The sequence below is a fragment of the Gordonia sp. (in: high G+C Gram-positive bacteria) genome (genome assembly GCF_049647785.1).
GTDB lineage: Bacteria > Actinomycetota > Actinomycetes > Mycobacteriales > Mycobacteriaceae > Gordonia.
This window is the reverse complement of record NZ_JBARYI010000075.1, coordinates 1-42,722: the sequence shown is the minus strand read 5'-3', so window position 1 is coordinate 42,722 and position 42,722 is coordinate 1. Positions and strand designations below refer to the sequence as shown.

The following is a 42,722-nucleotide window of genomic DNA, read 5'->3' as shown; positions in this document are numbered from 1 at the left end:
ATGTCAGACGTAGTGCGGGAATCGACGCATCATGCGAGAACGGTGGGGCGAGCTAGCGGGACCGCAAGAACTGCAAGACTTCCGGGGTCACCGGGTCGACGATGTCGTCGAACTCGTCGTGTTTGCTGACCCACCGCGCCACCAGCGGGCACACAGGTACCACTCGCTGGCCAGCCGTGCGGGTGTCCGCCAGCGCCTGGCTCACCAGGATTGAACTGAGTCCGCGCCCCGAGAAGCGCTCGTCAAGTTCGGTATGCGGAAAGATCCGTTGCGGACCTTTGTCGACAAACTCGGTGAAGCCCGCGAGCTCCCCGTTCACGAGAATGTCGTACCGACCCTGCTCGTCATTACGCACAACCTCGGTGCGTTCTGTTGCTTCCGTGGATGCTGAATCAGTCATTGGTTGAGGGCCTCTTTCGTGGCTTAAGTCGGGTATTTGGCAGCGGCGGCGCGGGAATCCACTCGTCCGATTCCCAGCCTCCAACAACTCCGAAACGCTCGGACCGCATTTGCCATTCCTCTCGGAAGCGGACTATCTCGTCATGGTCGCGGCCGATGAAATTCCACCACATGACGATGTCTTCTTCGAACGGTTCACCGCCGAGCAGAATCACTCGCGCAAGCGCTCCGGTCGGATTGACCAACTCCAACTTTGACGCCCCCGGGCCGACGTAGCCGAGCGAACTACGTTGGAGTTCAACGCCGTTCACCGAAAGTGCTGGAGTATCGAGCAAAGCCCCATGCTCGAAACTCGGGTCGACGTCGAGCACGACGCGAGCATTCGGCTCAATTAGAACTTCGGCGCCGAGCAGCGGCGTCGCCGTGACGATGTCAGCGGCAGATCCGGCGAGTTCACCGACAAACACTTTGATCAAGCCGGTTGCCTGACCTGACGGGTCGGTCAATTTGACGGCCTCTGGTACATAATGCTGAAAGCCGTTGTCGCCGTGCCGAGCGTGGTCGGGCAAAGCTAGCCACAACTGCACGCCGTGTAGAACATCGGCCTGCGGGGTCGATACTTCCGAATGGCTAATGCCAGCCCCCGCCGACATCAAGTTCATTTCACCCGGCAGCACCATCTCGTGTACGCCGCCACTGTCGATATGTTCAATTTCGCCTTCGAAGAGCCAACTAACCGTGGCGAGACCGGTGTGCGGATGCGGAAGCACCCGCATACCCCCGGACTCGGCGACGGGTTCTGGCCCGTAGTGATCGGCAAAGCACCAGGCTCCGATCATTGAACGATTTCGTGTTGGCAGGGTGCGTCGCACCATCATCGCGCGAAGACCACCGAGTGGCACCTCCCGCGACTCGATCACCTCCACTCCCGAAGTCGGTTCACCTACGCACGCCACTTCGACGGGTGTGGCTTCCATATTGCTCATCGAACTATCCCTCCAACCGAAATCTCAGCGCTGCGATCAAGTCGTCGAGCGCTGTCTCGATCCCTTCGACCCGCTGTGCGGTATCAAGGGCCTGTAGAACACTTTGCCGATCCGCTGGCCCCAACGGCAGGTCCGACGCGGCTCGATAAGAATCAGCTACCGGATCGCCGTCGCCGTAGGCCACTGGCATTCCCAACTGGGACGCAATCCACCGCAACTGCGGATCCTGTCGGCCGCCCTGCCCGCACAGCAGTTGTAGTTGGGCGCGTTTGGCGAGCAGTTCCGCCCAGTCCACGTCGGGCACCGGTTCGTCCGGAAAGTCGACCACTTGAGCGCGCGGGTACGGATCGTCCGGGAGCCAGTCGTCGACCCGGATTCGGGAGACCCCGTGGCAGGTCAGCGAGAACCGCCCAGGCCCCAATTGGGCGATGCGATCGACCTGAGCGACGGTCCCGACCATGGCCCGATCGTCCCCACCACCAACTTCAGATCCGCGTTCGATCAGCACCACACCGAACTGACCGCCATTTGCATCGACAGCGGAAATCATTGCCGCATAACGGGGTTCAAAAATCTTCAGGGGTAGTTCCTCCCCGGGCAACAGCACGCTGCCCAGCGGAAACATCGGCATCTCCCTCATACGAGCACCCTACCCGCGGCCCCTTTCACACACCCTGCTTCAAAGGTCACCGCAGTAAGCTGGTTCGACGACCGCTAGTCGGCGTCGCTCACCATCCAGCGAATGCCGAACTTGTCGACCAACATGCCAAAACGGTGGCCCCACGGCGCTTTCACAAACGGAACTTCGACGGTGCCGCCGACCGACAGGCCATCCCACCACTGCTGGTTCACATCAGCATCGGCATTGCTGATCGAGATTGCGATCTGGCGGGATACCGATTCGGCGGTGTCCTCCGGTGAATCCGCCGCCATCAGCACCATGTTGTCGGAGGTCGTCAAAGTGGCGTGCATTACGCGGTCAGCCGATTCCGGTGGCGTCCCCGGAACATCAGCGTAGGTACGCATTTCAATGTCTCCGCCAAAGATGTCTCGGTAGAACTCAAGGGCCGGGCGAGCCGTATTGCTGAGCATGAGGTACGGGTTCAATTGCGCTGACATTACTGACCTTTCGTCGATGGCTGGGCCTACAGATGGCCGTTCCTATCCGCGGTACCGTCACCACGGTACGACGGTGATGCTCGCGGCGCGGTAGATCTACTGTTCGATTAATAGCGTGGCGGTGCCAAGTCCCGGCTCGCGCACCGTACACACCTTGGTTCCGGGCTTTCGTCCCGTCCGCACGTCGCTGACCGCGAGTCCGGCCGCCACCAGACGTTGCTGTTCCGCCTCGATATCATCGCTCCGCCACGCCAACCCCATGACGCCGATGCCGTCGGAGGGCTCGGTCGTTCCCGCGACCACTTCGATAACCGCCGATCTGGTTCGGAAAAACAACTGCGCAACGCCCTTCCCCAAATCCTTCACGAGCCGCAAATTGATCCCCAACCGCCCGCCGAAAAGCGCTATCGCCGAATCCGCGTTGCCGACAGTCAAAACGATGTGATCGATCATCCGCGTACCGACCGCGACCCCGGCCAGTTCGGCGATCCGCAGCGGCGGGACGTCAACGAGAGTGCCATTGGCGCCAAGCGTCATGCCCCGCTTTTGCAGAAGGGTTTGACTCGCCGCAAGGTCCGCGACACCAAGGTCGATCGTCAGCGGCGCGGCGGCGTCGAGCAGACTGATCGACCCATTCGTGGCCAACCAGTGCTGACCTGCTGCCTGCCCCAGGAGAAGGTCGTACATTGTGGCGGCCTCGGTGCGGTCTGCGACCGGCAAGCTGATGTGAAGGTCGGAGATGGAGAGCGGATCGTGAATCTGAGTCACATTCGTGGTCACAGCACCATCGTGGCACAAGTGTTACCGACGGGTAAGAAGTCGCGGTAGCATCGCGGCTGTGACTCAGGAATCCGCACAGACCGCAGCCCCCGAATATCGCACGCGCGTCTACAAGGCATTTGAAGTGACCGTCGCCGACTATGTCGCCGAGGTGACGCTGATTGGCCCCAGCAAGGGAAATGCTCAGGGCCCCGATTTTTGGAGCGAAGCAGCACCGCTGTTTAACGGCCTGGACTCCGATCCCGAAGTCCGTGCCGTGGTGCTCACCGGTTCCGGAAAAAACTTCACGTTTGGCCTAGACCTCCCCGCCATGATGGGCGACTTCGCGAAGGTCTTGGCACCGGATGCCAAGGCTGGAGCTCGTACGGAGTTCCACAACATGATCAAGCACATGCAGGCTGGTATCAACGCGGTCGCCGACTGCCGCAAGCCGGTCATCGCGGCGATTGCTGGCTGGTGCATTGGCGGCGGCGTCGACTTGATCTCGGCCGCAGACATTCGCGTGGCCAGCGCCGATGCGAAGTTCAGCGTCCGCGAAGTGAAGGTCGCGATCGTCGCCGACATGGGTTCTCTTGCCCGGCTGCCGCTGATCATCGGCGACGGTCACACCCGTGATCTGGCCTTGACGGGCAAGGACATCGACGCCCGTCGCGCCGAGAAGATTGGCCTGGTCAACGACGTGTACGAGGACAAGGATGCGACGGTGGCCGCTGCCAGGGAGATTGCCGCAGAGATCGCAGGCAACGCCCCCCTCGTGGTGCAGGGGGTAATGGACGTGCTCGATCACAGTCGCAGCGCCCGCGTCGATGACAGCCTGCGCTACGTCGCCGCCTGGAACGCTGCCTTCCTGCCCAGCAACGACCTCACCGAGGCCGTCACCGCTGTCTTCGAGAAGCGCGACCCCAACTTCAAGGGCGAGTAGCCCGCTCCGCTCCTGCTGTTCCCGCATGATGCGTTGATTCCCGCACTACGTCTGACGTAGTGCGGGAATCAACGCATCATGCGAGAACGGAGCGCGGCGAGAACGGAGCAAGCGGCGCGGGGGCTAGGCCGCGGGAACGGGGGCCAAGCGGAACAGCGGAATCACTCGGTCGGTGCGCTCCTCATACATCGTGAAGTTGGGCCACACACTCAGCAACTGATCCCACGCCCGGGAGCGGTCGGTACCGTCGAGCTCCGTGGCCACCATCCGCGAGGTGACGCCATGGTAGGAGACGTCGAACGAGTCCACCGCGCGGATGTTAAATACCCACGCCGGGGTTTTGGGCCCCCCAAAAAATGATCCAGCGACCAACCAGCCGTCACCGTCCGGCGCAGTCAGCATCGTCGTCGAATGCAACACCCCGCTCTTGCGGCCCGGCACCGTGATCGTGATGCCAGGAAGCCCGGCAATCCGCAACAGGTCGACGTTCTTGTTCGACAGTCGCTGCACCACGTTGTCGACCTTCACGATCCACGGCAAGTACTTCGGTAGCCAAGTCAGCGACCCGATCAAGATCGCCAATTTAGTGATGATGCCGTGGAGATACCGAATGGGTGCCTGGTCTGTCAGCTTCTGCGCCATCCGCGTCAGCCGAGGCTCTGGGTGAGAGTTTCCGCGAGCAGCTTGGCCACCTCAGCGGGGTCTTCGAGGTCGCCGCCCTCAGCAAGGACGGCCGCCGCGTAGACGAGTTTGGCCGTCGACTCCAGGTCCGTGTGGTCGTCGGCGGTGCCAAACTTTCCGGCCAGCGCCGAAACCAACGCGTTGTCCGGGTTCAGTTCCAGGATTCGCTTCGATCGGGGCACCTCTTGGCCCGATGCCCGATATAGCTTCTCAAGTTGCGGAGTCATCGAGAAGTCATCACCGACCAGGCACGCTGCCGACTCGGTGAGACGATTCGTCAACCGAACCTCGGTCACTTCGTCGGTGAGGGTCTCGCCCATCCACGACAGCAGCGGCGCGAACTCTTCCTCGCGCTTGGACTTTGTTTCGTCGTCGGCCTCGTCGTCGGCACCGTCGAGGTCGACGACCCCCTTGGCGACCGACACAAACTTTTTGCCGTCGAAGTCCGGAATGGCCGACACCCACACTTCATCGACCGGGTCCGACAACAGCAGCACTTCAATACCCTTGGCGCGGAACGCTTCCAGGTGCGGCGATCGCTCAATCTGGGTGCGGGATTCGCCCGTCATGTAGTAAATGACGTCCTGCTCGGGCTTCATGCGGGTCACGTAGTCGGCCAAGCGAGTCGGCTCGGTCTCATTCTGGGTGGAGGCGAACACCGACGCCTTAAGGATGGCCTGCGCGTTGTCCTGATCGTTGATCAAGCCTTCCTTGAAGACGCGCCCGAAGTTGGCCCAGAAGGTCTGGTAGTCCTCGGGACGCTGCGCCTGGATCTCCTGCACGGCCGCGATGACCTTCTTGACGAGGCGACGGCGGATCGCCCGGATCTGCCGGTCCTGCTGCAGGATCTCGCGTGACACATTCAGCGACAGGTCTGCTGCGTCGACGACACCTTGCACAAACCTCAGGTAGACGGGCATCAGTTCGGCGGCGTCGTCCATGATGAACACGCGCTTAACGTAAAGGTGAATGCCCGTCGACTGCTCGGGCATAAACAGGTCGAACGGTGCTTGCGTCGGGATAAACAACAGTGCCTGGTATTCGAAGGTGCCTTCGGCGTGCACCGAAATCGTCTCGAGTGGTTCATCCCAGGCGTGCGAAACGTGGCGATAGAACTCGGCGTACTCCTCCTTCGAGACCTCGCTCGGGTTCTTCGCCCACAATGCCTTCTGCGAGTTAAGGGTTTCGTCGACCTCTTCGACGGTCGGTTCAGCGTCGCCTTCGCCAGGAACTTGCTTGGTCACCTGCATGCGGATCGGCCACGAAATAAAGTCCGAGTACTTCTTCACGAGGCCGCGCAGCACCATCTGGTTCGCATAGTCGTGAACGGCATTCTCTTCGTCCACCGGCTTCAGGTGCAAAGTGATCGACGTGCCTTGCGGCGCGTCAGCAACCTCGTCGAGGGTGTAGGTTCCGTCGCCGGTCGACTCCCAGCGTGTACCGACAGTTTCGCCCGCCTTGCGGGTGAGAAGCTCAACGCGATCGGCAACCATGAACACCGAGTAGAAACCGATACCGAACTGGCCGATCAGGTCGCTGGCGTCGGCGGCGTCGTTTTCGGCCAGCTTGCGCCGCAGTTCATCCGTACCCGACTTGGCGACGGTGCCGATCAGATCGATCACTTCGTCGCGAGTCATGCCGATTCCGTTGTCGGCGACTGTCAGCGTGCGCGCTTCACTATCGGGCGTGAGGCGAATGTGCAGGTCAGAGATATCGGCGTCGAGGTCTTTGTTCCGGAGGCCTTCCAGTCGCAGCTTGTCGACGGCGTCCGAAGAGTTCGAGATCAACTCGCGCAGGAAACTGTCCTTGTTCGAGTAGATCGAATGAACCATCAGGTCCAAAAGCTGACGTGCCTGGGCCTGAAACTCATACACCTGCGATGCCACAGAGAGACTCCTTGTCAAGAAACTGAATTCGCGCGGCTGAGTTTACCGTGAGCGCGGCGCGTAGGGTGAGGCTGTGTCAGGCATCGCTCGTGCACTATTTGTCCACGCCCACCCCGACGACGAATCGTTGTGGACCGGCGGCACCATTGCACGCCATGCTCGCCAAGGTGGTCACGTGTCGCTGGTGACGTGCACCTGGGTTCGCGGCACCGTGCGGCACAGTGAACTGTGCGATGCCGGGCGCGAATTAGGGCTCGCATCAGATCCCATCATGCTGGGCTACGCCGACAGTTTTGTTCCCGAGTCGGCACCGGGTGCGACGGCGTTCATTCTCGCGCCTTTCGACGAGCAGGTTGCCGCGCTGGTCGCTCACATTCGGGATCTCAAGCCCGACATCGTCGTCACCTACGACGCCTACGGGATGTACGGACACCCCGACCATATTCACGCTAACCGGCTGGCGTGCGCCGCAGCCGACGCGGCCTCTATTGCCCCCTACCACCCCAATCTGGGTGCGCCGTGGCAGGTCAAGTCGATGTATTTCATCACCATCCCCGAGTCGACGGTCGAAGCCTTGGCGCCGCACATGGAGTACGACACCCATCTGCCGGTTCGGGGCACTCCCGCCGACCGCATTGATGTGACGGTCGACGTGTCCGACTGCGTCGGCTGCAAAATTCGGGCAATCAGGTGTCACCAGACTGAACTGGAGCGAAGCCAGACGATGAAAGAATTCGCTGCGCTACCTTCGCCCGAGCAGCGACTCTTCCTGGGTTCCGAGGCGTACATGCGGCGAGATTTGGTGCCGGGCGGCGCCGACCTCGTCTAACGTCGCCCCTTTTCTGTCACATCGGCCCACCGGCCGCCGCCGGTCCCGTCACCGATCGTGTCGTTTGGTGACGGAAAGTCCGAATTGTGACAGAAAAGGGAAGTTAGTCGGGGAGGTATTCGGTAAGAGCGGCGCGGAGGCCGGAAGCGCGTGCGACGCGGCGTTGCACTGCGGCGCGCAAAGCTTCCGGAGTGCCGATGATGTTGACCTCGTTTTCGGCGCGGGTAATCGCGGTGTAAAGCAGTTCCCGCGTGAGAAGCTCTGCGTCCGGCGGCGGCAACACCACGGTCACGGTGCCAAACTGGCTGCCTTGACTGCGGTGAATTGTCATGGCGTACACCGGGACTGCCGCCGCCAACTGGCTGGGATGCAAGGTCTTAATGTCGTCGCCTCGCTCAAAGACGGCCGCCATGCCGCCGTCTTCGGTGGTGATGACAACGCCGGAGTCACCGTTGTAGACATCCTGGGTGCGGTCGTTTGCCGTCACCAACAGCGGCTCACCCGGATACCAACCACCGGCAGCCGCACCCGTGGTCGCTGCGCCCAGGTCGTCGCTGATCCATCCGATGACCTTCCGTGACCAGCCTGCGACACCGTAGGGACCGTCGCGATGTGCGCACAGCACGCGATGCCCGCGGAGCGCCTGCACTGCCGCCTTCGCATCTCCGGCCTCGGCACCGAGGCGCAGCGCACGCGCCCAGTCGACGGCATCGGCCCGAACCGCTTCGGCATCTTCTGGATCGATGAGCCGCACCGGATGGTCGGTCTTCGCACCGCGACCAACGAGTTCGAGCACGCGGTCGGCGTTGCCAGAATTGACCGCCTCGGCGATCTCGCCAATCCGGTCGCCGTAGCGGTGCCCGCGACGCAGCGTGATCACACCGCGGGCCAGCGCAGCCCGTTCTGCCTCATCAAAATCAGCCGACTCTAACGCTGCAGCCTGAACAAACGTCTCCGGCAGAGCACTGTGTTCACGCTCGGCCTGATCGCGGTCGACCAAGTCCGCAAGCACTGCGCCAGCCTCGACCGAAACCAATTGGTGCGGATCCCCCACCAGGATCAGTCGCGTATCGCTGCGCAGTGACTCCAGCAGCCGGCACATCATGGTGACGGGCAGCATCGAGGTCTCATCAACAACCACCACATCGAACGGCAACCTATTGCCGCTCCCCCGAACAAACGTCCCGTCTGGGCGTGAGCCCAACAGACGGTGAACGGTCACGGCCGACGGATCGGTCCGCAGAGATTGGTTGCTACGCCGATATTCACCGATCGACGTCTGCAGCTGCGCCGCCGCGCGCCCGGTGGGGGCACACAGGCCGATCCGTAAATCTCCGTCGAACAGCGATTCCATGACGGCCAGGATTCTTGCGACGGTGTACGTCTTACCCGTCCCCGGGCCACCCGCGAGGACTGTGGTCCACGACGTCGCCGCCACCGCAGCTGCCGCGCGCTGACGGTCGTAGCCGGCGGGATCGGTGGCACCGAATGCCGCGTCGAGTGCAGCTGTCAGTGTCGCGGCATCGGCGTTGGGACGCGACGTTGCGCGTTCGTCGAGGATCCGCCGAATGCTCTGCTCTTGCCGAAAGTACTTGCGCAAGTACAGGAGTGGTCCGTCGTCGGAGTACGCCAGAGCCAATGGCCGGAGCGGACCCGACGGGCACCCGGTCACCAAGTGCGACGCGCGCAGGTCGTTGACGACGGCTTCCGGAGTTGGCCACGGGAGCGGTGCGGCACCTTCGGCGTCGGCACCCGGCGACGGCAACTCGGCGAGGCTGCCGAGTTCCACGCAGGTCGAACCGCTGCGAACTGCTCGGACAGCCAGCGCCGCCGCGAGCAAGACATTCTCGCTCACGGGCGCGCCCGAGAGTTCAGCGATCCGCCGCGCCACGTGTACGTCAGCGGAGTTGAGGATGCCCGCATCGTTGAAAGGAGTCAGCAGGTCGGAGCCGAGGGCCACCTGCTGTGAGTGCGCCCGTGAAGACGAACTTCTGCCGCTAGCGGATTTGGCGACAGTCACTTTGCGCTCCCCTCGTCGCACCCGGCCAAGAGATCCGACATGGCTGTAACCAGGGAAGCCGGGAGGTTCCATTGGAAAACCCCGCAACCGTCGGGGGTCTTTGGCCCAGCCATACCGCGAACGAAGTGGTACTGCACCGGCCCAAGATGCACGGCCGGCTCATAATCGGCCACCCGCCATCGCAGATACCGGTGCAGCGCAACGGAATACAGCAGTGCCTGGAGCGGATAGTGCGCGGCCATCATTTCCGCAGCCATCGCTTCGGTGTTGAAATCGGTGACGGCGAGTTCGCCCGGTCGGAGCCGGTTGGTCTTGTAGTCGACCACCATGAAACGGCCCTGCGGCGTGCGCAGCACCGAGTCAATGCTGCCGGTGAGGAAGCCGCTGAATCGGTCCGACGACACTGTCCGGACCTGATCCGCGTAGGTCGCAAGGGGATCACCCGGCAGCAGATGCCGGGCCAGCAGGTCCCCGACAGCAGCCAGCCCAAATCCACCTGAGGCCGCCGATAGTGGCAGTTCAAAATCCATTTCCGCGAGACGATTGCCGGGCTTCACACTCCACAGATCCCAGGCTGGACCGTCCATCCCGTTCAGCGGTGTCGTCAACACTCCAATCAGGGCGCGCGCCAGCACATCGACGTCGATGTCGACACCGCGCGCGATGGCCCCCTGGCGGCACATCTGGTGAACGTGCGCTTCCAGATCGGTCGATGACGTGTCGACGTGCTCCAGCACCTCGTGCACCAGGGTGCCAAATCCGGCACCGAACGGCAGGCCATTCATCGGCGACGGCATGCCAGCAATTTCCGTGGGCGACGCCGTCTCCACGCCGGGGCCCGCTGCTCCGATGTCGTCGGGTTCGTCGGGTCGTAGAACGTCTTCCGGTTCGCTGCCTGAGAGCACCATCGACGGCGGTGTCGGCGCCTGCGCATGCATCGCTGCATGCGCGTCGGCGACGATTGCCGAATACGACGTGCGACGCCAATGCTGATCGATACGCCGAGAGAAGATCGCGACGTCCAACTCCGGTGCGGCGTCCGGCAGCGACGACGGCAGCCATTCGCAGCGCGCTTCGCGACCCGCAGGTTCAACGACAATCGACTCGCCATAGGTAGCCAAGTCGCGGAGCACCGCTACCGAATCGTGGTCAGACTCAGGGATCGGCACCGTCTCAGGAATCGGCGTGACGACTCCCGCGCGGGCACTGATTCGACGATCGGCGGCAGTGAACAGGAGGCGATGCAGAGCCCCGCGCGCAGTCGTCGTACTCGGGGCCCACCACAGAACCACCTGACTGCGGGCCCGAGTCGCCGCCACATATAGCAGTCGGAGGTCTTCGCCCGCACTTTCGGCGCGTGCTTGCCGGTCGCGGCGCGCATAGCCGCGGGCTTTCTTGCCACCGACATCGAGGAAGCGCTGATCGCCATCGTGGAACAGGAACGTCGCCGGGTTGGGGTGGCTCACGCCGTCCCAACCGAACGGCACGTACACGATGGGGAACTCGAGTCCTTTTGACGCATGGACGGTCATGATCTGCACCGCTTCGGTGTCCCGATCCAAACGTCGGGTGGCGTCGCGTTGCTGCCCCCACGAGGCACCGTCGTCGATCTGGTTGCCGAGCCAATCCACCAGCGACGCCAAGCCTGCCGCATTCTCAGCGGTGTGCCGGTTGCACAGTTCGGATAGCTGCAGGATGTCCGTCAGCAGTCGTTCACCGTCCGCCATCTCGAGAAGCCTTGCTGCCGTGGAGAACTCGGAAAAAAGGCGAGCTGACATTGCGGCAAACCCGCCGTCGTCGAAGACTCGTCCGAGTTCGGCGAACTGCCCGGCGAGAGTGCCGACGCCCGTCTCGCCCTGATGTTCCAACGTTTGTGCCGACAGTCCAACGATCGGGGTCAGCGCGGCGAGACGCACGCGCGGCTGACGCGACGGGCTTTCGATTGCCGTCAGCACATACCACCAGAATCGTGCGGCGGGCGTGGCGAAGATCGATGTTCCGGATGTCACGACCGAGGCGACTCCGCGGTCTGCCAGCGCCCGTTGGAGTGGTGCAATAGTCCGGTTGGCGCGCAGCAGAACCGCAATATCACCGGGTTTTACAGGTCTGGTTTCGCCGTCGTCGAGGGTGACTGTGGTGCTGGCGAGGACTCCCGCGATGTCGTTGGCGACATCCTCGGTCACGAAGTCGCGTACTTGGCGCACCAGTGGGGTCGTACCGTCCTGCGTCTTCTGGCTGAAGTCGCGTTTCGTGAAGGCGCGAATGCGGACTGCCGGCGCACCACGCAGTCGCGAACCGGGCCGGTTGGCGGTGACCGGGCGGTACGCGATCTGCGGATTGCCCAGGGTCGCGGCGTCGAACAGCACGCCGACACCGTCGACGACCGCTTGGTCCGAGCGCCAGTTCACGGTGAGACGACGCTGCTCCCCCGCTGTCTGAACCGCGTTGAGATAGCTCAGGACCTCCGCGCCGCGAAAGGCGTAGATCGATTGTTTGGGGTCGCCTACCAACACCAGAGGTAAGTGGCCATCAAAACACCGACGAACGATCGCCCACTGCTGGGGGTCGGTGTCTTGAAACTCATCGATGAGGACCACGTCGTACTGCAGCCGGATCCGGCGGCAGGCCTCGTCGCCGATGAGGTCGTCGGTTACGATCTCGTACAGCGATTGCTGCAGGTCATCGTAGGTGCGGACGCGTGCGAGCCGCTTCCGCAATGCGGTGTGTTTGCGGGCTTGCTCCGCGATCCACACGCGAACGTCGGAATCGTCGCTGCGTTCGTCATCGCGTACGGGTGCCAGGAGGGCAGCCGGGTCGCGGACCGCCTTGATCGCGATTTCCTCAGCATCGGCGAAGTCGGGCGCCGAATCGGGATCGCCAGCGAACCGCGCCAGGTACGCATCACGGGCGAGCTCGGCAACCATCTCGTCGACATTTTCTAGGATTGGAAACTGCTGCTGGCGTCCCCCGAGGAAGCCCAGCGCGGCGAGCATTCGATTACAGAAAGTGTGTGTCGTCGCCATGGTTGCCGCGTCGAAATCGGAGAGGGCATCGGCGAGTCTGTCACGGCGAACTTGTACCTCCGCGTCATCAACTTCAGCGAGAAACGCCACCAATGTGTCCGACGACTGCCGAGCACTCACCGGATCGGCGAGATCCGCAACGCATTGGGTGAGGCGCGAGTGGGTTCGGTCGCGAAGTTCGGCCGACGCGGCGTTGGAGAATGTCGCCATCAGCAGGTTTGAGATGGGCACGCCCTCGGCTAGGTAGCGCACAGCCAGCGCGACCATCGCATAGGTTTTGCCGGTGCCCGCACTCGCCTCCAGCACCAGGGTGTCCTGAGGCAGCGGTGCGGTCAGGTCGAAGGCGGCAGCATGATCGGTGCCGGTGGCGGTCATCGATCCTCCTCGTGCGAGCGCAGCGGTCCGAACAGGATGGTGGCGAGCCTCACGTACATGTTCGTCGTCTCGTCGCCGGGCAGCGTGTCCGCTACTTCCGCCAACTGGGTGAGGTTCGGGACGGCGTTAATGAGCACGTCAAAGCCCACGTCCGCGTCCGGGTCGCCGTGAAACACCAGTCCCGCATACCGGTTGGCGTCCGAATACGACTTGTCGTAGGTAAACCGGGCACGCCGCAAGGCTTTGAAGTCCGAATCGGTCCGCAGAAATTCCGAGGCAGCGGCTTCCGCGGCGTCAAGAGTGAGGCCGATCGGTGCCGAAAGCCCTACGTCGCGAATCGTGACGAGCGCGGTCAGGATGTCGGCGGCATTGTCTGGCGCTCGCAGGCGGCTCACTTTGGCCGACGGGTAGCGGCCCGATGCGCTACCGATGATGATCGCCTCGGACGCCGGGTTGTCCGAGCCCGCCGCCATGGCCAGGAGTCGAATCCACGCCGCCAGTCGATGCTTTGGCGCCAATCGTGAATAGCTGACCGGAACCAGTCGCCGGGAAAACACATCCCCTACCGTGCCGTACAGTCTGCGGCCCTCGGGAAGTCGAACACGGACGTCGATGGCATCGGCCGAATCGCTGCGGTATCCCTCCGCTGCGGTCGCCACGGCACGGGCCTTGTCGCGTATCGGGGCAAACTCGCGTGCGCCAAAGGCAAACGGCGGCAGGGTGCCTCGACGAAGCTCGGCACCCTGCGCGGCAGTTCCATCCGCGCCGTTGAGGAGGGCAGTCAGATAACGATTGCCAACGCCCCATTTCTCCAGTCCGTCGAGACTGACCGCCAGTTCATCACTGTGCGCATCTGCGGCGTCGGGCAGCCCGACGCCGAGTCGCTGGCGTGCGTAGCCCTCCACGGGTGCGGCGAAGAACGAGATCAAGTCGTCCAGATCGACGTCTCCGGTGACGTCGACGCGAGAGAGTTTCTCATCGGCGATGACCGGCGGTGGCCGCCCCCGATCCCCGGATCGGGTCAGCACGCTCAACGAGCGCGCGGCGGGAAGAAGGTCGCGGTCGAAGCTGAACGGTACAGATCCCGGTACGGCGCTGTCGTCGTGGGCGAAGTTCTGTTCGTCGAAGGCATGCAAGCTGTGTCGGTGCAGCACTGGGACCGGTTGCCCCGGCGCGATTCCCAGGGTGTTGCGAACTGCATCGAGGAGTTCGGAGACCACCACTGCTGGCGGCGTCTGGGCCCCGGTCAACGGGTTGGCACCCGAGTAGAACACCAACAGATTCTCGGTGGCGGCACCAATGGCATCAAGGAAGGTCTGACGATCTTCGTCGCGCACGTTGCGCTCCCCAACCATCGGCGCCACCTGCAGAATGTCATCGCCGTCGATTGCAGACGAGCGGGGGAATGCCCCGCTGTCCATCCCGAGGACAACGATCACCCGATGCGGTACCGAACGCATTGGCACCATTGAGCAGACGGTGAGTTCGCCGGTGCAAAAGTTTGATCTCGTGGGTCGTGCCTGAACCAGCTGCGACATCAGGTCCCGAAGGTCGCCAAGCTCCAACTCGGACGGTTCCGCGCCCTCGGGAACGGTGAGTGTTTCGGTGACCATGCCGACCGCCTGTGCCCGCTGCCACTCGGTGTCCGAGGTGGTGTCGGTGAGAAGGTCGACGATTTCCAGGAGCAGGGATGACCACTCGGGTGCACTGTGCCGTTGCGAGACCCGCTGAAGGAGGGACGCTGTCCGCTGAGCAAATTCCGCGAATCGACCTGCGAGGTCGGTGTCGGTGGAGTCGATTCCCGATAGTGGCAATGCTGTTGCAAGCCATTCATTCTCGGCCTCTTCCGCGACCACCCCGAGCAGAATTCGGTCGAGACCGCTCTGGACGGTGCCCTGGGGGAATCCCCCGAGCCCGAACCGTGTGCGTCCAGCATCGTCGATGCCCCACCGAATACCCGAACGCTGCACCCACCCGGTTATCGCGTCGATGTCCTCGACGGAGAAATTGAAACGGTGCCGGACCGGTTCGGCACTGACAAGGTCCAGCAGGTCCCCCGCCCGCACGCGACCTGCCGCCAGGTCCAGAATTCGGGCGACGACATCGAGGACAGCGTTCTGGGAACGGAGTCCTCGGTCAGCGAGCCGCACTCGAAGCGAAAAGGCGGGATGGTCGCGACCGAGGCCCGACTGCCCGAAGACACCGCCGATGAGCGGTGCAAAGGTCTCCACATCCGGGCACATGATGAGGACATCACGTGGTTCCAGGGTGGGGTCGGCGTTGAACAGATGCAGGAGTCGATCGCGGAGCACTTCCACCTGACGACCCGCGCCGTGACATGCATGCACTTCGACGCTGCCGTCGGAACCACTGAGTTCCGTCAATGCCACGGCCGGCCCGGGATCGTCCCGACGGATGCCGTCCTGGAGCGCAGTCAAGACGGTGGCGGCCTCGGCCGGTCCAGTCTGGAGGTGCCGACTGCGATCGGCACCGGCCAAATGCGTTGGGAGGAGGACTTCCTGGAGTTCTTGCACGTCGCGGGACAGGCTCGCCAGTAACGGGTGAGATAGCCGCGGAGCCAGACGTTGCGTGCGCCGCCGGATTGGCGTGGCGGGCGCACTGCTCGCTACCTGGTTCCACAGGGCGGGCGATGGGTGCGGCAAGTACAGCGACACTTCTCGCTGGTTGGCAAGCGCATGCAGAACCGTCAACAGGGTCTGCGGGATGCGGGTGGGGCCAAAAAGAGCGAACCGGGACGGCAAGTCGACGGCGCTGGCATTGTCGCGGAGCCGCTCGGTGACAGCCGGAAGATCCTCGGCAAGGTGTGGATGCCCCACTTCCTCACGGACGAGGCGCCACAACCACGGCTGCCAAGCGAGGTGCTCAGCCAATTCACCGCCGGCACCGTCGGTATCAAGGCCGCGCGACCATTCGGCGATCATTGTCGGACGTTGCCAGCCGTACGAACTGAAGAGGCCGGCGATCGTGGATGCCGTCGAGAGCCGACGCCCACCGCCAACGCTGTCACGCTGCAGATGCATGGCCAGGACAGCGAGCGCAGGGTCGTCGATATTGGCGTCGAGGACACGCAAAACTGGCCACCGAAGCTGGTCGGAGAACCAGCTCTCCGCGGCATCTGGGTCAGTAGTGATCCCAGCGAGCACTTGTCGGAGTAGCACCTGTGGCGAGTCGAAGGAGATATTGGCGGCGATTCCGTCATCCGCTGTGGCACCGGTCCCGATCCGCAGCGCTAACTGCTGTCGGAGCCATCGTTCCACTCCCCGTTCAGGTACGGCGACAATCTCCGTCTGCATGGGGTCGGCCAGCGGCATCCGAAGTGACTCCGCGAGCGCGTCGACCAAGGCACCCGACTGTTCGGCACGGTTAACGATGAGCATCGTGGCGTCCCCCTCGATCCAGGTTTCTACTCGTGCGTGCCGATCATCGACGTCGCCGGAACTCCACTTCCGGTCCCATTTGGTTTTCCAGGTAGCGACGTGCGGCCTCCGCGATAACTACGGGTTGTCCGGTGGCGGGATCGACCACGGCGCAGGTGGTTTCAGCGAGTGCGCACGTTTCGCCTTCGGCAGACTTGATGCGGTAGCCAAAATCGAACGACTTGGTTCCCATTCTCGATACCCAGATTTCTACGAGCGCGGAATCAGGGCTGTACAGCAATGGCGTAACGAACTCGATCTCTTGCCGAGCAATGAGCATCGAGAACTCGCGATCGGCAGCGGTGAACCAATCGCGCATGGCGCGCACGCGGGCTTCTTCAACAATGCGTGCGTAATGCACATTGTTGATGTGGTTAAGGGGATCCATGTCGCCCCAGCGCAATTGGATCTCGACCACATACGGTGTTTCGGACATGGCTGCACCATATCGCCCGGGTCTGACATTCCCGATCGCCGGGACCCACACACCGCCGTTCACCAGTTCACCCCAAGCTCCGCCCGTCGCCTCGCCGAAGCTGAGCAAGTCCTGGCAGATTGTCAGCGGTCGCCGATACACTCGCCGAGTGGACATCGGCACCAGACGACTTCGGCTTCGACCGGTAGCTGTTGACGATGCCAATTTGCTTCAACGGCTCGATTCCGACCGCGAAGTAATGCGGTTTGTGAGCGGCGGTGAGCCCACGCCCCAGTCAACGATCGTCGACTGGGTGATTCCCCGCTCGCAGGCACAATTCCGCGACCACGACACCGGCCTTTGGGTCGCGTTCGACCGTCGCTCCGATCAGTTTGCCGGCTGGGTGTGGCTTCGACTCCCCCGGCATTCGGCACTGATCGAACTCGAACTCAGCTACCGTCTGCAACGCTCGTCATGGCACCGCGGACTGGCTACCGAGGCGGCTTCGGCCCTCATGGCCTTCGCGTTCACCGCCACCGACACCGAACGCATCTTTGCGAGCACCCACCCCGACAACATCCGCTCGCAGCGGGTGATGCAGAAGCTAGGCATGCGACTGGCTACCGAGCATCTCCGGCGCGAACAATTCGACGACGGCTTCACCGGTAGCGAGGTGGAATACGAGGTCTTGCGCGCCAATTGGCGCCGCAATCGAGGCCCATCGCATGCACTCCCTCAGGAAGCGGGCCGAAAGCACCCGCCGCCGGGACGGCATCGACTGCAACCCGGCACCGCCGGGATGACCGCGTAACGCTGGCGTACTACCGTTGGCACAGAAGTTCCCATTGCAGCATTTTCGACACCGAACCAACCCACGAGGCTTTTGCCACATGAACGAGCACCCAGGAGCGCATCCATGACCAGCAGCTTGCGGCGTCGCCGCCAGGTAGTGATCATCGGCTCGGGTTTCGGCGGACTTTTTGCGGCGCAGCGTCTCAAGAAGGCCGACGTTGACATCACGCTGATCGCAAAGACCACCCATCACCTGTTTCAACCGATGCTCTACCAAGTGGCCACCGGGATCGTTGCCGAGGGTGAAATCGCTCCGGCCACGCGCGTAATTTTGCGAAAGCAGAAGAACGCTCGCGTTCTCCTCGGTGAGGTATTCGACATCGATGTGAAGACCCAGACGGTTCGCTCCCAGTTGCTCGAGCGCGTCACCGAAACGTACTACGACGACCTCATCGTGGCCGCCGGTGCCGACCAGTCGTACTTCGGCAACGACCGCTTCGCCGAGTACGCGCCCGGAATGAAGACCATCGACCATGCCCTCGAGTTGCGCGGCCGCATCATCGGCGCGTTTGAACAGGCCGAACTATCGAACGATCCGGCCGAGCAGCGCAAATTGCTGACTTTCGTCGTCATCGGCGCAGGTCCGACCGGCGTGGAGTTGGCTGGCCAAATCGCCGAGATGAGCGCCAAGACGTTGGAAGGATCCTTCCGGAACATTGATCCCGCCGACGCCAATGTCATCTTGCTCGACGCCGCGTCGGCCGTGTTGGGACCGTTCGGTCCCAAATTGGGCCAGAAGGCCAAACAGCGCCTCGAAGGCATGGGGATCGACGTTCAGCTTGGCGCGATGGTCACCGACCTCGATTACGATAGCCTCACGGTCAAGGACAAAGACGGCAGCACGCGTCGGATCTTGAGCCAATGCAAGGTGTGGTCGGCTGGCGTGCAGGCATCCTCGCTTAGCAAGGTCCTCAACGATCAGACCGGAGTGGAACTCGACCGGGCGGGTCGCGTCAAGGTGGGCCCCGATCTGGCGATTCCCGGCTACCCGAATATCTTCGTTGTCGGCGACATGATGGCCGTCGAGAATGTGCCTGGCGTGGCACAGGGCGCAATCCAAGGTGGCAGGTACGCAGCCGACGCGATCCTCGCCGAGATTCGTAAGGGCCAGACACCCGAGCAACGCAAGCCGTTCAGCTACTTCGATAAGGGTTCGATGGCGACGGTGTCCCGGTTCAGCGCCGTCATGCAGGTGCCGATTCCCGGTACCAAACGGAAGTTCGAGACCGAAGGGTACATCGCGTGGCTCGGCTGGCTCGCCCTGCACCTGGTGTACATGGTGGGCTTCCGCAATCGCCTCAACACCTTCATCAACTGGTTCTTTGCGTTCTCCTCGCGCGGCCGCACCCAACTCGCGGTGACCGAGCAGCAGGTCTATGCGCGGTCCGCCCTGACAGAGTTGTCGTATGTGGACCGCCTGCGCCTGGCGGATGCGGCGCGAGCGGAAGCTGCCGCCGCACAGGCTCAGGCTAAAGAGGCCGCGGATACCCAGCACGCCGCGGCCAAGGCAGCAAAGGCCACAACCACCGATGAGATCGTCATCGACGAAGCTCTGGTGGAAGAAAAGGTCCTGAAAGAGTCGACGGACTAGCCTTCGGCGCACATCAGCCGGAATGACTGCGGTCCCCGATAGCGAAAGCTGTCGGGGACCGCAGTCATTCGAACAGGACCGTCGGAGACGGACTACTCGGCTGGCAGTGTCGGCATCGGAATGTTCTGCAGGCGCACTCGCGATTGCGCGACGAGCTTGCCATCATCACCGGTGATGTCGATCTGCCACAGCTGCTGGCGGCGCCCTCGATGGATTGGCGTCGTCGACACCGACAGTGTTCCGCTGGTCGCCGACCGCAGGAAATCGGTGGAGTTGTTGGCACCGACCGCAGTGCCGCCGATACCGGTTTCTTGCAACCAGCAGAAGCCGCTAATGCTGGCGGCGCTTTCGGCGAGCGCGCAGTAAACACCGCCGTGCGTCAATCCGAACGGCTGTAGGTGATTCTCGGTGATCTCCATGGTCCCCCGGATTCCATCGCCGTCGGCGTGGCTCACGGTAAACCCCAGAAATTTGTCGAAGCCTCGAGCCTGAGTGACGTCAATTGCGTGATCTGCGTTTTCCATACCGTGCACATTGCCACTTCCGGACCGCACCGCGTGTGCCGGGGCGCGGTGGGAAGGGCCAGGGAACGTCGGCGGCCCCCGCGGTCAGTTGCTGAACGCGGGGGCCGTCGTCGCGGACCGGGGGTCTCTGCAGCCCTCAGGACACTCACGCGATCCTTGATAATTACCGTAGGCTACCCTTAGTTCCACTGTCAACAGTGTGGCCCTTTCCAAAGATCCCGTCCGGTCCGGATGTGACCTGGACAACCATTCCGCGAATCGGGAACTACGGAGCGTCGTAGGACGTTGGACCCATAGACAGCCGAACATTCAGCAAAGACCGCAAGAGGCCGAGGATTCACACCCCTCCACTGGCATAAATCGGCTATTACCGGGAAGCGACGTAGAATGAAGAAGATGAATGGATTGGGCGATCTCGAACGTGCCGTGATGGACACGTTGTGGGCTTCGGCGACACCGCAGACGGTGCGCCAGGTTCACGCTGAACTCGCTGCCAATCGCACGCTTGCCTACACCACCGTCATGACCGTACTGCAGCGTCTCACCAAGAAGGGCCTGGTCACCCAGATCCGCGACGATCGCGCACACCAGTACAAGGCAACCTCCCCTCGAGAGGATCTGGTCGCCAACCTCATGGTCGAAGCGCTCACCAGCACCGATGCTCCGGGCTCACGCCATGCAGCACTCGTCTCATTCGTTGGACGAGTCGGCGCAGATGAGGCCACGGCACTCCGCGAAGCCCTAGATGAACTCGAGGCCGGGCGCACCAGCCACCGCTAACCGCAGCGAGAAATCCCGATCCCGCATAAAATACCGACGACCGCTTAATACCGACTCTGACTAGCTGAGGAAGGCCGATGACCGCACTGCTGTTCGGCATCCTCACCATCGCTTTGGTCGGCCCGATTCCGGCGGCACTTTCTCGCGCCACATGGCCACTGCACGCTCCACGCGCGGCAATGACGCTCTGGCAATCTATCGCTCTGGCCGCCGTCCTCTCGGCTTTCAGTACCGGGCTCGCGATCGCAGCCAACTTGCTGGCACCCGGAGCCGACGGAACGCCCACCAGCAACCCGTTCGCCGAAATTGAGCGCTTGGGCATCGTCATGTGGACGGTCTATGTGACCGTCTTTATCCTCACCCTCGTTGTCGGTGCCCGCCTGATGTACACCGTCGTTCGTGTCGGCATCCGCACCCGCGCCCGTCGCAACGCGCACCGCGCGCTCATCGACCTTGTCGACAACGTGGGGCGCAGTCGCGAGAACGGCCGCGACATCCGCATTCTCGACGTCCCCGCACCGCTCGCCTACTGCCTGCCCGGGCTTCGCCGTCGGGTTGTTCTCAGTGAAGGCATTCTGGGCCGGCTCGACGATGCCGAGCTTGCCGCCGTTATTGCCCATGAGCGCGCCCACCTGCGTGCCCGCCACGACCTGGTTCTGGAAGCCTTCATCGCCGCCCACGAAGCCTTCCCCCGATTTGTCCGATCGAAATCGGCGCTCGGTGCGGTGGAGTTGCTTGCTGAGGCCCTCGCCGACGATCAGGCTGCCCGCGCCACCACTCCCACAACCGTCGGGCGCGCCCTCGTTGCGTGCGTTGATGCGGTCGCGCCAAGTGGTGCCATGGCGGTCGGCGGACCGACCACGGTAATCCGCATTCGCCGCCTCGGCTACGTGAAGCCGGGCTTTCATCTCTCCGCGACGGCCTACTTGCTGGCAGCTGCGATTCTCGTGATTCCGACGCTCGCCGTCGCGATCCCGTGGCTCACCGAATTGAGTCGGTTGATCGCCCATTCCTGACGTGCACGAGTCCGCTGCGAAAGGCTATTGACATGCGATTCCTCGAAGGCCACTCGCCGCACCACGATCTCACCTACGACGATGTATTCGTTGTGCCCAACCGTTCGGCGGTCGCGTCGCGCTTTGACGTCGACATGTCTACGAACGACGGCTCCGGCACCACAATCCCATTGGTCGTCGCCAACATGACGGCAATTGCTGGAAAGCGGATGGCAGAGACAGTGGCCCGACGAGGTGGCCTCGTGGTGCTCCCCCAAGACGTACCGATCGACGCCGCGGCCAGCACCATCGCCTACGTAAAATCGCGGAGCCTAGTGGCCGAAACACCGGTAGTCCTGACGGCTTCGGATCTCATGGCACATGCTCAGGCACTAATCCCGAAACGCTCCCACGGTGTAGCTGTCGTCGTGGACGACCATCGCGTCCCGATCGGCTTGGTGCCGCGCGCACTACCCGGCCACGACATCGACCTGTTCACCGATCTTGGGTCGAATGCACTGCCGATCCCAGTAACGCTGCCTGCCGACACTGATCCACGCCAGGTCTTCGATGTGCTCGTCGAAGCGAATGCGGACCTGGCGGTGCTGACCGACGACGAAGGCGCACTGGTTGGTGTCCTCACCCGCCTGGGGGCATTGCGAGCTGGCATCTATCAGCCCAACGTCGATGCCGCTGGCCGATTGCGAATCGCATCGGCGGTCGGCATCAATGGCGACGTCGTCGGTAAAGCTCGGGCACTCGTCGACGCCGGTGCCGATCTCCTTGTCGTCGATACCGCACATGGCCACCAAGAGAAGATGTTGACGGCGCTGTCGGCGATCGCGAAAGCCGACCTCGGGGTTCCGCTCGCAGCGGGGAACGTCGTATCCGCACGCGGTGCGCTTGACTTAATCGACGCGGGCGCTTCGATCATCAAGGTTGGCGTCGGACCCGGTGCCATGTGCACCACCCGCATGATGACTGGCGTCGGCCGACCGCAGTTTTCCGCGGTCGCCGAATGTGCGACCGCCGCACGTGAACACGGCGCCGCGGTATGGGCCGACGGCGGCATCCGTCATCCGCGAGATGTCGCACTTGCCATCGCTGCGGGGGCCTCGAATGCGATGGTCGGATCGTGGTTCGCGGGGACCTACGAATCTCCCGGCGACCTGCATAGCGACGCTACCGGCGAATACAAAGTCAGCTTCGGAATGGCCTCCAAACGGGCTGTCGCCGCGCGGTCAGCGGGCGACGCCGCCTACGACCTCGCCCGCAAGTCACTCTTCGAGGAGGGCATCTCCTCCTCGCGTATCCGCATCGATCCCGACCGACCCGGAGTTGAAGATTTGATTGACCACATATGTTCGGGTGTCCGAAGCACCGCCACCTACGTGGGAGCTACCACGCTGCAGCAGCTTCATGACCACGTGGTTTTGGGCGTACAGTCGGCCGCTGGATTCGCCGAAGGCCGCCCGCTCCCGGGCGGATGGTGATCGACCCTCGTGGAAATCCTCATCATTGTTCTGAGTCTGGCCGGTTTCATCGCCCTGACGTTGGGCACCGCACTGTTCGTCGCGGGCGAGTTTTCGCTGACCGCGCTTGAACGATCAACGATCGCGGCCGACGTCGCGAGCCGTAATGATCGGCGTGCACACGCCGTCGATCGCGCGCACCGTTCGCTGTCGTTCCAACTTTCGGGCGCGCAACTCGGTATCACGATCACCACTCTGGTCACCGGTTATATCGCCGAACCGGTACTGGCGAAACTCTTCGACCCGATGTTGAGCGCGATGCGGGTTCCCGAGAGCGCTATCTCCGGCGTCTCGCTGGCATTGGCACTAATCATCGCGACGTCGCTGTCGATGGTGCTCGGCGAGTTGATCCCGAAGAATCTCGCCATCGCGAAGCCCCTGGCGGTGGCGCGTGCCACCGCGTCGCCCATGTCGATGTTTTCGGCATTCTTTAGGATCGCCATCAACGGTCTCAACAATTCGGCGAATGCGCTGGTCCGACGTCTCGGCATCGAGCCGACCGAAGAGTTGGGCTCAGCCCGCTCGGCCGCGGAACTTGCTGCGCTGGTTCACAATTCGGCACTGCGCGGGGCACTCGACCCCGACACCGCCATGCTGATCGACCGTTCGCTACGGTTTGGCGACCTCTCAGCCGAAGACTTGATGACACCGCGCGTTCGCATCGAATCGCTCGAGCCTAACGACTCGGTCCGCGACCTCATCTCGGCAGCATCGCGCACGGGGCACTCTCGATTCCTCATCGCTGAGGCTGGCGATCTCGACAACCTGGTGGGCGTCGTGCACATCAAGCAGGCATTTACGCTCCCCCCACAAAGCCTGGCGACCACATCGCTGCGTTCGCTCGCCCGCCCGGTGACCCGAGTTCCGGACAGTTTGGACGGGGACTCACTCATGGATCGCATTTCTTCCAGCGGTTTGGAAGTGTGCGTGGTGATCGACGAATACGGCGGTACTGCGGGACTGGTGACCTCAGAGGATCTCGTCGAAGAGATTCTTGGCGATGTGACCGACGAACACGACGTCGAAGAATCCGACGTAACGCCCGTCGGCAACGGCTACCGGTGTTCCGGGCTCTTGCGACTGGACGAAGTCAAGACCGCGATCGGCTATCGCGCACCCGAGGGTTCGTACGAAACTCTTGGCGGCCTCATCATGTTCCAACTCGGCCGGATTCCGCGAACCGGCGACATCGTGGACCTTCCCCAGCACGAAACGGCAGGCAGTTTGATGCACGACGACCCTGAACCGCAGTGGCGGGCCACCGTCGTCCAGATGGATCAGCGGCGCGTCGACAAAGTGTGGATGACCATTATCAACGGCACGCAGTCGGCGGTACCACCAGAGACAAACCAGAGCGGAGACCGACGTGGGTGATATCTGGGGCATCATGCTGGCCGTGGTGCTGTTGGCCGCCAATGCATTTTTTGTGGCGGCCGAGTTCTCGCTGATCGCGGCTCGACGCGACCGCCTGGTCGCGCTCGAAGAAGGCGGCAAGAAACGCGCCCGAACCGTGATCTCGGCGTCCGAGCATTTATCGCTGATGCTGGCTGGTTCTCAGCTGGGCATCACTATCTGTTCAATCCTGCTGGGACGTGTCGCAGAACCGGCGATCGCGCACCTCATCAGCAGCCCGCTGGAATGGATGAATGTCCCGGAAGGACTCCTTCATCCGATTGCCTTCGCGATCGGCCTCGCGATCGTCGTGATACTCCACATCCTGCTCGGCGAAATGGTTCCGAAGAACATCGCCCTGGCCGGTCCGGAAAAGGTTGCGATGCTGTTGGTGCCGACGCACCTGTGGTTCATGCGGTTAGTACGTCCGCTGATCGGGTTCTATAACTGGACCGCCAACCTGGCCTTACGGTTGGCTGGCGTGCAGCCCAAGGATGAGTTGGCTACCACCGTCAACGAAACCGAACTCGCGTCGATGATTGGTGAGTCGCGTGAACTCGGTCTGCTCGACGCCGAAGAGCATGAACGACTGACACGCGCGTTGACGACCGTCGAACGAACAGCGTCAGAAGTCATGATTCCGTTGACGGCCGTCCGGAGCGTGAACGTCCAACTCGATGCCGCAACGGGTGGTTTGGGTCCGAGCCTCGGGTCGGTTGAAAGCGCCGTCCGCGAAACGGGCTTTTCCCGATTCCCCGTGCTGGGCCTTGATGGCTCCTTCATCGGCTACCTCCACATCAAGGATGTCCTCGACGACATCCTCGATGAGACGGTGGGCCCCGACTCGTTGATCGGCGTCGACCAGATTCGACCGCTACCCAAGATTCGTTCGACGATGCCGCTGAACGAAGCGACGGTGATCTTGCGGCGCGCCAGTGCTCACTTGGGTGCCGTGGTTGACGAAGGCGGCACGATAACCGGAGTCCTCGCCCTGGCAGATCTCGCCGAATCGTTTATCGGCGATCTCCGGGATTCCACCCACCGGGTGTAACGGCTAGCAAAGTCACGGGACCTGACGATGCTCGTCACATACCGCAGAGTCCCGGAGATACTGGCCAGTAACCCCTTGTACCATGGATAATTGTTGGGCGGGCTGTCGCCGGAGCTAGTCGGCACACAGTCAACGTTCCAAAAAATTGGGGTCCCCGGACCTCGCATATGGAGTTTCGAGTAGTTAAGTACTCGCTAAGGAAAGGTTGCCATGACCGATCGCGTCACCGTCAACGGACTGCAGGTTGCCACAGTCCTGTACGACTTCGTCAACAATGAGGCCCTCCCCGGTACGGGAGTAGACCCCGAGAAGTTTTGGGCGGGCGCAGCGGCCGTAATCAACGACCTCGCTCCCCGAAACCGCGAACTGCTCGATGTTCGCGAAGAACTCCAGACCAAGATCGACGCCTGGCACCGCGACCACAAGGACTTCGACTTCGCCGAGTACAAGGCCTTTCTCCAGGAAATCGGCTACCTGGTGCCGGTGCCCGATGATTTCCAGATCACGACGGCCAACGTCGACGAAGAGATCACCAACGTTCCCGGCCCGCAGCTTGTGGTGCCAATCCTCAACGCCCGCTTCGCATTGAATGCCTCCAATGCGCGCTGGGGTTCGCTGTACGACGCGCTGTACGGCACCGATGCCATTCCAGAGACCGGCGGTGCGGAAAAGGGCAGTTCGTACAACAAGGTTCGCGGCGACAAGGTCATCGCCTTCGCCAAGGCCTTTCTCGACAAGGCGGTGCCGCTGGAGCAGTGCAGCCATGCCGACGTCACCTCCTACACGGTCGTTGACGGCGACGTTGTTGCCGCCTTCGGCGACGGTCAGACCACCACGTTCGCTGACCCGACCGCCTTTGCCGGCTACACCGGTGAGCCGTCGGCACCCACCGGCATCCTGCTCCGTCACCACGGACTGCACCTGGAAATCCAGATCGACGCTAACTCCCCCATCGGTGCCACCGACGCTGCTGGCGTCAAGGACGTCGCCGTTGAGTCGGCCGTCACCACGATCATGGACTTCGAGGATTCCGTTGCCGCGGTCGACGCTGATGACAAGGTGCTCGGCTACCACAACTGGCTGGGGCTCAATAAGGGCGATCTCGCCGAAGAGGTTAGCAAGGGCGGAAAGTCCTTCACTCGCACCCTGAACCCCAACCGGGTCTACACCAGCCCGGATGGCACCGGCGAGGTGGAACTGCACGGCCGAAGCCTGCTGTTCGTCCGCAACGTCGGCCACCTGATGACCAACCCGGCCATCCTCGACGCCAACGGCAACGAGGTCCCCGAAGGCATTCTCGACGCCCTCGTAACCTCGGCGATCGGCATCCACGGCATGAGCGCCGACGGCCTGCAGAATTCACGGACCGGATCGATTTACATCGTGAAGCCCAAGATGCACGGTCCCGACGAGGTCGCTTTCACCAGTGAACTGTTCGGCCGCGTCGAAGAGGTTCTCGGTCTGCCCGCGAACACCATCAAGGTCGGCATCATGGACGAGGAGCGCCGCACTTCGGTGAACCTTGCCGCCGCTATCAAGGCAGCGGCCGAGCGAGTCGTGTTCATCAACACCGGCTTCCTGGACCGCACCGGAGACGAAATCCACACTTCCATGGAGGCGGGACCCTTCGTTCGCAAGGCCGAGATCAAGGGCCAAACCTGGTTCAACGCGTACGAGGATTCGAACGTCGACACCGGGTTGCACGCTGGCCTCCAGCACAAGGCGCAAATCGGTAAGGGCATGTGGGCCATGCCCGATCTGATGGCCGACATGCTTGAACAGAAAATTGGTCATCCGAAGGCCGGCGCCAACACCGCCTGGGTGCCGTCACCGACCGCAGCCACCCTGCACGCCCTGCACTACCACGAGGTCGACGTCTTCGAGCGTCAGAACGACATCGCCAAGCGAGACCCGGCGAACGTCGACGACATCCTCACCATCCCGCTCTCGGCGAACCCGAACTGGACCGAGGAAGAAAAGCGCGAGGAACTGGACAACAACTGCCAGTCGATCCTCGGCTACGTGGTGCGCTGGATCGATCACGGTGTCGGATGCTCCAAGGTCCCCGACATCCACGACGTCGCGCTGATGGAAGACCGCGCCACGCTGCGCATCTCCAGCCAGTTGCTCGCCAACTGGATTCGCCACGGCATCGTCACTGAGGCCGATGTTGTCGCTGCGCTGGAGCGCATGGCTCCGGTCGTCGACCGCCAGAACGCCGACGATCCGCTGTACCGTCCGATGGCACCGAACTTCGACGGCAACATCGCTTTCCAGGCTGCCAAGGACCTAGTTTTGCAGGGAGCAACGCAGCCTAGCGGGTACACCGAACCGCTGCTGCACGCGGCGCGTCGCGAGTTCAAGGCTGCCAACGCCTAAAAAGCGGTAACGCCTGATATACACGAGTAGGTGTACTGCACTCGAGCCCGGGCCGAAACTCGGTCCGGGCTCGAGTGCACCTGCCGGGCATGACACGAATCGCCGGAGGAGGACGATCAGTGGCAAACCAAAATCGGGGTCGGCACAACGCGGGGGATCGACGTCGGCAACTTGTTAGCCGTCCGCTCGTCGGGACGTTGCTGGCCATCATTCTGATCGCAGGTGCGGTCACATCGTGGTCCCTGCTCGGCGACCGAATCGACAATGAGCAACCCGTCGCCGCTGGCAGTTGCCTCGAGGGAGCCGCAACCGTTTCGGTCGTCGCAGATCCCGCGTTGGCACCTGGACTCCAAGAGATCGCGAAGAGTTTCAACGCGACCAAACCGGTGGTGCGCGACCACTGCATCACGATCGATGTTCGACCGGCCGATGCCCGTGCCACCTTGGAAGGACTGACGGCCAAAACGTGGGATGCCAATGCCTTCGGCGCCTTCCCCGCAGCCTGGGTACCCGAGTCAGCCATCTGGTCGTCCGCCTTGCAAACAACCAATGCTGGTTTGCTGCAAGGCAATCCGGAGTCGCTGGTGTCGTCGCCGGTGCGCCTGGCAATGGAACCGGAGATCGCTAAAGCGATTGACGGCAACCTCGCGTGGTCGGACTTACCCGCACAGACCCGTGCCAATTCACTAGCTGATTTCGGGAAGCGGTCGTGGGGATCGTTGCGGATCGCGATGCCCAATGGGCCGCAATCTGACGCCACCGCACTCGCTGGACAGGCCATCGCCGCAGCCACCACTGGCGCTACCGAGGCACTGACCCCGCAGCAAGCAACGTCGCCCGAGGTCGTCAATGCGCTCAATCAGATGATGTCGGCCCCGCCGAGCGTCGGCGACGGGTCAATCGACGCTGCGGTGAAATCTATCGCCAAAACGACCGATCCGTCCGATACGCCGGTACGCGCAGTCCCGGTTACCGAACAACATCTCTACGTGATCACTAAGGACGATCAAGCCGCAAAGGTCGCCGTCGTCGCACCCAAGGGGCAGACGCCGGTCGCCGACTACCCGTTCATCAAGTTGGCCAGCGAATTGATTCCGGCCCACGCTAGTGACGCCGTGGCCGAGTTCTTCACCTACGCCCGCAAGCCGATGCAGATGGAAACTCTCACGAAGCTCGGTTTCCGTGGCCCCGGCCCGCTCCCCGCGCCTACGGCAACGGTAGCGTTCGACGCCGTCACCGATCCGATGCCGCAACCCGCACCCGAGGCGGCCATTTCGGTAAACAAGATCGTCTACCCGGCAGCGACGCTCTAGCAGCGGATCCGATCTTCCCTCAGCCGCCGCACTGTCATCTGCGGTTACTATTTTCGGTTCCAGAACTGGTGGGTAAGTCCGGTCCCGGTGGTGATCGATTCGATATCGAAGGATTTCTGCAAGTCTGCGGACCCGTCCCAGATCGAGACCCCGGTCCCCAGGACCGTGGGGACGAAGATCAGGTGCATGAAGTCAACGAGGCCAGCGTGGAGGAAGTCGCGGACTGACGAGGGACCTCCGCCGAGGCGAATATCGCCGTCACCAGCGAGATCCCGTGTGAACGCGAGCGCCTGTTCCGGGGTGCCGTCGAAGAAGTGGAAGACCGTTCCGTTGTCGAACTCGATGGGGTCCCGCGGATAGTGCGTCAATACCACCACCGGGGTCCCGAACGGTGGCGCGTCACCCCACCATCCTCGCCAGTCGTCCTCACTCCGCCATGGACCGGTCTGTGGACCGAACTTCTTACGGCCCATGATTTCCGCGCCAATTCCCTGACTCCACCCGCTGATGATGAGGCGATCGGCCGTGATGGGGTCGTCGATGTGGTGCACGCCATCGATTACTCGTCCATCGAAATAGGCGAACAGGCTCCGGGCGTCCCCCATGGGTTTGTCGAAGGTGACGAAGTCGCCAGCACTGAATCCGTCGAGCGAGATGTGCAGATTGTGCACCCGGACTTTTGACATTGCAGCCTCCGATCGGATTCGGTGATCCTAACCCCGTATGCGGCCTACCGCCAGACTCAATGAGACCCGATTTCTCACCGTTTTCGCGCTCCGCGCTTCTCCCTTTTCCGTCACGAACCAACCAGACCGTCACCAATCGAGGTGATCGGTGACGGTCTGGTCGACGTACGACCGTCGCGTCGTGACAGAAAAGGGACGGTCGACGGGCGTTACTCGGCGAAAGCCGAGATCGGCGGGCAACTGCAAGCGAGGTTGCGGTCGCCGAAGGCGCCGTCGATGCGGCGGACCGACGGCCACACCTTCGGACGGGCACCCGACGAAGGCAGTCCGTTCGGGTAGACGGCGACGAGTCGGTCGTAGCCGTGGTTCCATTCCCCTACCAGCGATTCAGCGGTGTGCGGGGCACCCGCGAGGGGGTTGTCGTCGACGGTCCAGGTGCCATCGGCAACATTGTCAATTTCCCCGCGGATTGCGATCATCGCGTCGATGAACGCGTCGATCTCGGCGAGGTTCTCACTTTCGGTTGGCTCCACCATCAAGGTGCCAGCCACCGGGAAGCTCATCGTCGGTGCGTGGAAACCGTAGTCTGCCAAACGCTTTGCGACGTCGTCGACCGAGACGCCGGTGTCCTTCGTCAGCTCACGCAGGTCGAGGATGCACTCGTGAGCGACCCAGCCGCCCTCGCCCGTGTACAGCACCGGGTAGTAGTCCTGTAGGCGACGAGCGATGTAGTTGGCGGAGGCGATCGCCGTAAGCGTCGCCGAGCGCAAACCTTCCGCCCCCATCATCGCGATGTAGGCGTACGTGATGGGCAGGATCGACGCCGAGCCATAGGGCGCCGCCGAGATCGTGATCCCCGTCTGCGGCAGCTCAGTGGCCAGCGGGTTGCTCGGCAGGAAGGGAGCGAGGTGCTCGCGAACGGCGACCGGTCCGACGCCGGGGCCGCCACCGCCGTGCGGGATGCAGAAGGTCTTGTGCAGGTTCAGGTGCGAGACGTCGCCACCGAATTGGCCGGGGCGAGCCAGACCGACGAGCGCATTCAGGTTGGCGCCGTCGACGTACACCTGACCGCCAGCCGCGTGGACCGCGTCGCAGATGTCGGTGACCTCGTGCTCGAAAACCCCGTGAGTTGAGGGGTAAGTAATCATGATGCCTGCCAACTCATCGCGATGCTTCTCGATCTTGGCTCGCAGATCGTCGATGTCGACGTCACCGGTGTCACGGCTGGCAACAACCACAACGCGCATCCCGGCCATCACGGCGGAGGCCGCATTGGTGCCGTGGGCACTGGACGGAATCAGGCACACGTCGCGAGCGTCATCGCCGCGTGAGAGGTGATATTGCCGGATCGCGAGAAGCCCCGCGTACTCACCCTGTGAGCCGGCGTTCGGCTGCAGGCTGACCCGGTCGTAGCCGGTGACCGCGACGAGCCAGTCTTCCAACTGGCTAATCAGTTCGCGGATGCCTTCGCTGTCACTGAGCGGGGCAAACGGGTGCAAGCCCCCAATCTCAGGCCACGTGACCGGCTCCATCTCGGTCGTGGCATTGAGCTTCATGGTGCAGGAGCCCAGCGGGATCATGCTGCGATCGAGCGCAATGTCCTTGTCCGACAGCATCCGCAGGTAGCGGAGCATCGCGGTCTCGGTCCGGTGGAGGTGGAACGCCGGATGCGTCAGGTACTCGCTGGTGCGGTTGGCGATCGAGGTACTAAACGCAGCGGGCTTGGCATCAGCTGCACCAAAGGCGTCGAGAACATTCGCAATGTCGGCCGCGGTGGTGGTCTCGTCGCAGGCAACGCCGACGCGGTCAGCGTCGATCAGCCGCAAGTTGATGTTGTGACGCGATTTCGCGGCCTCAACGATCTGGGCGGCCTTGCCGTCAACTCGAACGGTCAGGGTGTCGAAGAACGCCGCGTGCTCGACGGTAATGCCTGCGCCCGTCAACTGATCGGCGAGGGCCACCGCGTGGTCGTGAACGCGCTGCGCGATGGCCCGGAGTCCGGCAGGACCGTGGTACGAGGCGTACATGGCGGCCATGATCGCCAGCAGAACCTGGGCGGTGCAGATATTGCTCGTCGCCTTCTCACGACGGATGTGCTGCTCTCGCGTTTGCAGGGCGAGCCGGTAGGCAACGTTGTTGTCGGCATCCTTCGAGACACCAACGAGCCGGCCGGGCAGCTGGCGGGTACGAGCGGCAGGAACCGCAAGGTAGCCCGCGTGCGGTCCACCGAAGCCCATTGGCACACCGAAGCGCTGCGTGGTGCCAAAGCAGGCGTCGGCACCCTGGTCGCCGGGAGGCGTGATCAGGGTGGCGGCCAGCAGGTCGACGCCAGCGGCAACGAGCGCACCGCGTTCGTGTGCGGCCTCGATGATCGGAGCTAGGTCCCGGATGCGGCCTGACGCACCGGGCGTCTGGACGATCACTCCGAAGAACTCGCCCTCCGGAAGACCTGCGTTGTCGGCATCGGAATCCAAGTCGGCTTCGACGACCTCGATGCCAAGCGGAAGGGCGCGCGTGTCGATCACGGCGCGGGTCTGCGGGAACAGGTCAGCGTCGACCACAATCCTGTTCGACTTCGACTTGCCCGCGCGACGCAGCAGCGTCATCGCTTCAGCTGCGGCGGTGCCTTCATCGAGCATTGACGCGTTCGCGATCTCCATGCCCGTCAGGTCCGACACCATGGTCTGAAAGTTGATGAGGGCTTCGAGGCGACCCTGGCTGATTTCCGGCTGGTACGGCGTGTACGCGGTGTACCAGGCGGGGTTCTCAAGAACGTTGCGCTTGATGACACCGGGGGTGTGCGTGTCGTAGTAGCCGAGGCCGATCATCGAGCGGGCAACTACGTTGCGGCTGGCCAAGGCACGCATCGCGGCAGTGGCCTGTGATTCCGTCAGCGGGGCAGGTAGCGCGTCCAGCCCGGTGGCGATGCCGTTCGCGTCGACGCCGTCGGCGATGACGGCCGGAACGACCTGCGTCGCGAGTTCGTCGAGCGACGCTACGCCGAGGACATCAAGGATGGTGGCGAGTTCGCCGCTATCGGGGCCGAGGTGGCGGCTGGAGAACTCAGAACCGTGGTTCGACAAGAGGGCACCTTGCTCGTGTGGGTCCGGCACACACCGGACAGGCGCGCACAGGATCGGGCCCTCTCCCTCTGTCATGCTGCTTTCCGGCAGCGCCTGAGAGATTCGGCTGCGGGTCACCGCAGCCTTTCACCGTGGGCGGGTGGGAGCGTGCTCCAACCACTTTCCAGAGGCGCCGTCAGCAACCACGGTCCGGGTGCCTGAGAGTTTGACGGAGAGGTGTTGCTCCTTCGGCGGTCGTCCGGCTTCCCGGACAACGCTCTCCCGCAGCGTTGCGGCGCCCGATCAGGATACCAAGGAATCCCGGCAAATCCGCAGCCCACGACCGCAGACCTGGTCACAGCCGAACATTCGTTCGTTTGCAGTCTGGTCGACGCCCATGATCAGTCCATAACATCGAAAGATGCCTTCCGGAACAATCCCGCCACCTGAACCGCCGGTTCGCCCGCCAGGCCCGCCGCAAGCGCCGATTCGTCCTCCCATCCAACCACCGATCGCACCGTCGCGCCCGCCGCAGGCGAATCCACCGCTCGCCTACAGCCAGCCCGCGCATCGACCTCTCGCCTACAGCCAGCCTGCGGTTTCCTGGCAGCACGGGCAGGCTCACCCGGTTCCGACACAGATGCCTGCTGTCGGCCCGGTGTTTGCCCCGTCGTTCGAGCTAACGAATACCGCTGAACAAGCGGCGCTAGTTCGCCCGTGGCAGGTGACCTTCTACGGATGGGTGGTGATCATCGGATCGGTCCTGTGCCTTTTGGTCCTGCTTCCACTGATGTTCACCAACGACGCCACCTTGATCCAATGGTGGACCGCCCTCGACAGTCAGCCCGACATCACCGTCGAGGGCCTCAAGACCGTGCGGATTATCGTCATCGTCGCCGACATCTTCACGGCTGTCATCGTCGCCATCAATCTGCCAGCCGGAATCGCGCTACTTCGCGGTTCGCGCGGCGCCTACACGTACTTTCTGACGATGCTTTGGCTGAACATCATCGGCATGATCCTGCTCGTGATGTTCTTCGTGATCGCCATATTAGGAGCCGGCTTCATCGCCACGAACGGATAATTGATGGACATCGGAATTCTCGTCGCATTTCTCCTGATAATGGCCATCCCACTCGTGCCGTTCATCTTTTACTGCTATCTCCTGATGAACCGCCGGACCAGGAACTACTTCAGTCGGCAGAGCGTGGAGATCAGACGACAGGCGCGCATGCGTACGCGATGACTCGGCGTAGGCAACCGACTCCCGTAGTCCCTATCCGGTCTTGCGGCTGCGGTTCTTTCGGCGCGCTGCGAGTTCGTCTTCGGGCGAGATTTCGCTGGTGCCGCCGTCGGCGCGTTCGCCTGGGAAGTCGGCGATGGTGCCGGTGAGCTCGCGCATGGCACCGGAAACTGCGATGCCAAAGACTCCCTGCCCACCCTGCAGGAGGTCAACGACCTCTTCAGCGGAGGTGCATTCATAAACGGTGGTGCCGTCGGAGAACAACGTGATGCGAGCGAGGTCTTCGACGCCGCGCTTACGGAGGTGATCGACTGCCACCCGGATGTTCTGCAAGGAGATACCGGTGTCGAGGAGTCGCTTCACGATCTTCAGAACGAGGACGTCCTTGAAGGAGTAGAGGCGCTGACTACCCGATCCTTGCGCCCCCCGGATGGACGGCACAACGAGCGAAGTACGGGCCCAGTAGTCGAGTTGGCGGTAAGTGATTCCGGCGATCTGGCATGCGGTAGGAACCCGGTAACCGACGAGATCGTCGGGCACGGTGTCGTTCGGGAAAATGCCAGGGGCAATCTCGTCCAGGCCACCTTGAACGGGCATGGCAGGCGTCGATGCCGCGCTGTCGGTCGACGTTGCACTTTCGGTCGACATAGCGTCGCCCGTCGTGCCGTCGCCGGTCTGCGAATCTGACGGAAAATCGCCCACGGTAGCTCCCTTACACAAGACTCGGGCCGGTGGATCCCAATGCAAGGGTACTCCGGACCACTGACTAAGTGTTGCCCTCGCTGGATGCGCTGGCTGTCGAGATCAAAAGTATGGACTTCCGCGGCCTCAATCAACGCGACTCGCGGTAAACCTCAACCTAAAGTTCAGGTTTAGATAAATGGTGACTTGGCAGAGACATTCTTGTGACCGAACGCCCCGGCGCGTCGCCTCACCATTCGCCAAAATTTAGGCTTCGGGCCCCAGAAAATCTTCCGGCGACACCTGATCCAGAAACTCCCGGAAAGCCTCGACTTCGTCGTCACCGACTACTTCTTCATCCGCGTTCGAGGCCTGCTCCTCGGGCATCAACATCCCGGCATCGTCGAGCACATCGTCGGCAGCAACAATCTGCGCGTCGGCACGCATCGCAATCGCAATCGCATCTGATGGTCGTGCTTCGACCACCACGTCGCCATCGAAAACGAGCTCAGCGTAGAAAGTGCCCTCCTGCATGTCCACGATTCGCACCATTTCCAGCGTGCGCCCAAAGGCCTCGCACAGATTGACCACCAAATCGTGGGTCAATGGCCGCGGTGGCTCAACGCCGCGCTGCTGAAGTGCAATCGACGCAGCTTCGCTCTGGCCGATCCAAATCGGCAAATAGCGGGCACCGTCAACCTCACGAAGCAGAAGCACCGGCTGATTCTGAGGGGGCTCAACCCGAATGCCTACAACACGCATCTCACCCATGATTTCCCCTCCTCGAAAGTCTCTAGAAATACAGGTTACGCTGCAAATACGGTCGGCGCTGCCGACCGGAGGACGCCTCAGTCAAGGGCGCTGCGAACGGCGGCCTTGACCAACTGCGTATGCAGCGTCACCGATAGCGCAGCCATCTCGCGGACCAATTCCTCCGCGCGATCACGCGCACCGGTCCCCCGACCCTTGGCGATAGGTCCGGCAATCTGTGCAACCAAGCCCGCCTCGCGGTCGGCACTAATTTTGAACGCACGCAGATGCCGCGATTCCAAGCCGAAGTTGGCGAGTGCGGCGGCCGCCTCAACCAGTCGGACGGCATCTTCGTCGAAGAAGCCGCCAGGCCCGGCCGTCAGCAATCCGTTGCGGACCAACTCAGAAATAAAAGCCGAGTCAACCTCGGTGCGCTCCATCAGAGTCTCCCGATCAACTCGTCCCCCGCGGGAACTGAAGTCGGTGGCCGGTGCCACCGCACTGCGCGCAGACGACAACAGACGAGGACCGGAGCCGCCGCTGGCGGACTCCGCATCCATTTCGTCAAGCTGTTCGCGAATCACCTTCAACGGCAAATACCGATCCCGCTGAGCCGTCAGCACGAAACGCAGACGCTTACAGTCGGCATCACTGAACCGGCGATACCCCGAAGGAGCTCGATCCGGAGTAACCAATCCTTCAGTTTCGAGGAATCGGATCTTCGAAATCGTGACATCCGGGAACTCATCTCGGAGGATGCCCAGGACTGCACCGATCGACATTGTGCGGTCGCTGGCACCGCTCTCGCGCGCAGCAGACGACGTCACGACAGCGCGGCACCAGCTTCTCCGGCGCGCGGGCCGGACAGGAAGACCAACCGGAACTTACCGATCTGGACCTCATCACCGCTGGTGAGGGTGGCCGTATCAACCGGTTCGCGGTTGACGTACGTACCGTTCAGGCTGCCGACATCGACCACCTGGAAATCGTCGCCATTGCGACGGAACTCGGCGTGGCGCCGACTCACCGTCACGTCATCGAGAAAAATGTCGCTATCGGGATGGCGTCCCGCCGACGTTGTCGGCTGGTCGAGCAGGAAGCGCGACCCGGCGTTGGGTCCCCGCTTCACCACCAACAGAGCCGTGCCCGGCGACAGTCGCTCGACACCGGTATCGGCCGGCTCGTTCGACGTCGCTGGGGCGTCTACTTCCTTGATGAAGTCCTCGCGGAAGACCGAAGTCGTCTCCACGGGCGCCTCAAAGCCGTTGTCGTTACCGCTCACCACATCTCCTTCATCGTCAACGCACCCCGCCGTGACTTGCTGACTCCACAGTCCCCGGGTTGGGTCCTATACGAGTCGTTCGAGGTACCTGCACAAACCCCAATTGTCCGGTGTTGCCACACAATTGACGTTCATTCGCTGTTTCAACACACACACTCGACCCACCTCGCCATTGAAGTGAGCGAATGCCGGGCAGGAACCTTCTAAGTGAACCTACCGCCTTTGTCCAAACGCCGCCCGAAGTCGTTTAGAATTCCTCGCCTACCGGCGGGGATCCTCAGCCCTTCGAGAGCGTTTGTCGTACTTGACCAATCATATCGCCGAAGCGCGCACGCCGACTTCGGGTCAGCCCGACTGATACCGGGCTCTCAGGATTCCGCTCAGGAACCGATGGCTGCCTTGTAGCCGTCGGCATCAAGCATTGCACCGAGGATCGCGTCCAGATCCGCATCGTCGGCCACGGTGATCTCCACCAGCCAACCATCCGAATACGGACCCGAGTTCACCAACTCCGGAGTACCTTCGAGCGCGTCGTTGACCGCGGCAACGGTGCCATCCAGCGGTCCAAAGATGTCCGAAACGCTCTTGGTGGACTCCACCTCGGCAAAGGACTCTCCGTTCTCAACATCAGATCCGACGTCAGGAAGCTGAACAAACACCACGTCCCCGAGCGCGTCCTGGGCGAAATCGGTGATACCCACCCGGACGGTCTTGTCGCCGACCTTGCTAATCCACTCGTGCTCGGCGGTGTAGCGGAGCTCTTCGGGGATTTTGGTGTCGCTCACGATTCGTCCTTTCACGACGACTGTCGAAGACTTCGATGTTTTCCTCACTTGCTGCGCCGTTGCGGCAAGCGAGTTGTGCGTCAATGACTTTAACGTGCGGGGCCAACAGAACCCGCATCAACCCGGGTCGGGCCGCAATGCGTAATCAGGCTGTGACCGAGGCCCGCGGCACCTTGCGGACCACCTGGATCGTCTGAACCCAGTACAGGACCAGCGTCCACAGATAGAGACCGACACCCCACAGCAGGAAGGCCCAGCCGAACGGAAACGCGATGGTCCCAATGACCCCGTCAATTTGGCCGGCAAGCAGCCAGGGGAACGAGCTCATCAGGGCAAACGTGGCTGCCTTGCCGATGTACAGCGTGGGCAACGCGGTGATCCCCCGCGACTTCAAGAACGGCACCGTCGCAAAGAGCAGCACATCGCGCGCAATGATCAGCCCGATCAGCCACCACGGGACAAACTCCCGAATGCCAAAACAGATTGGGATGATGATCACGTACAGGCGGTCGGCGGCCGGATCGAGCAGTGCCCCCAGCTTGGACGACTGCCCGAGCCAGCGAGCCAACTTACCGTCAAGCCAGTCAGTCCACCCCGACACAAATAGGACGACGAACGCCCAGCCCGCCGACTCTTCAACCAGCAACAGCCAGATGAAGACCGGAATCAGCAGCAGACGCAGCACGCTCAGCGCGTTCGGCACTGTCCAGATTGCGTCGCTCCGCTCCACCTCTTCGAGGTGTCCCCCGGACGGCATTTCCACAGGCCGTGACGGTTCAGACGGTGACGTATCGATCATCGGAAAATTCCGACAATGCCTTGGATGGCTTGCGCTCCCGCCGACGCAAAGTGATTCTCGTGAACCAGGTAAGTCCAGGTCATCGTCGAACGATGCAGGCCTTCCAAGCCCAGATCGACACCATCGTTGGTGATGGTGGCGTCGACAAACGTCTTTCGGGACGCCTCCATCGCTTCGTCGGACAACTTGGTGAACTCGGCGAAGATCAGCTTGTGGAATTCCTCGAGGGGGCTTTGAGCACCGAGCGCCCGCAAGTGGATACTTGCCTGCACATCGGCGATATACGCCAGATGATCAGCCCAAACACGGTCCAGGTGGTACAGAACGATCTGTCGGGCAGCCTCGACCAGAACTGGCTCGTCGACGGTCTCCGCGAGTTCCGCATAGCGCTCCGGCTCGGCTTCCCTGAGATCAGTGAGCGCCAAGTCAGTTTCAAGCACCTTCATCCGACGGCGGACGATGGAGTTGCGCTGCTCATTGACCTGCTTGTTGTAGTCCCAGGTGTTCGCGTGCAGCTGCAGCATCGCGCCTTCAGCGATCTTCTGCGCGTTCACCACGCTCTCGACGCCCTTGGCTCCCAGCGAACCGTCAGCGGACTCCGACTGCTGCTCACGCTGATGTGTCAGGTTCTTCGTGACGAGCGGGTCTTCCATACTTGAGAAGAACACCGACCGGCCTGGGTCTCCCTGACGTCCGGCGCGCCCCCGCAACTGATTGTCGAGACGTTCTGTGTCGTAGCGGCCAGTACCGACGACACAGAGCCCACCGAGTTTGAGGACCTCTTCGCGGGCTTCTTCGTCGCCGTCCGAACCGCCCAAGCGAATGTCGGTGCCTCGTCCGGCCATCTGCGTCGACACGGTGACCGCAGCCTTGCGCCCGGCCTCGGCGATGATGACGGCTTCCTCGGCGTCGTTCTTCGCGTTCAAGACCACCGATGGCACGCCCGCGCGCTCCAGGAAGTACGCGAGTTCCTCCGACTGCGCCACATCGTGGGTACCGATCAGAATCGGCTGGCCGGTCTCGTGGATCTCAGCGACGAAATCTACGACGGCCTCGACCTTGTGTGCTTTGTTGTCGTAGACGCGGTCCGGATCGTCCTTGCGGATGTTCGGCGCGTTCGGCGGGATCTGCGACACCGCGAGGTCGTAGAACTGGCGGAACTGCTCGCCGGCGGCGATCGCCGTACCAGTCATCCCAGCGACCCGGGGGTAACGGCCGATCAGCGCCTGCACAGTGATCGTGTCGATCACTTCACCGGCCTCGGTCGGGTTGAGACCCTCCTTGTATTCGACGGCCGCCTGAACACCGTCTGGCCACCGCTGCAGTCGTGCCACGCGTCCGCGGGCAGCATTGATCAAGTGAATGCCGCCATCGCGCACGATGTAGTCGACATCGCGCTCGAGTAGGTAATACGCGTAGAGCGCGACGTTCACATGCACCAGGGTGGACGCGACATGCTGTTCGTCGTACAGGTTGATACCACCGAGCGTCGACTCGACGAATTGTGCGCCTTCGTCGGTCAGCGAGACGTTTTTGCCGTCCGAATCGAGTTCGTAGTGCTTTGGGCGCAGATGCGCGACCACTTCGTGGATGGCACTATTTGGGATCTCCGCATCGGTTGAACCGGCGAGGATCAACGGAACCAGGGCTTCGTCAACGAGGACCGAGTCGGCCTCATCAACGATGACCACGTCGGGTTGCGGTGCCACCAGGTCTTCGACGGTGAGGGCGAGATGATCACGCAGGACGTCGAAACCGATCTCGTTCACCGAGGCATAGGTGACATCGGCGTCGTAGGCCGCCTGTCGTTGTTCGCGGGTGGAGTGCTCACTGATCGAGGCGACCGAAATTCCAAAAAGGTCGTACAGCGGCTTCATCCATTTGGCATCGCGACTGGCGAGGTAATCGTTGACCGATACGACGTGGATCTGATGGCCGTCGAGGGCGTAACCAATCGCGGCAATGGCACCGGCGAGTGTCTTGCCCTCGCCCGTTGCCATTTCGACGACGTCGCCCTCAAGCATCCGCAGCGCACCCTGCAACTGAACGTCGAAGGGCTTCATATCGAGGGTGCGGTCGCCGCCTTCGCGGACCAATGCCAAGAACTTGGCGCGGTCCTCTGCCACCGACATGTCCAGCTCAGCGGCCTGCGCTGCGAAGTCTTTGTCAGACAGCTCGGCTGCCCAGTCGTTGTGCTTGGTCGACATTTCGATCATCGACAGCGATTGCGACTGGTTACGAGAAGTCTGCGCGCCCAACATGCGCCACATCGCGTTGGAGAATTTTCCCACGTGCGTCCTGTTCCTTCTAAAGCTTGGCCGTCAGCGTTGACCTACCGGTCGCGCGCGGCGCAACCCGTGATCGATCCTGATCTACCGTACGCGGCCATCCAGTAGCGTGGCGCACATGCGTACTCCTCAATTCCGTACTCCCCGATTCCGGGCCCCGCAGTTCATCCGCACCAGCATGCTCAGTGCCGGTGTTCTTGCTCTGTTCGCGGCCACGACGTTGTCGGCGTGTACCAACGGAGCATCGGAGGCCGCACCCGATCCGACCGACTTGGTCGGAAAGACATATGTTTCTGACGCCGTGACCGGGCCGGAGATTCCCGGCGGCGGACCACTTGTTCTGGGCTTTACTGAGAACGCCACCGACAAGACCACCAATCTGCATGCGAATGCTGGCTGCAATGGCTTGGGCGGCATGGTGACGTTCGACGGGGACGCGATGACCGCATCGAATCTTTTCGGAACGATGATGGCGTGCCCGCCCCCACGCGAGCACACGGACAAATGGGTATCGGACCTTCTTGCTGATCCAGTCACCTGGGCTCTCCAGGGCACCACGTTGACCCTGTCGCGTGGCGATCAGCGGGTGGTCCTCGTCGAACGGGAGAACCGTCCTGTGGTCGGAACCCGCTGGCAGGTCACTGCGCTTGTGACAAAGCAGGCGGTCACTCGGTCGGTGGCTCTGGAAGAGGCCAAGCCATACTTCGAGATCGCCGAAGACGGCGCGATGAGCGGTAACACCGGTTGCAATTCGATGCGCGGGACGGCGAAGACTGCCACCACGGACCCGACGAGCGAGGAGATCGAGTTCTCCCCCATAGCTACCACCCGGATGGCATGCCCTCCCGATGCCATGGAGATTGAGCAGACGGTTCTCGCCGCGCTGCAGGGCAAGGCCACCGTCACCGTAGAAGGTGACGAAATGAAGCTGACCAACGTCGCTGACCCGACAGTGGGACTGCGGCTGACCGCGTCCTAGTCGGACGCGGTCAGCGGTCAGCGGTCAGTCGTTTGGTCTGGAGTTAGGCGTCTTTGGTTTGCACGGTGGCATCCATGCCAATGAGCGTCTGCAATTGCGCAAGCAGTTCCACGGCGCGCGGCCACGGTCCGTAACCCGAAGCCGGGTTGAGGTGACCGACCTCGCCACCTTCGACCAAGGTGCTGCCCCACGACTGCGCGTACTCGGCGACCGTTTCTGTGGAGGCCAGCGGGTCGTTGGTGCTGGAGACAACGATGCTCGGCCACGGAAGGGTGTCCATCGGGACCGGTCCCCAGCCGGCGTCGCTGAGCTGTTCCAGCGTCGGATGCGGCGCGTGCATTTCTTGGGTCAGGTCCGGCGGGGTCGCCAAGAGCGCTCCGGCGACGGGCAGCTTGGTCTGTGCAGCCCAGAACACCGTGGTCGGGACGCCCGCACTGTGCGCGACGAGAATGACTGGGGCTTCCTGCGCGGCAACGACGCTCTCGAGCAGCGCCAGGCGAGCGTCGAGTTGAATGGGATCGCCCTCGACCTGCGGGACGATCACGGAGTTCTGGAGCTGACCGGCAAGGATGGTCTGCCAGTGATCTTCGACGTGGCCACGGAGACCCGGGACGATGACGTAGGTGGGAGTTTGCTGAGCAACCATTGCAAAGAGGCCTTCTGATTACCTGAAGTGTTGAGCTGTGGTGGACAAAACCGACCGCGGGCGGGCAGCCGTAAGGCATACCCGCCCGCGGGAGGTAACTAAATGTGGGGAGGCCGCTTAGGCGTGGCCGGTGAAGCCGACCTGGCCGGGCTGACGGTTCGGTGCGTAACCGAGCTTGGCCAGCGTCTCATCAGCGTCGGCGTACCACTCACCGATGCGGTAGATATCGCGAGCTTCCTT

At 62.5% G+C, this 42,722-nt stretch carries 35 protein-coding genes, 1 pseudogene and 2 riboswitches; of the genes and pseudogenes, 13 read left to right on the top strand and 23 right to left on the bottom strand.

Translation table 11 applies throughout. The annotated features are described in order from the left end of the window. Positions 1-52: 52 nt before the first annotated feature. The 5 genes from WBA38_RS11720 to WBA38_RS11700 form a co-directional block, all read right to left on the bottom strand. Positions 53-400, bottom strand: coding sequence for a GNAT family N-acetyltransferase (locus tag WBA38_RS11720; protein WP_424297415.1), 348 nt, complete (start codon positions 398-400; stop codon positions 53-55). After that, positions 393-1,385: a pirin family protein gene (locus WBA38_RS11715; RefSeq protein ID WP_424297413.1), complete on the bottom strand. Its 993-nt coding sequence runs from the start codon at positions 1,383-1,385 to the stop codon at positions 393-395. The genes WBA38_RS11720 and WBA38_RS11715 overlap by 8 nt, the downstream gene beginning before the upstream one ends. Positions 1,386-1,389: 4 nt before the next feature. Further along, positions 1,390-2,025 (bottom strand): LON peptidase substrate-binding domain-containing protein, encoded by a 636-nt coding sequence (locus tag WBA38_RS11710; RefSeq protein WP_424297411.1) that lies wholly within the window; start codon positions 2,023-2,025, stop codon positions 1,390-1,392. A gap of 74 nt (positions 2,026-2,099) precedes the next feature. Further along, positions 2,100-2,504: a VOC family protein gene (locus WBA38_RS11705; protein WP_424322761.1), complete on the bottom strand. Its 405-nt coding sequence runs from the start codon at positions 2,502-2,504 to the stop codon at positions 2,100-2,102. 96 nt (positions 2,505-2,600) lie between these two features. Continuing rightward, positions 2,601-3,284 carry a VOC family protein gene (locus WBA38_RS11700; protein ID WP_424322760.1) on the bottom strand — a complete coding sequence of 228 codons (684 nt, stop codon included), beginning with the start codon at positions 3,282-3,284 and terminating at the stop codon, positions 2,601-2,603. A gap of 58 nt (positions 3,285-3,342) precedes the next feature. Here WBA38_RS11700 and WBA38_RS11695 point away from each other — a divergent pair, with 58 nt between their 5' ends. After that, positions 3,343-4,206 carry a crotonase/enoyl-CoA hydratase family protein gene (locus tag WBA38_RS11695; protein ID WP_424297406.1) on the top strand — a complete coding sequence of 288 codons (864 nt, stop codon included), beginning with the start codon at positions 3,343-3,345 and terminating at the stop codon, positions 4,204-4,206. A gap of 123 nt (positions 4,207-4,329) precedes the next feature. Here WBA38_RS11695 and WBA38_RS11690 read toward each other — a convergent pair whose 3' ends face one another. After that, positions 4,330-4,848: a nitroreductase/quinone reductase family protein gene (locus WBA38_RS11690; protein WP_424294364.1), complete on the bottom strand. Its 519-nt coding sequence runs from the start codon at positions 4,846-4,848 to the stop codon at positions 4,330-4,332. 5 nt (positions 4,849-4,853) lie between these two features. Then, positions 4,854-6,773 (bottom strand): molecular chaperone HtpG, encoded by a 1,920-nt coding sequence (gene htpG / locus WBA38_RS11685; RefSeq protein WP_424322759.1) that lies wholly within the window; start codon positions 6,771-6,773, stop codon positions 4,854-4,856. Between the two features lie 73 nt (positions 6,774-6,846). Between htpG and WBA38_RS11680 the strand changes: the two genes are divergently transcribed. Then, on the top strand, positions 6,847-7,602 hold the full coding sequence (locus tag WBA38_RS11680; RefSeq protein WP_424294366.1) for a PIG-L family deacetylase: 756 nt from the start codon (positions 6,847-6,849) through the stop codon (positions 7,600-7,602). Positions 7,603-7,705: 103 nt separating this feature from the next. Here WBA38_RS11680 and recD read toward each other — a convergent pair whose 3' ends face one another. The 4 genes from recD to WBA38_RS11660 are packed head-to-tail and all read right to left on the bottom strand — an operon-like array spanning position 7,706 to position 16,893. Next, the gene (recD, locus tag WBA38_RS11675; protein WP_424322758.1) at positions 7,706-9,622 is read right to left on the bottom strand and encodes an exodeoxyribonuclease V subunit alpha; all 1,917 of its coding nucleotides are present in this window, start codon (positions 9,620-9,622) and stop codon (positions 7,706-7,708) included. After that, positions 9,619-13,020: a UvrD-helicase domain-containing protein gene (locus tag WBA38_RS11670; RefSeq protein WP_424322757.1), complete on the bottom strand. Its 3,402-nt coding sequence runs from the start codon at positions 13,018-13,020 to the stop codon at positions 9,619-9,621. The genes recD and WBA38_RS11670 overlap by 4 nt, the downstream gene beginning before the upstream one ends. Then, positions 13,017-16,418: an exodeoxyribonuclease V subunit gamma gene (recC, locus tag WBA38_RS11665; protein ID WP_424322756.1), complete on the bottom strand. Its 3,402-nt coding sequence runs from the start codon at positions 16,416-16,418 to the stop codon at positions 13,017-13,019. Before recC ends, WBA38_RS11670 begins: the two co-directional genes overlap by 4 nt. 43 nt (positions 16,419-16,461) lie before the next feature. After that, the gene (locus WBA38_RS11660) at positions 16,462-16,893 is read right to left on the bottom strand and encodes an acyl-CoA thioesterase (RefSeq protein ID WP_424294370.1); all 432 of its coding nucleotides are present in this window, start codon (positions 16,891-16,893) and stop codon (positions 16,462-16,464) included. Here WBA38_RS11660 and WBA38_RS11655 point away from each other — a divergent pair. Both WBA38_RS11655 and WBA38_RS11650 read left to right on the top strand, forming a co-directional pair. Beyond that, positions 16,892-17,683 carry a GNAT family N-acetyltransferase gene (locus tag WBA38_RS11655; protein WP_424294371.1) on the top strand — a complete coding sequence of 264 codons (792 nt, stop codon included), beginning with the start codon at positions 16,892-16,894 and terminating at the stop codon, positions 17,681-17,683. The genes WBA38_RS11660 and WBA38_RS11655 overlap by 2 nt on opposite strands. A 105-nt stretch (positions 17,684-17,788) precedes the next feature. Then, a complete protein-coding gene (locus WBA38_RS11650; protein ID WP_424322755.1) occupies positions 17,789-19,315 on the top strand; it encodes an NAD(P)/FAD-dependent oxidoreductase in 1,527 nt (508 codons plus the stop codon). A gap of 92 nt (positions 19,316-19,407) precedes the next feature. On the opposite strand, the gene WBA38_RS11645 is transcribed toward WBA38_RS11650, so the two are convergent. After that, positions 19,408-19,839 carry a PaaI family thioesterase gene (locus WBA38_RS11645; protein WP_424294373.1) on the bottom strand — a complete coding sequence of 144 codons (432 nt, stop codon included), beginning with the start codon at positions 19,837-19,839 and terminating at the stop codon, positions 19,408-19,410. A gap of 387 nt (positions 19,840-20,226) precedes the next feature. Between WBA38_RS11645 and WBA38_RS11640 the strand changes: the two genes are divergently transcribed. The 7 genes from WBA38_RS11640 (at position 20,227) to WBA38_RS11610 (ending at position 29,281) form a co-directional block, all read left to right on the top strand. Continuing rightward, the gene (locus WBA38_RS11640; RefSeq protein ID WP_424322754.1) at positions 20,227-20,619 is read left to right on the top strand and encodes a BlaI/MecI/CopY family transcriptional regulator; all 393 of its coding nucleotides are present in this window, start codon (positions 20,227-20,229) and stop codon (positions 20,617-20,619) included. 77 nt (positions 20,620-20,696) lie between these two features. Next, a complete protein-coding gene (locus tag WBA38_RS11635) occupies positions 20,697-21,635 on the top strand; it encodes a M48 family metalloprotease (protein WP_424322753.1) in 939 nt (312 codons plus the stop codon). 32 nt (positions 21,636-21,667) lie between these two features. Further along, a complete protein-coding gene (locus WBA38_RS11630) occupies positions 21,668-23,107 on the top strand; it encodes a GuaB1 family IMP dehydrogenase-related protein (RefSeq protein ID WP_424322752.1) in 1,440 nt (479 codons plus the stop codon). A gap of 9 nt (positions 23,108-23,116) precedes the next feature. After that, positions 23,117-24,520 (top strand): hemolysin family protein, encoded by a 1,404-nt coding sequence (locus WBA38_RS11625; RefSeq protein WP_424322751.1) that lies wholly within the window; start codon positions 23,117-23,119, stop codon positions 24,518-24,520. After that, on the top strand, positions 24,513-25,589 hold the full coding sequence (locus tag WBA38_RS11620) for a hemolysin family protein (RefSeq protein ID WP_424322750.1): 1,077 nt from the start codon (positions 24,513-24,515) through the stop codon (positions 25,587-25,589). Before WBA38_RS11625 ends, WBA38_RS11620 begins: the two co-directional genes overlap by 8 nt. A gap of 210 nt (positions 25,590-25,799) precedes the next feature. Then, positions 25,800-27,968, top strand: a complete 2,169-nt coding sequence (locus WBA38_RS11615) for a malate synthase G (protein ID WP_424322749.1) — start codon at positions 25,800-25,802, stop codon at positions 27,966-27,968. 119 nt (positions 27,969-28,087) lie between these two features. Next, positions 28,088-29,281 carry a hypothetical protein gene (locus WBA38_RS11610; RefSeq protein WP_424322748.1) on the top strand — a complete coding sequence of 398 codons (1,194 nt, stop codon included), beginning with the start codon at positions 28,088-28,090 and terminating at the stop codon, positions 29,279-29,281. Between the two features lie 47 nt (positions 29,282-29,328). Here WBA38_RS11610 and WBA38_RS11605 read toward each other — a convergent pair whose 3' ends face one another. Together WBA38_RS11605 and gcvP are read right to left on the bottom strand one after the other, a co-directional pair. Further along, complete coding sequence (locus WBA38_RS11605) at positions 29,329-29,967, bottom strand: dihydrofolate reductase family protein (RefSeq protein ID WP_424322747.1); 639 nt, start codon at positions 29,965-29,967, stop codon at positions 29,329-29,331. Between the two features lie 209 nt (positions 29,968-30,176). Next, a complete protein-coding gene (gene gcvP / locus WBA38_RS11600) occupies positions 30,177-33,050 on the bottom strand; it encodes an aminomethyl-transferring glycine dehydrogenase (protein ID WP_424322764.1) in 2,874 nt (957 codons plus the stop codon). Between the two features lie 58 nt (positions 33,051-33,108). Next, positions 33,109-33,225: riboswitch (glycine riboswitch) on the bottom strand. Further along, positions 33,226-33,324, bottom strand: a riboswitch (glycine riboswitch). Between the two features lie 126 nt (positions 33,325-33,450). Between gcvP and WBA38_RS11595 the strand changes: the two genes are divergently transcribed. Next, positions 33,451-34,113: a hypothetical protein gene (locus tag WBA38_RS11595; RefSeq protein WP_424322746.1), complete on the top strand. Its 663-nt coding sequence runs from the start codon at positions 33,451-33,453 to the stop codon at positions 34,111-34,113. Positions 34,114-34,305: 192 nt separating this feature from the next. Here WBA38_RS11595 and WBA38_RS11590 read toward each other — a convergent pair whose 3' ends face one another. The 7 genes from WBA38_RS11590 to secA2 all read right to left on the bottom strand — a co-directional run bounded on the left by WBA38_RS11590 (position 34,306) and on the right by secA2 (position 40,860). Further along, positions 34,306-34,974, bottom strand: coding sequence for a MerR family transcriptional regulator (locus WBA38_RS11590; RefSeq protein WP_424322745.1), 669 nt, complete (start codon positions 34,972-34,974; stop codon positions 34,306-34,308). Between the two features lie 246 nt (positions 34,975-35,220). Continuing rightward, entirely contained in the window at positions 35,221-35,724 is a 504-nt protein-coding gene (locus WBA38_RS11585) for a bifunctional nuclease family protein (RefSeq protein ID WP_424322744.1), read from the bottom strand. Between the two features lie 77 nt (positions 35,725-35,801). After that, the gene (locus tag WBA38_RS11580; protein ID WP_424322763.1) at positions 35,802-36,485 is read right to left on the bottom strand and encodes a MerR family transcriptional regulator; all 684 of its coding nucleotides are present in this window, start codon (positions 36,483-36,485) and stop codon (positions 35,802-35,804) included. 41 nt (positions 36,486-36,526) lie between these two features. Further along, complete coding sequence (gene garA, locus WBA38_RS11575; protein ID WP_424322743.1) at positions 36,527-36,988, bottom strand: glycogen accumulation regulator GarA; 462 nt, start codon at positions 36,986-36,988, stop codon at positions 36,527-36,529. Positions 36,989-37,365: 377 nt separating this feature from the next. Further along, the gene (gene gcvH / locus WBA38_RS11570) at positions 37,366-37,770 is read right to left on the bottom strand and encodes a glycine cleavage system protein GcvH (RefSeq protein ID WP_424322742.1); all 405 of its coding nucleotides are present in this window, start codon (positions 37,768-37,770) and stop codon (positions 37,366-37,368) included. A 145-nt stretch (positions 37,771-37,915) separates the two neighbouring features. Further along, the gene (locus WBA38_RS11565; RefSeq protein WP_424322762.1) at positions 37,916-38,527 is read right to left on the bottom strand and encodes a CDP-alcohol phosphatidyltransferase family protein; all 612 of its coding nucleotides are present in this window, start codon (positions 38,525-38,527) and stop codon (positions 37,916-37,918) included. A 38-nt stretch (positions 38,528-38,565) separates the two neighbouring features. After that, entirely contained in the window at positions 38,566-40,860 is a 2,295-nt protein-coding gene (gene secA2, locus WBA38_RS11560; RefSeq protein ID WP_424322741.1) for an accessory Sec system translocase SecA2, read from the bottom strand. A 115-nt stretch (positions 40,861-40,975) separates the two neighbouring features. Here secA2 and WBA38_RS11555 point away from each other — a divergent pair, with 115 nt between their 5' ends. Continuing rightward, positions 40,976-41,836: an META domain-containing protein gene (locus WBA38_RS11555; protein ID WP_424322740.1), complete on the top strand. Its 861-nt coding sequence runs from the start codon at positions 40,976-40,978 to the stop codon at positions 41,834-41,836. A gap of 43 nt (positions 41,837-41,879) precedes the next feature. On the opposite strand, the gene WBA38_RS11550 is transcribed toward WBA38_RS11555, so the two are convergent. Further along, positions 41,880-42,482: an RBBP9/YdeN family alpha/beta hydrolase gene (locus WBA38_RS11550; protein ID WP_424322739.1), complete on the bottom strand. Its 603-nt coding sequence runs from the start codon at positions 42,480-42,482 to the stop codon at positions 41,880-41,882. 117 nt (positions 42,483-42,599) lie between these two features. Then, positions 42,600-42,722 (bottom strand): annotated as a pseudogene (locus tag WBA38_RS11545) (3-keto-5-aminohexanoate cleavage protein); the annotation flags it as partial.

Bases quoted from the DNA above. Each gene is read 5' to 3' on its own strand.
- WBA38_RS11720 (WP_424297415.1), bottom strand. From the start codon at position 400: ATGACTGATTCAGCATCCACGGAAGCAACAGAACGCACCGAGGTTGTG.
- WBA38_RS11715 (WP_424297413.1), bottom strand. From the start codon at position 1,385: ATGAGCAATATGGAAGCCACACCCGTCGAAGTGGCGTGCGTAGGTGAA.
- WBA38_RS11710 (WP_424297411.1), bottom strand. From the start codon at position 2,025: ATGAGGGAGATGCCGATGTTTCCGCTGGGCAGCGTGCTGTTGCCCGGG.
- WBA38_RS11705 (WP_424322761.1), bottom strand. From the start codon at position 2,504: ATGTCAGCGCAATTGAACCCGTACCTCATGCTCAGCAATACGGCTCGC.
- WBA38_RS11690 (WP_424294364.1), bottom strand. From the start codon at position 4,848: ATGGCGCAGAAGCTGACAGACCAGGCACCCATTCGGTATCTCCACGGC.
- WBA38_RS11670 (WP_424322757.1), bottom strand. From the start codon at position 13,020: ATGACCGCCACCGGCACCGATCATGCTGCCGCCTTCGACCTGACCGCA.
- recC (WP_424322756.1), bottom strand. From the start codon at position 16,418: ATGCTCATCGTTAACCGTGCCGAACAGTCGGGTGCCTTGGTCGACGCG.
- WBA38_RS11655 (WP_424294371.1), top strand. From the start codon at position 16,892: ATGGCTGCACCATATCGCCCGGGTCTGACATTCCCGATCGCCGGGACC.
- WBA38_RS11660 (WP_424294370.1), bottom strand. From the start codon at position 16,893: ATGTCCGAAACACCGTATGTGGTCGAGATCCAATTGCGCTGGGGCGAC.
- WBA38_RS11650 (WP_424322755.1), top strand. From the start codon at position 17,789: ATGACCAGCAGCTTGCGGCGTCGCCGCCAGGTAGTGATCATCGGCTCG.
- WBA38_RS11645 (WP_424294373.1), bottom strand. From the start codon at position 19,839: ATGGAAAACGCAGATCACGCAATTGACGTCACTCAGGCTCGAGGCTTC.
- WBA38_RS11640 (WP_424322754.1), top strand. From the start codon at position 20,227: ATGAAGAAGATGAATGGATTGGGCGATCTCGAACGTGCCGTGATGGAC.
- WBA38_RS11635 (WP_424322753.1), top strand. From the start codon at position 20,697: ATGACCGCACTGCTGTTCGGCATCCTCACCATCGCTTTGGTCGGCCCG.
- WBA38_RS11630 (WP_424322752.1), top strand. From the start codon at position 21,668: ATGCGATTCCTCGAAGGCCACTCGCCGCACCACGATCTCACCTACGAC.
- WBA38_RS11615 (WP_424322749.1), top strand. From the start codon at position 25,800: ATGACCGATCGCGTCACCGTCAACGGACTGCAGGTTGCCACAGTCCTG.
- WBA38_RS11605 (WP_424322747.1), bottom strand. From the start codon at position 29,967: ATGTCAAAAGTCCGGGTGCACAATCTGCACATCTCGCTCGACGGATTC.
- WBA38_RS11595 (WP_424322746.1), top strand. From the start codon at position 33,451: ATGCCTTCCGGAACAATCCCGCCACCTGAACCGCCGGTTCGCCCGCCA.
- WBA38_RS11585 (WP_424322744.1), bottom strand. From the start codon at position 35,724: ATGGGTGAGATGCGTGTTGTAGGCATTCGGGTTGAGCCCCCTCAGAAT.
- WBA38_RS11580 (WP_424322763.1), bottom strand. From the start codon at position 36,485: ATGTCGATCGGTGCAGTCCTGGGCATCCTCCGAGATGAGTTCCCGGAT.
- WBA38_RS11565 (WP_424322762.1), bottom strand. From the start codon at position 38,527: ATGCCGTCCGGGGGACACCTCGAAGAGGTGGAGCGGAGCGACGCAATC.
- WBA38_RS11555 (WP_424322740.1), top strand. From the start codon at position 40,976: ATGCGTACTCCTCAATTCCGTACTCCCCGATTCCGGGCCCCGCAGTTC.
- WBA38_RS11550 (WP_424322739.1), bottom strand. From the start codon at position 42,482: ATGGTTGCTCAGCAAACTCCCACCTACGTCATCGTCCCGGGTCTCCGT.